The organism is Mesorhizobium sp. B2-3-5, assembly GCF_006442395.1.
Taxonomy (GTDB): Bacteria; Pseudomonadota; Alphaproteobacteria; order Rhizobiales; family Rhizobiaceae; genus Mesorhizobium.
Window position 1 is genome coordinate 1 of record NZ_VFVX01000007.1, and the last position, 57,442, is coordinate 57,442.

General features: G+C 63.1%; 52 protein-coding genes and 1 pseudogene (1 of these 53 cut by a window edge). 23 read left to right on the top strand and 30 right to left on the bottom strand.

Features of this window, described 5'->3' with window-relative positions:
* Positions 1-310 precede the first annotated feature (310 nt).
* The 3 genes from FJ958_RS10560 to FJ958_RS10570 all read left to right on the top strand — a co-directional run bounded on the left by FJ958_RS10560 (position 311) and on the right by FJ958_RS10570 (position 2,897).
* A complete protein-coding gene (locus tag FJ958_RS10560) occupies positions 311-955 on the top strand; it encodes a hypothetical protein (RefSeq protein WP_140742257.1) in 645 nt (214 codons plus the stop codon).
* A 91-nt stretch (positions 956-1,046) separates the two neighbouring features.
* Positions 1,047-1,967: a uracil-DNA glycosylase gene (locus FJ958_RS10565; protein WP_140742259.1), complete on the top strand. Its 921-nt coding sequence runs from the start codon at positions 1,047-1,049 to the stop codon at positions 1,965-1,967.
* A gap of 117 nt (positions 1,968-2,084) precedes the next feature.
* Positions 2,085-2,897 (top strand): helix-turn-helix transcriptional regulator, encoded by an 813-nt coding sequence (locus FJ958_RS10570; protein ID WP_140742261.1) that lies wholly within the window; start codon positions 2,085-2,087, stop codon positions 2,895-2,897.
* On the opposite strand, the gene FJ958_RS10575 is transcribed toward FJ958_RS10570, so the two are convergent.
* Complete coding sequence (locus FJ958_RS10575) at positions 2,898-3,863, bottom strand: DMT family transporter (RefSeq protein ID WP_140742263.1); 966 nt, start codon at positions 3,861-3,863, stop codon at positions 2,898-2,900.
* Between the two features lie 229 nt (positions 3,864-4,092).
* Here FJ958_RS10575 and pepN point away from each other — a divergent pair, with 229 nt between their 5' ends.
* Both pepN and FJ958_RS10585 read left to right on the top strand, forming a co-directional pair.
* Positions 4,093-6,738, top strand: a complete 2,646-nt coding sequence (gene pepN / locus FJ958_RS10580; RefSeq protein ID WP_140742265.1) for an aminopeptidase N — start codon at positions 4,093-4,095, stop codon at positions 6,736-6,738.
* A gap of 207 nt (positions 6,739-6,945) precedes the next feature.
* Entirely contained in the window at positions 6,946-9,267 is a 2,322-nt protein-coding gene (locus FJ958_RS10585) for a PAS domain-containing sensor histidine kinase (RefSeq protein ID WP_140742267.1), read from the top strand.
* Positions 9,268-9,312: 45 nt separating this feature from the next.
* Here FJ958_RS10585 and FJ958_RS10590 read toward each other — a convergent pair whose 3' ends face one another.
* The 19 genes from FJ958_RS10590 to FJ958_RS10680 all read right to left on the bottom strand — a co-directional run bounded on the left by FJ958_RS10590 (position 9,313) and on the right by FJ958_RS10680 (position 30,035).
* Entirely contained in the window at positions 9,313-9,792 is a 480-nt protein-coding gene (locus FJ958_RS10590; protein ID WP_140742269.1) for a hypothetical protein, read from the bottom strand.
* Between the two features lie 51 nt (positions 9,793-9,843).
* Complete coding sequence (locus FJ958_RS10595) at positions 9,844-12,804, bottom strand: bifunctional [glutamine synthetase] adenylyltransferase/[glutamine synthetase]-adenylyl-L-tyrosine phosphorylase (RefSeq protein WP_140742271.1); 2,961 nt, start codon at positions 12,802-12,804, stop codon at positions 9,844-9,846.
* Complete coding sequence (locus tag FJ958_RS10600; RefSeq protein ID WP_140742273.1) at positions 12,804-14,285, bottom strand: HAMP domain-containing sensor histidine kinase; 1,482 nt, start codon at positions 14,283-14,285, stop codon at positions 12,804-12,806. Before FJ958_RS10600 ends, FJ958_RS10595 begins: the two co-directional genes overlap by 1 nt.
* An 8-nt stretch (positions 14,286-14,293) precedes the next feature.
* Positions 14,294-14,968 (bottom strand): response regulator transcription factor, encoded by a 675-nt coding sequence (locus FJ958_RS10605; RefSeq protein WP_027046649.1) that lies wholly within the window; start codon positions 14,966-14,968, stop codon positions 14,294-14,296.
* Positions 14,969-15,348: 380 nt separating this feature from the next.
* Complete coding sequence (locus FJ958_RS10610) at positions 15,349-16,899, bottom strand: Do family serine endopeptidase (RefSeq protein WP_140742277.1); 1,551 nt, start codon at positions 16,897-16,899, stop codon at positions 15,349-15,351.
* Between the two features lie 148 nt (positions 16,900-17,047).
* Positions 17,048-17,515, bottom strand: coding sequence for a cytochrome c-type biogenesis protein (locus FJ958_RS10615; protein WP_140742279.1), 468 nt, complete (start codon positions 17,513-17,515; stop codon positions 17,048-17,050).
* Entirely contained in the window at positions 17,512-19,497 is a 1,986-nt protein-coding gene (locus tag FJ958_RS10620) for a heme lyase CcmF/NrfE family subunit (protein WP_140742281.1), read from the bottom strand. Before FJ958_RS10620 ends, FJ958_RS10615 begins: the two co-directional genes overlap by 4 nt.
* A gap of 32 nt (positions 19,498-19,529) precedes the next feature.
* On the bottom strand, positions 19,530-19,973 hold the full coding sequence (gene ccmE, locus FJ958_RS10625) for a cytochrome c maturation protein CcmE (protein ID WP_140742283.1): 444 nt from the start codon (positions 19,971-19,973) through the stop codon (positions 19,530-19,532).
* A gap of 8 nt (positions 19,974-19,981) precedes the next feature.
* Positions 19,982-21,121, bottom strand: a complete 1,140-nt coding sequence (ccmI, locus tag FJ958_RS10630) for a c-type cytochrome biogenesis protein CcmI (protein ID WP_140742285.1) — start codon at positions 21,119-21,121, stop codon at positions 19,982-19,984.
* A 125-nt stretch (positions 21,122-21,246) separates the two neighbouring features.
* Positions 21,247-21,684 carry a hypothetical protein gene (locus tag FJ958_RS10635; protein WP_140742287.1) on the bottom strand — a complete coding sequence of 146 codons (438 nt, stop codon included), beginning with the start codon at positions 21,682-21,684 and terminating at the stop codon, positions 21,247-21,249.
* A 187-nt stretch (positions 21,685-21,871) separates the two neighbouring features.
* The gene (locus FJ958_RS10640; protein WP_140742289.1) at positions 21,872-23,299 is read right to left on the bottom strand and encodes an ATP-binding protein; all 1,428 of its coding nucleotides are present in this window, start codon (positions 23,297-23,299) and stop codon (positions 21,872-21,874) included.
* Positions 23,283-23,948, bottom strand: coding sequence for a response regulator transcription factor (locus FJ958_RS10645; RefSeq protein ID WP_056563567.1), 666 nt, complete (start codon positions 23,946-23,948; stop codon positions 23,283-23,285). Before FJ958_RS10645 ends, FJ958_RS10640 begins: the two co-directional genes overlap by 17 nt.
* A gap of 73 nt (positions 23,949-24,021) precedes the next feature.
* Entirely contained in the window at positions 24,022-24,321 is a 300-nt protein-coding gene (locus FJ958_RS10650; protein ID WP_140742291.1) for a hypothetical protein, read from the bottom strand.
* A 173-nt stretch (positions 24,322-24,494) separates the two neighbouring features.
* Positions 24,495-24,902, bottom strand: a complete 408-nt coding sequence (locus FJ958_RS10655; protein WP_140742293.1) for a DUF3168 domain-containing protein — start codon at positions 24,900-24,902, stop codon at positions 24,495-24,497.
* A 164-nt stretch (positions 24,903-25,066) separates the two neighbouring features.
* The gene (locus FJ958_RS10660; RefSeq protein WP_140742295.1) at positions 25,067-25,870 is read right to left on the bottom strand and encodes an ABC transporter permease; all 804 of its coding nucleotides are present in this window, start codon (positions 25,868-25,870) and stop codon (positions 25,067-25,069) included.
* A 5-nt stretch (positions 25,871-25,875) separates the two neighbouring features.
* Entirely contained in the window at positions 25,876-26,709 is an 834-nt protein-coding gene (locus FJ958_RS10665; protein WP_140742297.1) for an ABC transporter permease, read from the bottom strand.
* Between the two features lie 12 nt (positions 26,710-26,721).
* Positions 26,722-27,837, bottom strand: a complete 1,116-nt coding sequence (locus FJ958_RS10670; protein WP_140742299.1) for an ABC transporter substrate-binding protein — start codon at positions 27,835-27,837, stop codon at positions 26,722-26,724.
* A 67-nt stretch (positions 27,838-27,904) separates the two neighbouring features.
* Positions 27,905-28,999 (bottom strand): ABC transporter ATP-binding protein, encoded by a 1,095-nt coding sequence (locus FJ958_RS10675; RefSeq protein ID WP_140693576.1) that lies wholly within the window; start codon positions 28,997-28,999, stop codon positions 27,905-27,907.
* 139 nt (positions 29,000-29,138) lie between these two features.
* Positions 29,139-30,035 (bottom strand): LysR substrate-binding domain-containing protein, encoded by an 897-nt coding sequence (locus FJ958_RS10680; RefSeq protein WP_140611217.1) that lies wholly within the window; start codon positions 30,033-30,035, stop codon positions 29,139-29,141.
* 83 nt (positions 30,036-30,118) lie between these two features.
* On the opposite strand from FJ958_RS10680, the gene FJ958_RS10685 reads away from it, so the two are divergent.
* The 6 genes from FJ958_RS10685 to FJ958_RS10715 all read left to right on the top strand — a co-directional run bounded on the left by FJ958_RS10685 (position 30,119) and on the right by FJ958_RS10715 (position 37,781).
* Entirely contained in the window at positions 30,119-31,723 is a 1,605-nt protein-coding gene (locus tag FJ958_RS10685; RefSeq protein WP_181176361.1) for an amidohydrolase, read from the top strand.
* A 24-nt stretch (positions 31,724-31,747) separates the two neighbouring features.
* The gene (locus FJ958_RS10690) at positions 31,748-32,680 is read left to right on the top strand and encodes a dimethylarginine dimethylaminohydrolase family protein (RefSeq protein ID WP_140742303.1); all 933 of its coding nucleotides are present in this window, start codon (positions 31,748-31,750) and stop codon (positions 32,678-32,680) included.
* Between the two features lie 207 nt (positions 32,681-32,887).
* Entirely contained in the window at positions 32,888-35,041 is a 2,154-nt protein-coding gene (locus tag FJ958_RS10695) for a penicillin-binding protein 1A (RefSeq protein WP_140742305.1), read from the top strand.
* Between the two features lie 111 nt (positions 35,042-35,152).
* Complete coding sequence (locus FJ958_RS10700) at positions 35,153-35,737, top strand: DUF1214 domain-containing protein (protein WP_140742307.1); 585 nt, start codon at positions 35,153-35,155, stop codon at positions 35,735-35,737.
* Positions 35,730-36,299, top strand: a complete 570-nt coding sequence (locus tag FJ958_RS10705; RefSeq protein WP_140742309.1) for a DUF1254 domain-containing protein — start codon at positions 35,730-35,732, stop codon at positions 36,297-36,299. The genes FJ958_RS10700 and FJ958_RS10705 overlap by 8 nt, the downstream gene beginning before the upstream one ends.
* 447 nt (positions 36,300-36,746) lie before the next feature.
* A complete protein-coding gene (locus tag FJ958_RS10715) occupies positions 36,747-37,781 on the top strand; it encodes a hypothetical protein (RefSeq protein WP_140742313.1) in 1,035 nt (344 codons plus the stop codon).
* On the opposite strand, the gene FJ958_RS10720 is transcribed toward FJ958_RS10715, so the two are convergent.
* From FJ958_RS10720 to FJ958_RS10730, 3 genes are all read right to left on the bottom strand, one after another.
* Complete coding sequence (locus tag FJ958_RS10720) at positions 37,759-38,106, bottom strand: DUF1491 family protein (RefSeq protein WP_140742315.1); 348 nt, start codon at positions 38,104-38,106, stop codon at positions 37,759-37,761. The two genes, FJ958_RS10715 and FJ958_RS10720, sit on opposite strands and share 23 nt — an antisense overlap.
* Positions 38,107-38,191: 85 nt before the next feature.
* The gene (locus FJ958_RS10725) at positions 38,192-38,980 is read right to left on the bottom strand and encodes a peptidoglycan-binding protein (RefSeq protein ID WP_140742317.1); all 789 of its coding nucleotides are present in this window, start codon (positions 38,978-38,980) and stop codon (positions 38,192-38,194) included.
* A complete protein-coding gene (locus tag FJ958_RS10730; RefSeq protein ID WP_140742642.1) occupies positions 38,955-40,703 on the bottom strand; it encodes a HAMP domain-containing sensor histidine kinase in 1,749 nt (582 codons plus the stop codon). Before FJ958_RS10730 ends, FJ958_RS10725 begins: the two co-directional genes overlap by 26 nt.
* Before the next feature lie 145 nt (positions 40,704-40,848).
* Here FJ958_RS10730 and FJ958_RS10735 point away from each other — a divergent pair, with 145 nt between their 5' ends.
* From FJ958_RS10735 to FJ958_RS10745, 3 genes are all read left to right on the top strand, one after another.
* On the top strand, positions 40,849-41,112 hold the full coding sequence (locus FJ958_RS10735; RefSeq protein ID WP_140742319.1) for a hypothetical protein: 264 nt from the start codon (positions 40,849-40,851) through the stop codon (positions 41,110-41,112).
* A 120-nt stretch (positions 41,113-41,232) separates the two neighbouring features.
* A complete protein-coding gene (locus FJ958_RS10740; RefSeq protein WP_140742320.1) occupies positions 41,233-41,583 on the top strand; it encodes a DUF5330 domain-containing protein in 351 nt (116 codons plus the stop codon).
* A gap of 100 nt (positions 41,584-41,683) precedes the next feature.
* Positions 41,684-42,112, top strand: coding sequence for a SufE family protein (locus FJ958_RS10745; RefSeq protein ID WP_140742322.1), 429 nt, complete (start codon positions 41,684-41,686; stop codon positions 42,110-42,112).
* Between the two features lie 88 nt (positions 42,113-42,200).
* On the opposite strand, the gene FJ958_RS10750 is transcribed toward FJ958_RS10745, so the two are convergent.
* Entirely contained in the window at positions 42,201-42,626 is a 426-nt protein-coding gene (locus FJ958_RS10750; protein WP_010915014.1) for a MucR family transcriptional regulator, read from the bottom strand.
* A gap of 614 nt (positions 42,627-43,240) precedes the next feature.
* Between FJ958_RS10750 and FJ958_RS10755 the strand changes: the two genes are divergently transcribed.
* From FJ958_RS10755 to FJ958_RS10765, 3 genes and pseudogenes are all read left to right on the top strand, one after another.
* The gene (locus FJ958_RS10755) at positions 43,241-45,364 is read left to right on the top strand and encodes a S9 family peptidase (protein WP_140742324.1); all 2,124 of its coding nucleotides are present in this window, start codon (positions 43,241-43,243) and stop codon (positions 45,362-45,364) included.
* Positions 45,361-45,459: pseudogene (locus FJ958_RS10760) on the top strand (LysE family translocator); the annotation flags it as partial. The gene FJ958_RS10755 and the pseudogene FJ958_RS10760, both read left to right, overlap by 4 nt.
* A 121-nt stretch (positions 45,460-45,580) precedes the next feature.
* Positions 45,581-45,982, top strand: coding sequence for an SET domain-containing protein-lysine N-methyltransferase (locus FJ958_RS10765; RefSeq protein ID WP_140611246.1), 402 nt, complete (start codon positions 45,581-45,583; stop codon positions 45,980-45,982).
* 99 nt (positions 45,983-46,081) lie between these two features.
* Here FJ958_RS10765 and FJ958_RS10770 read toward each other — a convergent pair whose 3' ends face one another.
* The 4 genes from FJ958_RS10770 to FJ958_RS10785 form a co-directional block, all read right to left on the bottom strand.
* Positions 46,082-47,032 (bottom strand): cytochrome c, encoded by a 951-nt coding sequence (locus tag FJ958_RS10770; RefSeq protein ID WP_140742326.1) that lies wholly within the window; start codon positions 47,030-47,032, stop codon positions 46,082-46,084.
* 9 nt (positions 47,033-47,041) lie between these two features.
* Positions 47,042-47,479 (bottom strand): cytochrome c, encoded by a 438-nt coding sequence (locus tag FJ958_RS10775; protein WP_140742328.1) that lies wholly within the window; start codon positions 47,477-47,479, stop codon positions 47,042-47,044.
* A 249-nt stretch (positions 47,480-47,728) separates the two neighbouring features.
* Complete coding sequence (locus FJ958_RS10780) at positions 47,729-48,331, bottom strand: superoxide dismutase (RefSeq protein ID WP_140742330.1); 603 nt, start codon at positions 48,329-48,331, stop codon at positions 47,729-47,731.
* A gap of 172 nt (positions 48,332-48,503) precedes the next feature.
* Positions 48,504-49,382 carry a branched-chain amino acid aminotransferase gene (locus tag FJ958_RS10785; protein WP_140742332.1) on the bottom strand — a complete coding sequence of 293 codons (879 nt, stop codon included), beginning with the start codon at positions 49,380-49,382 and terminating at the stop codon, positions 48,504-48,506.
* A 155-nt stretch (positions 49,383-49,537) separates the two neighbouring features.
* On the opposite strand from FJ958_RS10785, the gene FJ958_RS10790 reads away from it, so the two are divergent.
* Together FJ958_RS10790 and FJ958_RS10795 are read left to right on the top strand one after the other, a co-directional pair.
* Complete coding sequence (locus tag FJ958_RS10790) at positions 49,538-50,197, top strand: haloacid dehalogenase type II (protein WP_140742334.1); 660 nt, start codon at positions 49,538-49,540, stop codon at positions 50,195-50,197.
* A 174-nt stretch (positions 50,198-50,371) separates the two neighbouring features.
* Entirely contained in the window at positions 50,372-51,196 is an 825-nt protein-coding gene (locus tag FJ958_RS10795; protein WP_140742336.1) for a L,D-transpeptidase, read from the top strand.
* A gap of 86 nt (positions 51,197-51,282) precedes the next feature.
* Here FJ958_RS10795 and FJ958_RS10800 read toward each other — a convergent pair whose 3' ends face one another.
* The gene (locus FJ958_RS10800) at positions 51,283-52,821 is read right to left on the bottom strand and encodes a helicase HerA-like C-terminal domain-containing protein (RefSeq protein ID WP_140742338.1); all 1,539 of its coding nucleotides are present in this window, start codon (positions 52,819-52,821) and stop codon (positions 51,283-51,285) included.
* Between the two features lie 274 nt (positions 52,822-53,095).
* Here FJ958_RS10800 and FJ958_RS10805 point away from each other — a divergent pair, with 274 nt between their 5' ends.
* From FJ958_RS10805 to FJ958_RS10820, 4 genes are all read left to right on the top strand, one after another.
* Entirely contained in the window at positions 53,096-54,538 is a 1,443-nt protein-coding gene (locus tag FJ958_RS10805) for a methylmalonyl-CoA mutase subunit beta (protein WP_140742340.1), read from the top strand.
* Entirely contained in the window at positions 54,535-56,658 is a 2,124-nt protein-coding gene (gene scpA, locus FJ958_RS10810; RefSeq protein ID WP_140742342.1) for a methylmalonyl-CoA mutase, read from the top strand. The genes FJ958_RS10805 and scpA overlap by 4 nt, the downstream gene beginning before the upstream one ends.
* Positions 56,659-56,728: 70 nt before the next feature.
* Positions 56,729-56,950: an AbrB/MazE/SpoVT family DNA-binding domain-containing protein gene (locus FJ958_RS10815; RefSeq protein WP_140742344.1), complete on the top strand. Its 222-nt coding sequence runs from the start codon at positions 56,729-56,731 to the stop codon at positions 56,948-56,950.
* A complete protein-coding gene (locus FJ958_RS10820; RefSeq protein WP_140742346.1) occupies positions 56,947-57,336 on the top strand; it encodes a type II toxin-antitoxin system death-on-curing family toxin in 390 nt (129 codons plus the stop codon). Before FJ958_RS10815 ends, FJ958_RS10820 begins: the two co-directional genes overlap by 4 nt.
* Here FJ958_RS10820 and greA read toward each other — a convergent pair.
* On the bottom strand, positions 57,333-57,442 hold the 3' portion of the coding sequence (gene greA / locus FJ958_RS10825; RefSeq protein WP_140742348.1) for a transcription elongation factor GreA. 373 nt of this gene lie beyond the right edge of the window; the window shows 110 of its 483 coding nt (coding positions 374-483); the start codon falls outside the window, past its right edge; its stop codon occupies positions 57,333-57,335. The genes FJ958_RS10820 and greA overlap by 4 nt on opposite strands.

Here is a 57,442-nt window from a genome sequence, read left to right on the forward strand (position 1 = left end):
TTGAGGCGGATGGCCGCGGCAAGGCCGGCCGGCCCGGCACCGACGATGACCACGTCGAATTCCATGCTTTCGCGTTCGATATCGCTCATCAACCCCTCCGCACTGGCTTGCCGCTGTTCGCGTATCTTGCTGGCTCCTGCGCTGCATAGCGCATCAATTGACGACAGGAAACCGGCGCATACGTGACAATGCGGATTTGGCCAAAAAGTCGCGCATCTTGCGGCATGGTAGCCGTTTCTGCACGGCGCGACCCGCCAACCCAACGTTTTTTAATTGTTCGACGGCTTGCTTATCGGCCATACTTCCCGCCATGCGCATTCCTGAGCCCGCCGGCTTTTCTTCGACGCGCTTTCTATCGACGCCCGGCCGGGCCAGCCGGGCGATTCTTCTGGCCCTTCTGACGTTGGCATCAGGTCACGCCGCCGCGAACGAGGTGAAGGTCTGGGCAACAGGCGCCTACTCCTTCTCCGACGAGCTTGGCGGCTTCCGCATCACCGGAGCCTCAGGCATCGGAACCAGGGACGATCCGCTGGTCATCACCGAAGAGCTGAATTCAGCGACACCGGTGACGCTGACCATCCGCACGACAAAGCCGATCCAGCCATTCGGCAAGGCGGGTGAGTTCGCCAACGGTATCATGTATATGCGCATCGACGTGCTCAACAACAGCGGCCAGGCCTGGATCGAGTTCCAGTTCGAGCTTCAGGAAATACTGGATCAGCCAAGCGTGTTTGGAGACGGACTTTCGTTCGACCAGCGCAACAAGACGCCCGACAATATCTGGTCGAGCAACTTCGCCGATTTCGACCGCGACTTCGAACCCTATGACCGGCTGCTGTTCAGGAATGGCAAGGTCGATCCGCTGAAGACCGCCAGCTTCGAGTTCCTGATGACCGACTACACGCCGCGATGGACTTTCTACCTGGTGCAGGATCCGCGCATCCCGACAGGATAGGGCCAATCGCCATCTGGGGGAGACGCCTGTCGCCACCGCTTTCACCAATCCCAAACTTGCAAATCGTGGTCGCGCGGACGATGGTGGCGCCATGACTGCCACCGCCCCCAACACCCCAGCCGAAATCGCCGAGCTGCTCGCCTTTTATGCCAGCACGGGCGTCGACGAGGCGTTGGAGGACACACCCATCAACCGGTTCGCCGAAGCTTCTCGTCCGAAGCAATCCGAGCGCGCGCCTCCACCGGTCGCGCCCGCCCACAAAGACAGGCCCCAGGAGCGGCCCTCATCGAACCCCGGTGTCGACCAAATCAGAGCTGCGGGGCAGCAAGCGGCGTCGTCCCGGTTGGACGCAAGCAAGGTGCCGGATGCGCCGGCGCGTACCGTGGCCGCCGCCATACCTGACGAGGCGCAGGCCGCCCTCGCCCGGCAAATGGCGGCGAGCGCTTCCACGCTCGAGGAGCTGCGCCAGCGCATGGCGGCCTTCGATGGCTGCAATCTCAAGGCCACCGCCAAGAACCTGGTGTTCGCAGACGGCAATCCGCAGGCCGCGGTCATGCTGGTGGGCGAAGCGCCGGGCCGCGACGAGGACATCGAGGGACTACCCTTCGTCGGCCGTTCCGGCCAGCTGCTCGACCGCATGCTGGCCGCGATCGGGCTCGACCGCGCATCCGTCTACATTGCCAACGTCATTCCATGGCGGCCGCCGGGCAATCGTACGCCGACGCCACATGAGACCGAGATCTGTCGGCCGTTCATCGAGCGGCAGATCGAGCTGGTCAATCCCAAGGTGTTGGTCAATCTCGGCGGGCCGTCGGCCAAGACCTTGCTCAACACCTCCGAAGGCATCCTCAGGCTGCGCGGCAATTGGCGCGTCCACATCACGGCCTCCGGCATCGCCATTCCGGCCATGCCGACACTGCATCCGGCCTATCTTTTGCGTACGCCCGCGCACAAGAAGCTGGCGTGGCGGGATTTTCTCGAAGTGAAGGCGAAGCTGCGGGCGCTGTCCTAGACTCTTGGTCTTTGCGCAATTCCGGACGGGAAACCGCTACGCACTTTTCCTGGAATTGCTCCAGCGATGACCTCGCAGGTAATTGAAATGTGCCCGGTGTCGGCCTAGTCATCCGCCATGACAACCGCTCAAACCTCCGCCGGCAGCCTCATCCGCGAATGGCGCACGCGCCGGCGTATGAGCCAGCTTGACCTCGCCATGGAAGCCGAGATTTCGCAGCGGCATCTGAGCTTCGTCGAGAGCGGGCGCGCCGCGCCCTCGCGCGACATGGTGCTGCATCTTGCCGAGCAGCTCTCGATACCACTTCGGCAACGCAACCAATTGCTGCTGGCGGCGGGCTTCGCGCCCAGCTTCAGCGAACGGCCGCTGACCGACACGACACTGGCGCCGGCGATGGCGGCGGTCGAGATCGTGTTGAAGGGACATGAGCCGTTCCCGGCGCTGGCCGTGGACCGGCACTGGAACCTGGTTTCGGCCAATGCCGCGATCGCGCCCTTCCTCGCCGGTGTCAGCGAGACTGCGCTGCTGACGCCCCCGGTCAATGTGCTACGCCTATCCCTGCATGCTGGCGGCATCGCGCCGCGCATCGTCAACCTCCAGGAATGGCGCACGCATCTGCTGGAGCGGCTGAAGCACCAGAACGATGCCACCGGCGATCCGGTTTTGATCGAGTTGGAGCGCGAATTGCGCGGCTATCCGTCCGGTCTGAAGGGCAGCCGGCCGGCGCCGGTCGAGCCGAATGCCATCGCGCATCCGCTCAGGCTTGCCCATGGCGATCAGGTCCTGTCGTTCATCAGCACCATAACCGTGTTCGGCACACCGCTCGACGTGACCTTGTCGGAGTTGGCGATCGAATCCTTTTTCCCGGCGGATGAACAGACACGGACGGTGCTGGTGCGGCTGGCGAAGGAACGGGCCGAACGGTCGTGATCAGCCCTGCGGCAAGGCCGCCTTTCGCGTCCTCGTGCGTTCCAGGCCGAGTTGGCGCTCGCGCCAGATGATGAAGATACCGGCGGCCACCACGATCACACCACCGACCAGGGTGCTGAGCGAGGTCACGTCGCCGAAAACGAAATAACCGACGACAACGCCGAGGATCATCGAGGTGTATTCGAAAGGCGCCACGACCGAAGCCTCGGCATGGCGATAGGCCGCCGTCATCAGGATCTGACCGAGGCCGCCACAGAAACCAGCAATGATGAGAAGCGCGACCTGCGCCGAACTCAGCCATTGCCAGCCGAAAGGCAATGTCAGCAGCGACAGCACGCTCGCGGTTGACGAGAACCACAACACGATGGTCGCCGTCTTCTCCGTCTGCACGAGGTTGCGCACGAGCAGCATGGCGACAGCCGATATCGCCGCGGCCACCAGTACGGCCACCACGCCCAGGACCTCCTGATCGTCGAGCCCCTCGCCCGAGTTGAGCAGGGTCAGTTCCGGCCAGGAAATGATGAGCACGCCGATGAGACCGACGGCGACAGCGCTCCAGCGATAGACGCGGATCGTCTCGCCGAGGAAGATCGAGGAGAACACCACGACCAGCAGCGGCTGCGCATAGTTCAAGGTGATCGCCTCCGGCAGCGGCAGCCTGGTCAGCGCGAAGAAGCCAAGCCCCATGGCGCCGACGCCAACGATGCCGCGCGCGATATGGTTGAAGGGCCGTTTGGTGACGAATGCCGTGGCCAGCTGTCTCTTGAATGCCAGGAAAGCAATGATCGGGAAGATGGCGAAGAAGGAGCGGAAGAAGACGATCTGGCCGGCGGGCACGTCGCCAGCCGCCTTGATGCAGGTTTGCATGCCGACGAAAACCGCCACGGAGACGATCTTAAGCGCGATGCCCCTCAGCGTGTCGTGCCCGCCGGTGGTCTCTGGTTGCGCCCTCACTCCTGATGTCACTCTATGGATGCGTCCTTGATCGTTGCTCAGATCCGTCCCGGCGTTGTCCGCCCGTCCCGATTTTCGGCCCGACGATCATGACTGCCTTGTGATGGTTGGGAAGGAGCGCCTGAAATAGGCCTTCTCACAGTTTTGTCGAAGGACTGTTTCGTGTAAAGAGCGCGGGCTTCGAATTTTTTGGACCAGTCAGACCATGTCTGGTCCCCGGAAAGACAGGAAAAGCCAGGGAATGCGCACTGACACAGGCCAGGTCTTCAAACTGGAAGACTATCGCCCCAGCGACTACCTCATTCCGGAAACGAACCTTGAATTCCGTCTTTCGCCACAGGCCACGACCGTCACCGCGCTACTGACGATCGAGCGTCGTGACGGCGTAGCCGCATCGGCCCCCCTAGTGCTCGACGGCGACGGGCTGACGCTCAAGCGCGTCGAAATCGACGGCAAGAAGGCAAAGCCGGCGGATCTGCTGACAAGCCCAGACCAGTTGACCATTCTCAAGCCACCGGCCGCGCGCCGTTTCCAATTGCTGATCGAAACAGAAGTGGCGCCGGCCGGCAACGAAGCCCTGATGGGTCTCTACCGCTCGAACAACGTCTATTGCACGCAATGCGAGGCCGAGGGCTTTCGCCGCATCACCTATTTCCTCGATCGCCCCGATATCCTGTCCGTCTACACCGTGCGGATCGAGGCGCTGCGCGACGAGGCGCCGCTGCTGCTGTCCAACGGCAACCTAGTCGACAAGGGCGACCTCGGCGACGGCCGGCACTATGCCGTCTGGCACGACCCCTTCCCCAAACCGTCCTACCTTTTCGCACTGGTCGCCGGCAATCTCGGCCAGGTCGCCGACGATTTCGTTACCATGTCGGGCCGCAAGGTCGAACTCGGCATCTATGTCGAGCCCGGCAAGGAGAAGCTTGCCGGCTATGCGATGGACGCGCTGAAGCGGTCGATGCAATGGGACGAGGAGGCCTTCGGCCGCGAATACGACCTCGACGTCTTCAACATCGTCGCCGTGTCCGATTTCAACATGGGCGCGATGGAAAACAAGGGCCTCAACATCTTCAACGACAAATATGTGCTGGCCGACCAGGAGACCGCGACGGATGCCGACTTCGCCAATATCGAGGCGATCATCGCGCATGAGTATTTCCACAATTGGACAGGCAACAGAATCACTTGCCGCGACTGGTTCCAGCTTTGCCTCAAGGAAGGGCTGACGGTCTTCCGCGACCACGAGTTCTCCGCCGACCAGCGCTCGCGCGCGGTCAAGCGCATCGCCGAAGTGCGCACGCTGCGCGCGCACCAGTTTCCCGAGGACCAAGGCCCGCTGGCGCATCCGGTGCGGCCGCGCCGCTACCGTGAGATCAACAATTTCTACACGGCGACCGTCTACGAAAAGGGCTCCGAAGTGGTGCGCATGATCCGCACCATTCTCGGCGCTGTGGCCTTTCGCGCCGGCATGGACCTCTATTTCGATCGGCACGACGGCGAAGCGGCGACGATCGAGGATTTCATCAAGGTGTTCGAGGATGTGTCGGGCCGCGACCTCTCGCAGTTCGCGCTCTGGTACCATCAGGCGGGCACGCCCAATCTTACGGTCAGTTCGACGCACAATCCGGCCGCGCAAGAATTCACGCTGGAGATCGAACAGTCGGTGCCGCCGACGCCGTCCGAAAGCCGCAAGCGGCTGATGCATATCCCGCTCGCCTTCGGCCTGATCGGCGCTGGCGGCAAACCTGTCGCGTATAGCGGCGTCGAGGGCGCCAGCGTCGAGGACGGCGTCATCCATGTCCGCAAGCGCCGTCACATTGTGCGCTTTTCAGGCGTTGCCGAACGTCCGGCGGTGTCGCTCAACCGCGGCTTTTCAGCGCCGGTGACGCTCGCTGTCGAGCAGAAGGCCGATGACCAGTTCTTCCTCGCTCGCCATGACAGCGATGCCTTCTCGCGCTGGCAGGCCTTCAACACGCTGTTGACCGATGCGCTGATCGCCGCCTTCCGCGAAATCCTCGGCGGCAAGCAGCCCGAGTTCGCGTCACGGCTGACCGAACTTGCCGGCAGCATTGCCGGCAACGAGACGCTGGAGCCCGCCTACCGCGCCCTGGCCCTGGCGCCGCCCGCCGATGCCGACATTGCCCGCGACATCGGCAAGAACATCGATCCAGACGCCATCCACGTGGCTCGACAAGCCCTTGCGCTCGCCATCGCCAGGGCCAACCGGGAACCGTTCGCGCAGCTGTATGATCGCCTCGTAGACAAGGCCGCGTTCAGTCCGGATGCGACAAGTGCCGGGCGACGCGCCCTGCGCAACGTCCTTTTGGACTATCTCTCGCTGCTGCCAGGCGGCGCGGCCCTTGCCGTTGGGCATTTCCAGTCCGCGACCAACATGACCGATCGCGCGGCCGCATTGATGGTCCTTGCGCATCGCCACCACGGTTCGCCGGAGGCAAACAAGGCGCTGGCGACTTTCGAAAAGACGTATGCATCCGACCCGCTGGTCATGGACAAATGGTTCCAGATCCAGGCCAGCGTGCCGGGGCCCCAGGCGGTGGACACGGTTCGCGCCCTGACCGCTCATCCGGCCTTCTCGATGAGCAATCCGAACCGGGTCCGCTCACTGATCGGTACATTCTCCAGCGCCAACCAGACCGGCTTCCATCGCCCTGACGGCGAAGGCTACCGGTTCTTCGTGCAAGCGGTGCTCGAGGTCGAAAAGCGCAACCCGCAAGTGGCGGCAAGGCTGGCGACGGCACTGAGATCGTGGCGTTCACTCGAACCAGGTCGGCAGGCCAAGGCGAGAGAGGCACTGCTTACGATCGCGGGAGCCGAAAACCTGTCAGCCGATCTGAGGGATATCGTCGAGCGCACGCTGGCCTAGCCACTCCCCAGCCTTCTCCAATGTGGGAGAAGGCGGAGGCGCCGCACGTCCAAAGGCCAATATTTCAATCAAATTTTAATCTTTTTTCGCCGGGCCACTGGACAAGGCGAATCACCTTTGATTCTTTAATGGCGATTCGGATGTGCGGTGTTGCCGGATCACCAGCACATGGAAATGCGGGCATACTGAAATCGGGGAGTGCCATTTATGGCGAAGGCGGACGCGTGGGGCGCGCCCGGAGGGATGGCTTTTGCGCGGCGCGAAACGCGAAGCGACGGCCTTGCCGGGAATACGCGGCTCATCGCCGAACCGACCTACAAGCGGCTTCTGGCCGCCGAGCCGTTGCTGCGCCGCTCGATACCGGCCCTCATCATCATCTTCCTGGTCGTCATCGCGGCACTGCGTGTCCTGTCGCTGATGAATGAGCGCGACGATGTCGAGCGCGACGCCAAGGCGGTCCTCACACTGGCGGCGGCACAGCTCGCCAGTTCCCTCGCCGTCACCTCGGATACCGTGCCTGGCGCCATCCAGGACCTGCTGGAGACCACCAGCCGTCAGGGCGCGATGGGCCGCAGCCATGTGCTCGTCATCACCGACAGCGCCTTCAAGATCACCGCGGTGACGCCGCGCTCGACACCCTGGCAAGGCCATTCGCTTGATGGCCTCGTCCAGGGCGGTCAGCCTCTGTTCATGTTCGGCGACCGTGCCGGGGTGATGGAGGTCAACATCGGCGGGCAGGACTGGTATGCAGCGGTCAGCCTCGCCAAGGACAGGAAGGGCGCCGCCGCGGCTCTCGTGCCGCAGGAAGCGGTTTTCGACACATGGCGCAAGACCGTCTCGCTGAACGTCACCCTCTTCGTGCTGACGGCCGGCGTGCTGATCATCATCCTCTATGCCTATTTCGGGCAGGCGGCGCGCGCGCAGGCCGCCGACCGCATCTATCTCGAAGCGCATCAGCGCATCGACATGGCGCTCGTGCGCGGCCGCTGCGGCCTGTGGGACTGGGACATGGTGCGCGGCAAGATGTACTGGTCGCGCTCGATGTACGACATGCTGGGCTACGAGCCTTGCGAGACGATGCTGTCCTTCGGCGAGGTCGACGAGATCATCCACCCCGAGGACGGTGACCTGTTCGAGCTCGCCAACAGGATTGTCGCCCGCGAGATCGACCATATCGACCAGGTGTTCCGGATGCGGCACGCCGATGGCCAATGGGTGTGGATGCGCGCCCGCGCACAGGTCATGGATCCGGAGGCACCCGAAATCCAGCTGATCGGCATTGCCGTCGACGTCACCGAGCAGCGCCATCTGGCGCTGCGCTCGGAGGCGGCCGACCTTCGCCTCAGGACCGCCATCGAGAACATCAACGAATCCTTCGTGCTGTGGGATTCGGCCCAGCGCCTGATTATGTGCAACTCCAAGTACCAGCAGGATAACGGGCTCTCGGATCGCGACGTGATGCCGGGCGTGACGCGTGTGTCGCTGGAAGAGCGGATGCTGGCCTTTGCTTCCGAGCGCCGGCTTGCCAACACCAATGGCCCGCAAGGCGGCGCCACCTTCGAGCGGCAGTTGTCCGATGGCCGCTGGCTGCAGGTCAACGAGCTCAGGACCAGGGATGGAGGCACCGTCTCGGTCGGGTCCGACATCACCCAGATCAAGCTGCATCAGGAGAAATTGGTCGACAGCGAGCGCCGGCTGATGGCGACGATCCATGATCTGAGCCTCGCCCGCCGGGCCGAAGAGGAACGGTCGCGCGAACTGGTCGACCTCAATCGCAAATACATGAAGGAAACCGAGCGCGCCGAAGCGGCGAACCGGGCCAAATCCGAATTCCTGGCCAACATGTCGCATGAATTGCGCACGCCGCTGAACGCCATCATCGGTTTCTCCGAACTGATGGAACAGGGCCTGTTCGGCCCGCTGGGCTCGGAGCGCTACGAGGAGTATGCCACCGACATCAACAGCAGCGGCAAATACCTGCTCGGCGTCATCAACGACATCCTCGACATGTCGAAGATCGAGGCGGGCCAGTTCTCGCTGGACCAGGAACAGATCGATCTCGGGCCGTTGATCAGCGAGACGGTGCGTGTCGTCTCGCTGCAGGCCGCACAAAAGGCGATCACCGTGGAGACACGCATCGCCGACGCGTTGACTTTGTTCGCCGATCGCCGCGCCATCAAGCAGATCGTCATCAACCTTCTGTCCAATGCGGTGAAATTCACCGGCCAGGGCGGCCACATTACAGTCAGGGCCCGCAACACATCGGGAGCCCTGGTGCTGACCATCGAGGACAATGGCTGCGGCATCCCGAAGGAGGCGCTCGGCAAGCTTGGCCGGCCCTTCGAACAGGTGCAGAACCAGTTCTCCAAGAACCATGCCGGATCCGGGCTTGGCCTCGCCATCTCGCGCTCGCTGGCCGAACTCCAGGGCGGCGCGCTGAAAATCCGTTCGACCGAGGGTGTCGGCACGATCGTTTCGGTGCGCATCCCGGTGAAGAAGGCACAGCCGGCGATTAAAGCCGCAGCCTGAGCGACAGGCTCCGAGCGGCGTCGCCGGAGCCTGCATCAGGGAATTTCACTGCATGCTGCCGTCGTTGCCTTCGTCATCCCATCGGTGGTGACGGCCGAAGCGGCCGCCCTTCGGCAGTTCGCCCTTATCGATCTTGCCATCATTGTTCTTGTCGAGGATGGCGAAGACTTTCTTCTCGCGGCCGGCGATGTCATCCGACGTCAGCGTGCCGTCGCCCTTGGTGTCGTAGCGAGCGATGATGCGCCTGGCCATCCGCTCGAAACGCGCCTTCTCCAACGCGTCCGCGAGCTGGGCGACGGTCAGCTTGCCGCCATTATCGGCAACGAGCTTCTTCAGTCGCGCGTCCATCACGTTGGAAAACTGGTCGAAGGTGATGGCGCCACCTGAATCATTCATTGCCTTGTCGAGGCGCGCCATCATGCCCTCGCGCATTTTTGCGCTGGCATTGTTTTCCGCGTAGGCCGTGGTGCCTACGGCTCCGGCCAGAGCTACGAAGGCAAGGGCAAGCTTGGTTGACTTTTTCATGGTCTTCTCCTGTTGCATCGTCACCCCCGATGCGGCCCGGAAAACCGTTCGTCACGGTCGTCCGGCACGAAGCAAAAGGTCAAAGTCCTTCCTGACCTTTCGCGACGTCTCTTTGAGGTGTGCTTCCAGCACACCGAAATCCGGCAGGTCGGTGACCGCCAGAAGCAGATCGGAAAGCCCCGGCGGAACGTCGTCGCGCTCGAAGGCGCCGATGAGGCACAGCCGGGTCATCTGGGTCAGCGCCAGGTAGAGGGCATAGGCATCGCCAAGTTCCTGCCTGACCCCGGCGTCGGCGAAGCGAGGTGCCAGGCGGGCCAGTATTTCGGCCGGACCAGTCGCGCGGGGCCCGGCGTCGACCTGCCCGGTAATGACAGCCACCTGGGCAATGAATTCGAGATCGATCAGTCCTCCGGGGATCAGCTTGATGTCCCAGAGGTCGCGCGGCGGCTTCTCCGTCTCGATCATGGCCCGCATATCCGAGGCCTCGGCCTTCACCTTTGCCGCGTCGCGCGGCTGGCCAAGCACCGCGGCAACTTCCGCTTCGACCTCGGCGCACAGGCCGGCGTCGCCGGCAATGGCGCGCGCCCGCGACAGCGCCATATGCTCCCAGGTCCAGGCTTCCTGGCGCTGGTATTTCTTGAAGGCATCGATGTGGGTGGCCACGGGGCCCTTGTTGCCGGATGGCCGCAGCCGCAGGTCGAGTTCGTAGAGCACCCCTTCGGCCGTCGGCGCTGAAACGGCGGAAATGAGCCTCTGCGTCATTCGGGTGTAGTAATGCGAGGGGGCCAGCGGCCTTTCCCCGTCCGATTCGTCGGCATCCGCATCGTGGTCGTAAAGCAGGATGAGGTCGACATCCGATCCCGCGGTCAATTCGCGGCTGCCGAGCTTGCCCATGCCGAGCAGCGTAACCACACCGCCGGCGATCGTGCCGTGGTGCACCGCGAATTCGGCGATGACCGCCCGCAGGGCTGCCTCGATGGTGAGGTCCGCGAGATCGGAAAAGGCGCGGCCGGCCCGGGCCGGATCGATCGAGCCGGCAAGCAGCCGCACACCGATCAGGAACTTTTGCTCCGAGGCAAAGATGCGCAGCCGGTCCAGCACCTCCTCATAGGCTCTGTCACCTTCGAGGAAGGCGGACAGCCGTGCCGAGAGATAGCCACGATCCGGCAGCTCGGTCAGAAGAGCGGGGTCGAGCAGGCCGTCGAACACATGCGGCCGGCGCGTGATGATCGCCGCAAGCCGAGGCGCGGCGCCCATGATCGTCGCCATCAGCTTCAGCAAGGCCGGATTGGACTGCAGCAGCGAGAACAGCTGGATGCCAGCTGGCAGGCCGGCAAGGAACTCGTCGAAGCGGACCAATGCCTCGTCCGCCCGCCGCGTCTGGCCGAAGGCCTTGAGCAAGGCCGGTGTCAGTTCCGTCAGCCGCTCACGCGCCTCGGCGGACTGGGTGACGCGATAGCGCCCGAAATGCCAGCCGCGGATGACACGGCAGATGTCACTCGGCCGCTGGAAGCCGAGGCCGTGCAAGGTGCGCAGTGTATCGGGGTCGTCCACGTCGCCGGTGAAGACCAGATTGCCGATGCCCGCCGAAAGCTCCGGCGCGGTCTCGAACAACGCCGCATAGTGACGTTCGACCTGCTGCAGCGAGGCGCGGAACGCGCCGGCAAACCCGGCCGCATCGGCAAAGCCCAGCATGTGAGCGATGCGCTCCAGCCCTTCATCATCTTCCGGCAGCATGTGTGTCTGCTCGTCCGCCACCATCTGGATGGCGTGCTCGACACGGCGAAGGAACCAGTACTGGCGGGCAAGCGCGTCACGCGCATCGGCGGTGATCCAGCCGCGCGCGGCAAGCTGGCCGAGCATCGGCACGGTCTCACGGCCACGCAGTTCCGGGAACCGGCCGCCCGCGATGAGCTGCTGGGTCTGGACGAAGAACTCGATCTCGCGGATGCCGCCACGGCCGAGCTTGACGTTGTGGCCTTTCACGGCGATCTCACCATGGCCCTTGTGGGCGTGGATCTGGCGCTTGATCGAATGGACATCGGCAATCGCGGCGTAATCCATGTATTTGCGCCAGATGTAAGGCTGAAGTTCCTTCAGGAAGGCAGCGCCCGCGGCCAAGTCGCCGGCCACCGGACGCGCCTTGATCATCGCCGCACGCTCCCAGTTCTGGCCGCGCGCTTCGTAGTAGCGCAGTGCCGCCTCGACCGGGATGGCGAGCGGCGTCGAACCTGGATCCGGGCGTAACCTGAGATCGGTGCGGAAAACATAGCCGTGCTCGGTGCGGTCCTGCAGGATGCGCACCAGCCGTCGCGTCAGGCGCGAAAACAGCTCCGTGGCGTCGAGCGGATCGACCATGGCGGCCGCTTCCGGGTCGAAGAAAACGACGAGATCGATGTCGGAGGAGAAATTCAGCTCATGCGCGCCGAGCTTGCCCATGCCGAGCAGGATCCAGCCGGATTGCCGCGCCGGATTGCCGAGGTCGGGCAGTCTGAGCTTGCCCTGGCCATGCGCGTCCCGCAGCAGGAAGTCGACGGCCGCGCGGGTGCAAGCTTCGGCAAGGTCGCTCAGCCGCCGCACCGTCAGCGACGTTTCGGCCTCACCGGCGAGATCGGCGATCGCGATCAGGAAATGCGCCTCTGCCTTGCATTGGCGCAGCGCCATCATCAGGTTGGATTCGGAAACCGCTTCGGCCAGCGGCGCCTGATCGATCGCCGTGGTGATCGCTTTCAGGCGAGCCTCGATCGGCTGGTCGAACAGACCGTCGAGAATCCGCGGCCGGCGTCGCGCCGTATCGCGCAGGAATGGCGAGAGGTCGAAGACAGCGGCCAGGAAAGCCTGGGCCTTCCCCTTGCCGCCCAGGAAATCGTCCAGCCGCGCCCGCCCTTCCTCGCGGGCCATAGCCGCAATTTCTGCCAGGTCGTGTCGCGCCCGGTCTTCGTCGAGAGGGGCAAGCTCGGCCACCGGCTGCAGCAGCCAGTCCGTGCCGGTCCGTTTCGCAACCGCGGCCATCAGTGATCCTCCCTTGCTGGGAAACTCATGACCACGGATAGTCCCGGATTGCCAGGCAAGAGATCAAGCCGCCCATTGTGAAATGTCATGACCGCCTTGGCGAGGCTGAGGCCGAGACCGGAACCGGGCTGCGAGCGGCTCTTCTCCAGCCGCACGAAACGTTCGGTCGCCCGGGCTCGATCGGCGTCATCCGGAATGCCCTGGCCGTTGTCGGCGACACAAAGCCTGATTTCGCCATGCGTGCGCCCGAGCGTCACACGGACAGCCGGCTTGGACGTGGCGTCGGTCGAATATTTGATCGCATTGTCGACGATGTTGGACAGCGCCTGGCCGATCAGTTCGCGATTGCCGTTGACGACAAAGGCGCCGTTCACCTCGGCTTCGAGGGAAACGCCAGCCTCCTCCGCCACCGGTTCGTAGAGTTCGACGACATCGCGCACCGCCGCCGCCAGATCGACGCGGGTGGTGTGCTCCGAGGAATAGCCCGCCTCCAGCCTGGAGATCATCAGGATGGCATTGAAGGTCTTTATCAGTTGGTCGGACTCGGCGATGGTGCCTTCCAGTGCCTGGCGATAGTCGGCAGGCTTGTTCTTGCCAGAAAGAGTTGCTTCGGCTCGATTGCGCAGCCGGGTCAGCGGTGTCTTCAGATCGTGCGCGATGTTGTCCGAAACCTGCTTCAGGCCTTCATTGAGCGTGGCGATCCTGGCCAGCATGGTATTGAGGTTTTCCGAAAGCCGGTCAAACTCGTCGCCCGCTCCCGTCACGGGCAGCCGGCCGGAAAGATCCCCACCCATGATCCGGCGGCTGGCTTCCGAAACGCCGTCGATGCGCTTCAGCGCGGCGCGGCCGACAAAGAACCAGATCAGGATACCGCCCAGGCCCATCATGCCAAGCGCCAGCGTCAGCGCGCGGCGGATGACGGCGCGAAAGCGCTCCGGTTCGCCAAGATCGCGGCCAACCAGCATGATCATCTGATTGGGCAGCCGCAGCACCAGCGCGATGGCGTTATGACCTTTCTCGCCTTCGGGCTGCGGCGCCGCGTTCTCGCCGGTTGAAGGAGACGTCGTCTGATCGGACGTTCCGCTGCGCAGGCGGTCGAGTTCGCCTTCGCCGAAGCGCTTGTAGGAGAAGGGCTGGGTTGTCCAGCCTTCGGTGTCGATCACCCCCGGTTCCAGGCTCTGCACATTGCCGGTCAGTATCTGGCCATTGGCGTCGGCTATCAGATAAAGGTTGGCGCCGGGCTGTCGGGAGCGTGCCTCGACCACGCGCACCAGTACCGGCAGACCACCGCGCTGATACGCGCGGGCGAGGCCAAGCACTTCGTCGTTGATGGTCTCCTGCGTCTGCGTCGTCAGCATGCGTGCCGACAGTGAGGTCATGTAGAAGACGAGCAGAACGGCGCAAAGGGCGAACAGCAGAAGATAGAGCGCCGAAAGCCGCGCAGCCGTCGTCTTCATGATGGCGGGCACGGAAAGGGCCATGCTGCCGCCTAGCCGCCCTTCAGCATGTAACCTGCGCCGCGAACCGTATGCAGGATGGGCTTGTCGAAGCCCTTTTCAATCTTGCCGCGCAGCCGTGAAACATGAACGTCGATGACATTGGTCTGCGGATCGAAATGGTAATCCCAGACATTTTCGAGCAGCATGGTGCGCGTCACCACCTGGCCGGCATGGCGCATCAGATATTCGAGCAGGCGGAATTCGCGAGGCTGCAGCGTGATCTCGCGCGCCGCCCGGCGGACCGAATGCGACAGCCGGTCGAGTTCAAGGTCGCCGACCCGGTAGACGGTTTCGGCCTCCTTGGCGCTGGCGCGGCGGTTCAGTACCTCGACGCGGGCCAGAAGTTCGGAGAACGCATAGGGCTTGGTCAGATAATCGTCGCCGCCGGCGCGCAAGCCGGTGACCCTGTCATCGACCTCTCCCAGCGCCGACAGGATCAGCACTGGTGTGGTGTTGCCCCTTGAGCGTAGCCCGGCGATGACCGACAGGCCGTCACGGCGCGGCATCATCCGGTCGATGACCATCACGTCATAATCGCCGGCGTCGGCAAGCGCGAAGCCGGTCTCACCGTCACCGGCGACATGCGCGGTATGACCGGCTTCGGTAAAGGCTTTCTGCAGATAATCCGCAGCCTCCCGATCGTCTTCTATGACGAGAATCTTCATAGGACCGTTATACGCGATTTCGCTGGAAGGTTGAGTAGCCGGCATGTGCATTCAGCCTTTGCCAAAGCGCATCGAGATCAAGATGACCCGGGGCGCGCGCGATGAGATCTTTGTTCTCCGGCATCGTTACGCCGGACATTCCAAGCCGAACATTCCAAGTTCCGGACATGCCAAAATCCCGGACGTCTTGCTCCGAAGTCGCGCGCCATCGGATCGGGCGCGACGGAGCGCCTCTGAAGCCAATAGTGGGTGCGGCAGCGGGCGATGGGAAGCCCGCTGCCGCTGGAGGTGAGCACGATGACTGACTAACGTACCCGTCTCCATGCTTTCCCATGCGGCGACTCGGGGGTGTTGAAACCGCCGCATTGGAAAAGTCGTTTTCAGCCCTTGGCGACCGGCAGCGCGACGAAGCGGTTGTTGTCGTCACGGGTGATCTGCATCAGCACCGCCTTGCGCCCAGACTTCACCGCCTCGGTCATGGCCTTGGTGACGTCCTCGGTACCGTTCACTTCGGTCGAGTTGACCGCGGTAATGACGTCGCCAGGCTGGATGCCGCGGTCAGCGGCATCGCTGTTTGGATCGACGTCGGTCACCACCAGACCTTTGCCGTTTTCCGACTTGGTGACGGTCAGGCCGAGATCAGCCAGCGTGTCGGGCTTTGCCGGAGCGGCGGGCTGCTGCTGCTGGTCGTTCGAGGCCTGCTTGTCGGTGGCTGGCAACTTGCCGAGATCGACCTTGACCGTCTGGCTCTTGCCGTCGCGCCACACTGTGACATCGACCGACTTGCCCGGCGAATAGGCGCCGATCAGGCGGGCCAGTTCCTTCGGCGACGCAACGTCTTTGCCGTCGACCTGGGTGATGACGTCACCAGCGGCGATGCCGGCCTTCTTGCCGGGACCCGCGTCCTGGGCGCTGGACACCAACGCGCCATTGTTGGACTTCAGGCCGAGCGATTCGGCGATGTCCGATGTGACCGGCTGGATCTCGACGCCAAGCCAGCCGCGCTGCACGGTGCCGCTCTTCATCAGATCGTCGACGACCTGCTTGGCGGTCGAGGCGGGAATGTCGAAGGCGATACCGACGCTGCCGCCGGACGGCGAGAAAATAGCCGTGTTGATGCCGACCACCTGGCCGTTGAGATTGAAGGTCGGGCCACCCGAATTGCCGCGGTTGACCGAGGCATCGATCTGGAGGAAATCGTCATAGGGGCCGGCGCCGATGTCACGGCCGCGCGCCGACACGATGCCGGCGGTGACGGTGCCACCGAGACCGAACGGATTGCCGACGGCCACGACCCAGTCGCCGACGCGAACCTTGGCATCGTCGGCGAAGTCGACATAGGTGAACTTGCCGCCGCCTTCGACCTTGAGCACGGCGAGATCGGTGCGCGGATCGGTGCCGATCAGCTTGGCGTCGAGTTCCTTGCCGTCATTCGTCACCACGGTGAAAGCGGTGCCCTCTTGGACGACGTGATTGTTGGTGACGAGATAGCCGTCCTCGGAGATGAAGAAGCCGGAACCCTGAGCCACCGGACGCGGTTGGCCGTCGTTGCGGTCGCGATGCCCGAAGCGGCGGTGGGCTTCGTCGTTCTGACCACCCTGGTCGCCAAAGCCGCGGAACTCCTTGAAGAAGCGGCGCAGTTGCGGATTGTTGGGAAGATTGTCGAAACCGTCCTGACCGTCGGAGCCGTCGTCCGCGGTCGGCTGCACCTTGGCCTTGACCTTGACGCTGACCACGGCGGGCGAAACGCGCTCCACGACATCGGCGAAGCTCGGAACCTGCGGGGCCTCGACGCGCACCGCGTCGGCCAGAACGGGGCTGGTTCCGCTGGTCAGCGCGCCAACGCCGATCGCGCCGGCAACCGCAACGGACGCGACGGCAGCCAGAAGGCGCTTGCGGGTGCGGGAATATGAATTGGGGGCAATATTCATGGGTCTCTCATCCTCTTTCAAAGGGACGCGGCTTAATCGGCATCCTCAAGCAGGAGAATTAGAGCGGCGCACATTACAACGCCATTTCCGACGCATGAAACTTTGGTAATGTTGGCGGGCTGTCCTGGCGGCCAGACGACCTTGCCTGTCAGTCGCGGCGCAGAATCGCGTCCAGCGCCGCCTGTTCGTCGGCGGAGAGGGATTTTGTCGCCAGCTTCCGACGCGAGCGGGCGTTCAGGGCGATAAACATGCCGCCCACCAGGAGCAAAAGAACAGGCGTGCCCCAAAGCAGCGCGTTGCGCAGGTCGAAGCGTGGCTTCAACAGCACGAACTCGCCGTAACGCGAAACCACATAGTCCATCACCTGCTGGTCGCTATCGCCGGCGACGAGGCGCTGGCGCACCAGGATACGCAAATCGCGGGCAAGGTCCGCATCGGATTCATCGATCGACTGGTTTTGGCAGACCATGCAGCGCAGGCCTTCCGACAGAGCCCGGGCCCTCGCCTCGAGCGCCGGATCGGCCAGCATCTCGTCGGGCTTCACCGCGTGCGCGGCACCGGCGAAGACCAGTGCCAGCAGCAGGACAATCGAGGTCAGGGAAAGCCTGGGTTTCATGGCAGGCCCGCCGGCGCCACCGCCTGCTTGCGACGCCGCGAGGGCGCGCCGACGCGCAGACGCCTGTCCATCAGCGACATAGCCGCACCCGCCATCATCGTCAGACCGCCGCCCCAGATCAGTGTCACCAGCGGCTTCCACCACAGACGCACCACGACCGAGCCGTCCTTGCCCTCATCGCCGAGGGAAATGTAGAGCTGGGAAAGACCAAGCGTCTTGATGCCGGACTCCGTCGTCGTCATCTGCCGGACCGGATAGAAACGCTTGGCGGAGCTTATTTCGCCGACCGGACTACCACTGACACCGATCAGGTCGAAACGGCCGCGATCCTCGCTGTAGTTTGGACCCTGGGCAGGGTACAGCCCGACGAAACGCAGCGTATGGCCTGACAATTCCACGGTCTCGCCGGCGCGCATGGTCAGGATCTTCTCGGTACCGAAGGAGAGCGTGGCGACGATGCCGAGCAAAGTCAGGCCGAGGCCGAGATGGGCCAATGCCGTCCCGAAGACCGAGCGCGGCAGGCCGGCGAAGCGCCTGACCATAACGGCCGGGGCAACCGATCCAACGCCTGACTTGATGGCAAGGTCGGTGAGCGCGCCGGTGACCAGCCAGACGGCAAGGCCGATGCCAAGGGCGGCGAATACCGACGCCCCGTCGATGAACAGACCGGTGACCAGCATCGCCGCCAGCGCCAGGGCGAAGGCGGCCATCAGGCGCTGCGACGCGGCGATGACGTCGCCGCGCTTCCAGGCCAGCAACGGCCCGAACGGCACGAGGACCAGAAGCGGCAGCATCAAAGGGCCGAACGTCAGATCGAAGAACGGCGCGCCGACCGAGATCTTGTCGCCTGTGAGTGCCTCCAATGCCAGTGGATAGAGCGTGCCGACGAGCACGGTGGCGGTCGCCGTGGTCAGGAACAGGTTGTTGAGGACGAGCGCGCCTTCGCGCGAGATCGGGTGGAAAAGGCCGCCGGCCGTCAACCTCGAGGCACGCAGCGCAAACAGCGCCAGCGAGCCGCCGATGAACAGCGTCAGGATACACAGGATGAAGACGCCACGCGTCGGATCGGTGGCAAAGGCATGCACTGAAGTGAGCACGCCCGAACGCACCAGGAACGTGCCGAGCAGCGACAGCGAGAAGGTGAGGATGGCGAGCAGCAGCGTCCAGATCTTCAAGGCCGAGCGCTTTTCCATGACGATGGCCGAATGCAAAAGCGCGGTGCCCGCCAGCCACGGCATGAAAGAGGCGTTCTCGACCGGATCCCAGAACCAGAAGCCGCCCCAGCCCAGTTCGTAATAGGCCCAGTATGATCCCATGGCGATGCCGCCGGTCAGGAACATCCAGGCGACCAGCGTCCACGGCCGCACCCAGCGCGCCCAGGACGCATCGATGCGGCCCTCGATGAGGGCAGCGACCGAGAAGGAAAAGCAGATCGAGAAACCGACATAGCCGAGATAGAGCAGCGGCGGATGGATGGCGAGGCCGAGATCCTGCAGGACCGGGTTGAGGTCGCGACCCTCGATCGGCGCTGGATTGAGCCGGATGAAAGGATTGGACGTGGCCAGGATGAAGAGGAAGAAGGCGGCACCGATCGTGCCCTGAACGGCAAGCACGTTGGCGCGCAGCGTGGCTGGCAGATTCGAGCCGAAAGCTGCGACAAGCGCGCCGAAGAAGGTCAGGATCAGCACCCAGAGCAGCATCGAGCCTTCGTGATTGCCCCAGGTTCCGGTGATCTTGTAGATCAGCGGCTGCAGCGAATGCGAGTTTTCCCAGACGTTCGCCACCGAGAAATCGGAACTCGCGTAGGCACTCGCAAGTGCTGCGAAGGACAGCGCCGTCAGCGCAAAGCCGGTCACCGCGACGGGGCCGCCGACGGCCATCAGGCGCTGGTTGTTCAGGCGCGCGCCAAAGAGCGGCACGATCGTCTGCACCAAGGAAAGCGCAAACGCCAGGACCAGGGCGAAATGTCCGGTTTCAACCATGCGCGCAGTTCACTCTTGCTCTCCTGCCGGAGCTACTCACTCTTGCTCTCCTGCCACACACCTTTGGCCTTGAGGCCGTCGGCCACTTCCTTGGGCATGTAACGCTCATCATGCTTGGCCAGAACGCTATCGGCAACGAATACGCCATCCGGACCGAAGGTGCCCTCGGTGATGACGCCCTGCTCTTCACGGAAGAGGTCAGGCAGGATGCCGGTATAGGTGACCTTGACCGATTTATGCGTGTCGGTGACTGAAAAGGCGACTGTCGCGCCCTGCCCGCGCTGGATCGTGCCTTTTTCGACCAACCCTCCCAGCCTGATGCGCTGGCCGGGCTGGACGCTGGCGGTGGTGAGATCGGCCGGCATGTAGAAATAGGAGGCCTTCTGGCCAAGCGCGTAGAAGGTCAGTCCCGTGGCGGCGGCCAGGAAGGCCAATCCTCCCAAAATGACCGACAATCGTTTCTGCTTGCGTGTCATGACACGTTCTACTCCGTCGCCGTCAGACCGAGCGACGCGGCGAAGGCGGTGAATTTCTTGGCCTCGTCACTGCCGGCGCCAAAGACGGCGATGGCGCGCCCCAGAGCATCGCGCGCCTGATCGGCCTTGCCCAGCACGACGTAGGAACGAACGAGCCGCATCCATCCTTCCGCATCACGCGGATTTTGACGCAATTTCTCGTCGAGGCTTGCGACCATCGTGTTGATCATCGCTTCCCGATCCTGCGGCGACATGGAGGACGCGGCGTCGATCTCCGCGGCATCAGGGCCTTTCGCGGCGGCGCTGGAGGCAACTTCAGGCGTGCCGGATTTGGCCAGTGCCTGTTCGACCGCGCCGCGCCATGGCGAATCCGGTGGCAACGTGCCCAGCATTGCCTGCCAGGCCGTGATCGCCTCCTTGTTGCGCCCCTCCTGCGCCAAAGCCATGGCGAGATAGAAGCGGGCCTTCATGTTGGCCGGATCGAGCTTCAGCGCCGCCTCGAAGGCATCCTGGGCATCGGCGGAAACAACGCCCCCGGCCGCACCGGCGACTGCCTCGCCCAGGCCGGCCTGGCGGACGGCGCTGTCGCCGTCGAGGCGGATGGCGTTGCGGTAGGCGGCCACAGCGTCGGAAAAGCGCTGCATGCGCAGATAGACCGGCGCCAGAACCTCCCATCCCCTGCCATCGGAAGGATTGGCGGCAAGGTGGGCTTCGGCCCGCGCCACCAATTCGTCGACCGAACTGTCGGCCGGATTCTTGGCCAGCCGCTCGCTGAGCGGCTGCGACGGCAGGTCAGGCGAACCGATCTGGCTGTAAAGACCCCAGCTGACCAGCGGCACCGCCAGCACGGCCATGGTCGCGATCAGCCTTGCCGTGACCGACGCCTGCCTGGCTGATGTCTTGCCGGCTTGATCCGCACTGTCCAGGCGAAGGATGCGGCGCGCGATCTCGGCGCGCGCCTCGGCCGCTTCCGCCGGCTGGATCAAGCCACGCGCGGCGTCGCGGTCAAGCTCGGACAATTGATCGCGATAGACTTCCAGATCGTGATCGCCGCTCGACGACGCGCCCCTGGACCCGCCGGCCAGCGGCAGCAGCACCGCCAGGCTCGCACCCAGCGTCAGTATTGCGGCTATGACCCAGAACAGCATGGTTCTTCCAATAACGGCAGAGCCCTGCCCTGCCAACACAGACATCCTGCGACGCTTTGACGGCACGCGCGCCGAATGTCCTTGATCGACATCAACCGGCCGGCTTCCACCGAAGCCGATCGGGATCAGGTCAGCGGTGTCCAGCTGCCGTCGGCATTGCGGCACGCTGTTCCGCGGGCCGTGACGCCCGCTCCGCCGGTGAAGACGGTCTGCGTGTACTGGCGGCAGTCCTGCGAGCCGACCCGATAGGGTTGGGCTGGAACCACCTCCCCAAAATGCGAAGCCTGATCACCCTTCCACGTCACCTTCTGACCGCTCGCCGTGTATTCGAGCGCCTTATATTCAGCCTCCAGCGCGCTGCGCTTCTCCGCGTCGCTGAGGCCATTGCCGATCGACCCGCCGACGAGGCCGCCGCCCATCGCCGAAATGATCGACTTGGTGACCTTGCCGGTTGACGGAGGCGTCGAGGCTGGTGTCGGCGCGACCGTGGGACCCTTGCCGCTCAAGGTGGTGCAGCCGGATACGGCCAGCAGTGCGGAAACAAGCGCGACGCGAATCTTCATGCCAACAACCGGTTCTCTTGAGTTGGAGCCTGCCATGGATGCGCCGGGGGCCGCGTCATCGGAGAAGTGGGCGTGGCCATAGTGTTGATATTTGTCGGAAATTTGGCCACCGCCGGCCACTCCGGGATCAATCGATACGCCGCCATACCATGCGCCGCCCATCGGTGTCGATTGGCCCTGGAAAGCATCACTGAAGGCTCCGCAATCGCACCGCCGCCTTCAATCCGCCCATGCCGGACCGTTCCAGCGCCAGGACGCCGCCATACTCGTTGACGAGGTCGGCGACAATGGCGAGGCCCAGACCTGTCCCGGGCTTTGTCTCATCGAGGCGTCGTCCCCGCTTCAGGGCTTCGCGCGCCTTGTCCTCGGGAATGCCCGGTCCGTCATCCTCGATGCTGATCTCGAACAGGCTCTCATCCTTGCTGACCAAGGGCACGACCGAGACCGCGACGGCACTCTTCGCCCATTTCATCGCATTTTCGAGAAGATTGCCGAGCAACTCCTCGAGGTCTTCGCGCTCGCCGGCAAAGACGATCTCGGTGGCCGGCAGCGACAGCGACAGGCTGGTCCGCGGGTGGAGCTTCTGCAGAACCCGCACCATGCGCTGCACCAGCGGCGCCACCGGCGTGCGGTAGACGACGCTGTCGCGTTGCGCCGCGACGCGGGCGCGCTGCAGGTAATGGTCGACCTGCATCTGCATGGAAGCGGCCTGCTCGGCGATCAATTGTCCCTTGGCGCCGCCAAGCGCGCGGCCTTCGTTGAGCAGCACCGCGAGCGGCGTCTTCAGCGAGTGGGCGAGATTGCCGACCTGGGTTCGCGAGCGCTCGACAATGCGTTTGTTGTTTTCGATCAAGGCATTGGTTTCGTTGGCTAATGGTTCGATCTCGGCCGGGAAGCGGCCGTCAAGCCTCTGCGCGGTGCCCTCGCGCACCATGGCAAGCGCGTTGCGGACCCTGCGCAGCGGCTGCAGGCCGAGCAGGATGGCGATCGCGTTGATGGCGATCATGCCGATGCCGAACAGGCTGAGATAGGTCAGCAAGCGGCGCTGGAAGGTGCTTATCTCCTGCTCCAGTTCGGTCTTGTTGCCCATGACGCGGAAGCGCGCGGCGCGGTTCTTCGCATCGAGGACGAACTCGCTCTCGAACACCACCAGTTGCTCGCCGTCGATGCCTTCGGCCGCATAGCTGCGCTGGAAGCTGGCGTTGAACGGCACTTCAGCAACGCTCGGCGACGGGATCGATGTGGTCATCGAGGACGAATGAAGCTCGCCATGCACGCCCTCCGAAGCGGGCTCGACCGACCAGTACCAGCCCGAATTCGGCTCCGAGAACCTGAGGTCGCCGAGGTCGGGAGCGCCGGTGAGAGCGCCTGTGTCGGAAACACCGACGGAGCCGATCAGGTTGAACAGATGCGCCGAAAGCAGGCTGTCAAAACCGCGTTCGCTGGCCTGGCGATAGAGCGTGGTGATCAGGGTGAAGATGACGACAAGGGTCAGGATCGCCCACACGGTGGAAAAGGCGATCACGCGGAACGTCAGCGAACGCGGCCACAAACGCAGCGAAAGCGGCGTCCTTGCGGTTGGTTTGAGCGGTTCCGAGTTACGCCTCCGGCTCACGCATGCGGTAGCCCATGCCGCGCACGGTTTCGATCATGTCGATGCCCATCTTCTTGCGCAGCCGCCCGACAAAGACCTCGATGGTGTTGGAATCGCGGTCGAAATCCTGATCGTAGAGATGCTCGACCAGTTCGGTCCGCGATACGACTTCGCCCATATGGTGCATCAGATAGGCAAGCAGGCGGAATTCATGCGAGGTCAGCTTAAGCGGCACGCCGTCGACATCGGCCTTCGAGGCCTTGGTGTCGAGGCGCAGCGGCCCGCATGTCAGTTCGGACGAAGCGTGGCCCGCGGCGCGGCGGATCAACGCCCTGACCCTCGCCAGCACCTCCTCGATATGGAACGGCTTGGTGACATAGTCGTCGGCGCCGGCGTCGATGCCGGAGACCTTGTCGCTCCAGCGATCGCGCGCGGTCAGGATCAGCACCGGCATCTTGCGGCCGCCGCGGCGCCAGCGCTCGACAACGCTGATGCCGTCCATCTGCGGCAGGCCGATATCGAGTACGACGGCGTCGTAAGGTTCGGTATCGCCGAGGAAATGACCTTCCTCGCCGTCGAAGGCACGGTCGACGACATAGCCGGCGTCGACCAGCGCGTCCGCTATCTGCCGGTTGAGATCCTTGTCATCCTCGACGACCAGTACGCGCATGCGGAGATCGATACCTGTTGAAGTATTCGGCTCAGATATAGGCCGATTCCCGCGGCCTGGGAAACGGCAGGGGTCAGTTCTGCGGAACGACAATCTCGGAACGGCGCGGTCGCTGTCCGTCCTTGCCAGGCACCAGCACGACGATGACGCAGACCGGTTGGCCACCACGTGTCGACTGCGAGGCCTTGGCCAGCGTTCCGCCATTCTGCGAGGCCACCTGCAGGCCGATCGCGTAGCAATCCGACGCTGCCAGGACGATCGGGGTGGCCTGGTCGTATGCGATGACCTGCATCGCCATTGCCTGCGACGCAAACAGCCCGGCAGCACAAAGCGCCAGGGTCGCGGTTCGGAAATGGGAGCGGAGCGTTTTCATGACCGGCGTTGTAACGCTTCGGTGCTGAACGTGAAATGAACGGTGATCGATACAAAAACCATGTCCGCTACACCCCTGAAACGCGCGGCGACCGATCGCGATTTCGACGCCCCAACCCGACAAAATCACGCAGACGTCAGTCTAGACTCCGTTTCAGTCATATTGAAAGCGCGTCAGGCATTTTCCTGCGTCAGCGCCCGAAACCGCAGCAGCCCGTGATGCACAAGGAGCTCCTCGTCATAGCGGGCTTCGGTGAACTCAAGCGACAGCCGTGTTTGGCCGCGGGGGCCTATCACCAACACCGCGTCGGCAAGGCGTGCCTTGATGGCGTCCATGATGGCAAGCGTTTCGGCATCGCCATGAGCTTTCGACCAGACATGCAGCGTGATCAACTGATCGTCGTTGTTTTCGACGCCCGTGTCCCAGTCAAAGGCACTGGTCTGGCCACAGGTCACATACGGGAAAGCGGCATTGTCGGTCGGCCGTTCGAGCAGACCGGCACCGCCCAGCAATGCCGACAGTGACGCATCACTTTTCAGTCTCAGAAAAAGGGCCTGCTGCAAATCGCCTGGCGCGGTCATCGTCGTTTTCCTCAACTCGTCGCCATGGACATGCTTTTCCAAGCCCGCCCATGCCTTGCATGCCCTGCCACATATAGCGGTTCGCCACGCGAAGACGATGGCGATTCGTCACCAGGATGATGGATGCCGATGATCTCGAAAATACGACTGCACCAGAACGCCGATCAGACAGCGCGCAGCCTGACAATGAAGCTGCGCACCGCCAGCACCAGCACGGTGATGATGATCAGAATCACGGACAATGCAGCGATTGCCGGATCGATGTTGTCGCGCAAACCCATCCACATCAGACGCGGCAAGGTGATGGCGTTGACCGAAGTGATGAACAAGGTGACGCCGATCTCTTCCCAGGAGAGCACGAAGGACAGCAACGCCGCGGTGATGATGCCGAACTTAATGTTGGGCATGATGACGCGGGTGGCGCGCTCCCACACGGTGGCGCCGAGGCCCCGGGCGGCTAAGTCGATGCGCCTGTCCAGTTGACTGAGCGACACCAGCATCAGCACGGTGGCGAAAGGCACCGTCATCACCGAGTGCGCCATGGCGACGCCAAGCCAGGTATCATAGCCGAAGAACGAGCTGAAACCGGAGATCGAGGTCAACAGGAAGTAGAGCGTGATCGCCGAGACCACTGGCGGCACCACCATGGGCAGCAGCACGAAGCCGACGAGCGCTGCCGTGAAGCGCGGCTGGAACATCCAGACGCCGAGACTGAAGCATAGCGCCAAGACGGTGGAGAAAGCGCTGCTGACCACGCCGATCCGGATAGAGAGCAGGATCGAGTCGATCCAGCGCGGATCCTCTATCAGCGAGCGGTAGTGACGCAGCGACAGTTCACCCGTCGGCATCGCCAGCATGCGGCTTGGCGTCAGCGAAACCGGGATGACGGCCAGCAGGGGCATCAGCAGGAACAGCGCCACGAAGGCGGCGATGACGAGCGAGACGGGTCCGGGACGATAGGTCGGCATCTCGGCTACACCAATTGCTTCGGCCTGATATAGCGGAACAGCAGCGCCATCAGCGCGCCGACGAACAGCACGAGCACGACACTGATCGCAGCGCCCAGTCCCCAATCCGGGCTCTGGAAAATCCTGAGATAGATGAGTTCGGCCACCATGACGCTGCGGCCGCCGCCGAGGATCGCCGGTGTGACGAAGAAGCCCAGCGAAAAGACGAAGACGATGAGGGCGGAGCCGATGATTCCGGAGCGGGTCATCGGCACGAAGACCGACCAGAAGGTGCGCATGCGGCTGGAGCCGAGGCCGCGCGCCGCCAGAAGCACGCGGTCGTCGAGGCTGCGCATGGCCGATGCCAGCGGAAAGACGGCGAAGGGGATGAGGAAATGCGTCATGCCGACGATGACGCCGAATTCATTGCGCACCAGGGTCAGCGGTTCGGAGATGAAGCCGATCGCCTGCAGCCAGGTGTTGATCAGGCCGCGATTGGAGAGCAGCGCCACCCAGCCGAAGGCGCGGGTCAGCACCGAAATCCAGAAGGGAACGAGAATGCAGAACTCGGCGATAAGGCGCTGCGCGGGCGTACCGCGCACCCAGATGAGGGTAATGGCATAGGCGGCGGCCACCGACACGATGGTGACGATTGCCGCGATGCGCAGCGTCCTGACGAACACCGATTGCACCAGATCGTCGGTGAGCAGCGCGTCATACTGCCCAAGCCCCGGCGTCGGCAGCGTGAAGCTCCATTTGACGACGCCGAGGAAAGGCCAGGCATAGGCCAGCACAAGGAACAGGAGCAGCGGCGCCATCAACAGCGCCGCGCCCGTCCTGTCGGAAAGAGAGGACCGCATCCCTGCCCTGGATCAGGCGGAGATGATCTTGGTGTATTCGTCGAGCGCCGCCCCGTAGTTCTTGGCGTACCAGTCCATGTCGAGCGGGATCTGCTTCTTCATGTTTTCCGGGTCGACAGGATTGATGCGCTTCTTGTCGGCGGGGATCAGCGCGTCGGCTGCGGGGTTGGCCGGACCCTGGCCCAGCTTGTCGAACATGATCAGCTGCTTTTGCGGGTCCTGGGCGCTGGCGATGAACTTCATGGCCGCGTCCTTGCCGCCCGGATTGCCCTTGAGGACGGCAAGCGCGCCGGGCGAGATCAAGCCTTGGTCCCAAATGAACTTGATCTTGCCGCCGGAGTCCTGCTCGATCAGCGAGGCGCGTGTCGACCACACGATAGCCATCGAGGCCTCGCCGTTGAGCAGCACGCTCTGGCTCTCGGCGCCGCCGCCCCAATAGGCGACGACGTTTTCCTTGAAAGCGGCGATCTTGTCATGTGCGCGCTTGAGGTCGAGCGGATACAGCGAGGCCGGCGCGATGCCGTCGGCGAGAAGGGCAGCCTCCCAGCTCGAAACACCCCATTTGTAAAGCGAGCGCTTGCCAGGGAATTTCTTCACGTCGAAGAAATCTGCCATGCCGGTCGGCGCGTCCTTGCCGTATTTCTCGGAATCATAAGCGATGATGTAGGAGAAGAAATAGGTCGAGGCGGCATAGTCCCAGCCAAAGCCCGGACGCATCTTCTTCTTGTCGACGATGGTGTAGTCGATCGGCTCGAGCATGCCCTGGCCGCCGAGCGTGATGGCCGAGAACGGATCGACGTCGACGAGGTCCCAGGTCGGCGCGCCGCTCTTGAACTGCGCCGCGATGGCGCCCTCGGTCGGACCCGAGCCGTCCATCTTGACGACGATGCCGGTTTCCTTGGTGAAGGCCTGGCCATAGGCGGCATCATAAGCGGTGATGGCGTCGCCGCCCCAGTTCACCAGCACCAGTTCCTTCGCGGCGGCGAAGGCACCGGTCGAGCGCAAGAGCATCGGCGTGCCGGCCAGAACGAGTGCTGCAAGCTGCGTGAACTGCCGGCGCGAGATCTCGCCGCGGCCTGCCCTGGCGGACAGGCTCGCGATGGCTTGTTTCTTGGTGTCATTGGTCATGTCAGTTCCCCTTATTGTCGTTGATAGTACCGGAAAGTGGTGTGCGAACGTCTCGCCGCACCGATCGTCATTGCCCTCCGTCCGGAAGGAGGAAACCCTTTTCCGCCGGCCAGGTCAGCCATACGGAATTGCCTTTGCTGAGCGCGGCGGCGGCGACTTCATTGGGCACCGACACCGTGACCTTGGCGCCTTGCCTCGTCGTCAGATCGAGCCGCGTCGCGGCGCCCAGATAGGTCGAGTTGGTTGCTGTCGCGGCGACGCCGTTCTCACCGGCCGAAGCCTCGCCGGCGATGGACATGTATTCAGGCCGGATCGCCAGTATGGCGTTCCCACCGACGGAACCGGGGTTGCCGCGCAGGCTGACGGCGCGGTCCTCGCACAGGCCGGTGGCGCCGTTGTCGGCTCTGCGCACGCCTTTCAGCGGCAACATGTTGATCTCGCCGAGGAATTCGGCGACGAAACGGTTGGCCGGCCGGTCATAGACCTCGTCCGGCGCGCCGACCTGCAGCAATTTGCCGTGGTTGAAGATGGCGACGCGCGACGACAGCGCCAGCGCCTCGCTCTGGTCGTGGGTGACGAAGACGAAGGTGGTGCCGGTTTCCTGATGCAGACGCTTCATCTCGGCCTGCATCTGGCCGCGCAAGCTCTTGTCCAGGGCGGAAAACGGCTCGTCGAGCAGGAGCACGCCCGGCTCGAACACCAGTGCGCGGGCAAGCGCCACGCGCTGCTGCTGGCCGCCGGAGAGCTGCGCGGGCAATTTCTTCTCGTGACCGACCAGACCGACGCGCTCGATCATCTCCCCGACGCGCTTCTTGATCTCGGCGGCTGATTTCTTGCGAACCTTGAGCGGGAAAGCGATGTTCTGCTCCACGCTCATGTGCGGGAACAGCGCGTAGCCCTGGAACACCATGCCGGCGGCGCGCTGTTCGGCCGGACGATCGGTGATGTCGGTGCCGTCGCTGAAAAGCCTGCCCTCGGTCGGCTGCACGAAGCCGGCCAGGATCATCAGGAAGGTGGTCTTGCCCGAGCCGGAGGGGCCGAGCAACGTCAGGAACTCGCCGCGACCAATATCGAGCGTCAAATTGTCCAGCGCCCGGAACGAGCCGAAGCTCTTGCCGATCCCGTTCGCCTTGATTTCCGCCGCCCGGCCGGGTTGCTGCATCCTGCCTCTTCCTCAGTCTCGGATGAAATCGTAGGCAGGCGCGCGGCTCACCGCAACCGAATAGTTTTCGCCTGATCGGCAAATTTGATTCACGTCTGGTAGATGGGCGGGTGGCGGTCGGCGGTTTCAACGCCCCGCCTCAATATTTCGCCAGCCTGTTTTCCGACAGCTTCGCCCTGAGCCAGTCGCTGAAGGCATTGAGCACCGGATGGCCGGCCTTGGCGTGCTCGAAGACCAGATAGTAGGACCGCGGCGAGGGGACCGACGCCTCGAACGGCTTGACCAGCCGGCCTTCGCTCAGTGCCCGGCGACCGGTCAGTTCGTCACCCATGGCAATGCCCTGGCCGGCGACCGCCGCCGAGAACACGAGGTTCATGTCGGAAAAGAAGATGCCGCCTTCGGTGTCGGGATTTTCCACCTTGGACAACGCCAGCCAGCGCGCCCAGTCCTCGGTGTCGCCGAGATGGAGCAGGTTGGCGCGCAGCACGTCGGCGGGCTTGGAAAAGCCGCCGACCTTGTTGAGCAGCGTAGGGCTGCAGAGCGGCGTGAAGAAGACTTCGCACAGCAGCTCCACCGATCGGTTCGGCCAGTTGCCGACGCCGAAGGCGATGAAGGCGTCCGCTTCCGCATTGCTGACGTCGTCGAGCCGCCGCGGCGTCAGCACCGAGAGCGCAACGTCGGGATACATCTGCTGGAACTCGCCGATATGGGAGCACAGGAACATCGAGGCGAAGCCCGGCGGGCAGGAGATGGCGAAGGAGCCGCCGACGCCTGCGCCGCTGTTTTGCGTGCCCGCGTCGCCGAGCACTGTCAGCGCCTTGCGCACGTCGGCGGCGTAGCGCTGGCCGCGCGGCGTCAACGCCACGCCCTTGCCGATGCGCTGCAGCAGATCGAAGCCGAGGTCGCGTTCCAGCAGCCGAAGCTGATGCGAGACGGCGCTGCGGGTCAAACAGAGTTCGTCGGCGGCGCGCCACATGCTGCCGTGACGGGCGAAGCTGTCTAAGGCGCGTAGCGCCTGCGTCGAAGGTATTCGCAAAGGGACCTCAGGTGAACCGAATTTGCACGAGCCGGGAAAACATATCACTTTTTGATAAGCCGCTTCACTGCTTTCTTTGAAGCATGGACAAACCGGTGACGACATCCGCGCAAGCGACCGCACTTGCCTGCCTCGATGGCATCCAGCCCTCTCTGTCGCAATGGACGCGCACGATCTTCGATTTCGGCGAGACCGCCTGGCGCGAATATCAGTCGGCGGCATGGTATGTGGCGCGGCTGAAGCATGAGGGCTTCTCCGTCGAGGAAGGCTCGGGCGGCATGCCGACCGCGTTCTGCGCCCACTGGACGAACGGCGCCGGACCGACGATCGGCATGTATGCCGAATATGACGCCGTGCCCGGCAACTGCCAGGATGCGGTGACGGTCAAGCAGCCCCGGCCCGGCCTTGGCGTCGAGGCCGGCGGGCACACCGACCCGCATTCGGGGCTCGGCATGGCAAGCCTCGGTGGGCTGCTTGCCACCAAGGCCGCCATGCAGCGACACGGCATTCCAGGCACGCTCCGCTTCACCGGCGAGCCGGCCGAGAAAGTGCGAGGGTCGAAGCCGATCCACGCAGCCAGGGGCTATTATGATGGCCTTGCCGGCATGATCTCCTTCCATCCCTTCTACATGCTGCCGCTCTGCAACACGGCCCGCTGGGACACGCATTGCGGCGCGGCCTACGCCATGATCTACCGTTTCATCTGCGACGAGCCTCAGAACTGGGCACGCGCCGCGGGCGACGGCGCACCGATTCCGCAGGCGCATTCGGCGGTCCGCGCCCCCGGCGCCAACGACGCGCTGATGACGATGTACATGGCCTCCAAGGCATTGCGCGACTCCATGCTGCCGCACCAGGGCGGCTGGTCGATCAGCGAAGCGATCCTGACCGCGGGCCAGGCCACCGCCGACAATCTGCCGGCGGGGCTGGCCGAGATCCAGTACATGATCCGCGTGCCGACCATCGGCATGGCCGAACAGGTGACCGCCGTGCTCGACCGCAATGCGCAGGCCGCGGCCGCGATCAGCGGCTGCCGCTACGAACGGCACTGGGTGTCGAAATCGCGCCCAGGGCTGGCCAATCACGCCATGGCCGAGATCGCCTACGATGCGCTGTCGACGGTCGGTACGCCGCGCTGGGACGCGGCCGCCAGGGCGATTGCGCGCGATATCCAGGTCAATGCCGGCGGTATCGCGACCGAGAACCCGTTCATCGATGAACTGGAGCGGCTGATCGACCCCAGGCAAGCCGAGGCAATCCTGCGCCGCGACCTGCCGCCCTCGCAGGTCAATTCGACCTCCGACGACTACACCGACATGAGCTGGCACGCGCCGACCGCGCGGTTCTACGTCGCCCGCCCGGCGCTGCGTTCGGCACATGGCCACCCCTACCCGGCTTGGGTGATGAACGCGCTCGGCGGCATCTCCGCGACCATCGATCCAATGGTCACCTGCGCGTCCAAGACGGTCGCGCTGGCCGCGCTCCGCCTGCTCGAGGACAAAACCGCGCGCGACAAGGCGATGGACGAGTTCACTTTCCGCACCGGCGGCGGTGTTGGTGGATCGAGCTGGATCGCGCCGCTCTGCGACTACGAACCGCCGATCCATTTCCGCTGGCCGGAATATGTCACCACCGCGCGCGGTCGCGACTGGTGGATCCCAGCAATGCATGACCCGATCCACTCTTGAGAACAAGCCACGAGGAGAACCCCCATGACCGTTCATGATCGCATCGTCGCCGAACCGTTTTCCCTGCAGCGCCGCAATCCGGCCGGCGGCACCAAGCCGCTGACCGCCTGGGGCTTCGCCAACGAAACCGACAAGCTGACCGACGTGCTGCTCGGCTCGCCCAATTTCCTGCGTCATCTGTCGACCAGTTCGCTGTCCCGGAAACATCTGCGCGAGGCGCCCTGCAACGTCCAGATCGCGCAGGCTCAGCACAAGGATCTGGTTGCCGCCTATGAGCATTTCGGCGTCAACATCCATTGGCACGAGCCGACGCCGGAGCTGCCGATGCAGGTCTATTCCCGCGATTCCAGCGTCATGACGCCTTATGGCGCGATCATCACCGCCATGGCCAACTGGTGGCGGCGCGGCGAGAACTATGCCGCCATCCGCACCTATGAAAAACTTGGCATCCCGATCTACGACATGGTGACGGCGGGCACCTTCGAAGGCGGCGACTTCAACGTCATCGAGGACGGCGTGGTGCTGATCGGCTGCGGCGGCGCCCGCACGCAAGAGGAAGGCGCGCGCCAGGTGCAGGCCTGGTTCGAGAGGGAAGGCTGGGAGACGCGCATCGCCTTCATCGACGAATACTACGTCCATATCGACCTGATGGTGGTGCCGATCGCCGAAAAGCTCACCGCGGTGTGCCTCGCCTGCACAGAGCCCGGCATCGTCGACTGGCTGAAGGGCAAGGGCCACGAGATCATCGACGTTCCCTTCCAGGACACGATGGCGCTCGGCTGCAACTTCATGTCACTCGGCAAGGACCGGGTGATCGCGCCGACCTCCAGCAAGACGCTGATCGGCCAGCTCAAGGCGCGTGGCTTCGAGGTCGCGGCCGTCGACATGGGTGAAATCTCCAAGACCGGCGGCGGCATCCATTGCATGGCGCAAGCGCTGAAGCGCGAAGCGGCCTGACACCCATCCGCCCGCCGGATCGAGAATCTGGCGGCCGGGCGCTCCGCTTGGCAGCTACCCTGCCCTTTCCATCGACAAACCTCGCAGCTGTGTCCTCGCCGCCCTTGTGAGCGTGCGCAAAATGGACGAATAGTCAGGACAGGGCGCCGCCCTGAAATTGCCCGCTTGCGGTTTTCAGGTCGCGTCACAGCCGAGCCGGGTTTTTGAATGGTCCGTCCTGAACCGCGCAAGAGAAGAGGTCCGATCGCCTCCCGCCTTCTGGCGCTGGACGCATGGCTTGATTCCTCGCTCTACGAGATCGGCTTCAAGGCGCGCCAGTTCTGGGAAGCGGCGACGATCTTCTCGCGGCGCTTCCGGCTAAAGGGCTGGCGCCGCGGCATCATCGAACTTTTGAGCGAGGGCTTCACGCTTGGCGCCGGCGGCATGGTGGTGATGCTGGCGCTGGCCATTCCGGCTTTCCAGGATACGGCCGGCGACTGGCGCGCCCAGGGTGACTTCGCCGTCACCTTTCTCGACCGTTACGGCAACGAGATCGGCCAGCGCGGCATCATCCAGCGCGACTCCGTACCGGTCGACGAGATGCCCGATCATGTCATCAAGGCGGTGCTTGCCACCGAGGATCGTCGCTTCTTCGACCATTACGGCATCGACGTGCTCGGCCTCTCGCGTGCGATCTTCGAGAACGTGCGAGCGAACTCTGTCGTCCAGGGCGGTTCCAGCATTACCCAGCAATTGGCCAAGAACTTGTTCCTGACCAATGAGCGCACGTTCGAGCGCAAGATCAAGGAAGCCTTCCTGTCGCTGTGGCTCGAGGCCAATCTGTCGAAGAAGGAAATCCTGCAGCTCTACCTCGACCGCGCCTATATGGGCGGCGGCACATTCGGCATCGAGGCGGCGGCGGACTTCTATTTCGGCAAGAGCGTCAAGGACCTGAACCTCGCCGAGGCTGCGATGCTCGCCGGCCTGTTCAAGGCGCCGACCAAATACGCGCCGCACATCAACCTGCCGGCAGCGCGCGCCCGCGCCAATGTGGTGCTCTCCAATCTCGTCGATTCCGGCTTCATGACCGAGGGCCAGGTGCTGCAGGCAAGGCTGCATCCGGCCGACGTCGTCGACCGCGGCGAACAGAAGAGTCCCGACTATTTCCTCGACTGGGCCTTCGACGAGGTCAAGAAGATCGCCAAGCCCGGCCAGCACTCGCTGGTGGCGCACACCACCTTCGACGCCAACATCCAGAAGGCGGCGGAAGAATCCGTCGAGTTCCACCTGCGTCAGTTCGGCAAGGAGTACAACGTCACCGAGGGCGCCGTTGTGGTCATCGAGACCAATGGCGCGGTCCGCGCCATCGTGGGTGGCCGCGACTACGGCGCCAGCCAGTTCAACCGGGCCACCAAGGCGCTCCGCCAGACCGGCTCGTCGTTCAAGCCCTATGTCTACGCCACGGCGATGGAGCATGGCTTCACGCCCAACTCCGTCATCTCAGGTGGCCCGATCAGCTGGGGCAGCTGGTCGCCGCACAATTACAGCGGCGAGTCGGCGGGCAACATCACGCTGCTGATGGCGATGGCCAAGTCGATCAACACGGTTCCGGTGCGGCTGGCCAAGGACCATCTCGGCATCGCTCCGATCAAGGCGATGGCCGAGGCCATGGGGGTAGAGTCCCCACTCGAGGGGCACAAGACGATGGTGCTCGGCACCTCGGGCATGACCGTCATGGACCAGGCGACGGGCTATAGCGTGTTCGCGCAGAACGGCTTCGTCGGTTCCAGGCACGGCATCACCCAGCTCGTCACCCGCACCGGCGAAGTGGTGTATGACTGGACCAAGGACGCGCCGCCGCCGCACCGCGTTCTGTCCGAGCAGGCGCTGAAATCCATGAACACGATGCTGGCGGCCGTTCCGGTGATGGGCACGGCGCGGCGGGCGCAAATTCCCAACATCGTCGTCGCCGGCAAGACCGGCACCACGCAATCCTATCGCGACGCCTGGTTTGTCGGCTTCACCGGCAACTACACGGCGGCGGTGTGGCTGGGCAACGATGACTTCACCCCGACCAAGAACATGACGGGCGGCTCGCTGCCAGCGATGGTGTGGCAGCGCCTGATGGTCTACGCGCACCAGAACATCGACCTGAAGCCGATTCCCGGCATCGACAAACCGTTCGTCGACGAGGAGACCGCGGCCAAGGCGGCGGAAGCGCAGAAGAAGAGCGAGGATCAGGCTGCGGCCGACGCCGCCGCCGAGAGGCCGCCAGTGCTGTCCGGCCGGACCACGCAGACGCTGAGGGACATGACGCAGCTGTTCCAGGCGGCACCGAAACTCGACGCACCCGCCACGCCCGAAACGCTTTCGGCGCTGTGACGTCGGCTCGAGCACCGGCGAGGCGAACTGGCAAATCCATCACGCCCGCTTGCCACGAGGCCCTGCGTCGCGATATCCCCGAACGGCAATCCTTCATGCACCCGGCTCTTCATGCTCAAGAACGCCTTCCTGATGCTGCTTTCGCTTGCCATAGCCATTGGCGGCGGCGGCGCCAGCGTCTGGTATGCGCTGAAGGTCCAGGACGGCGTCGGCGCGATCAGGATCGGCCAATGGACCGCCTTCCCCGACATCGGCACCCCGGCCGCAGATCCCTACTCCAAGGCCCGCGTGGCGCGCGAGGGCGTGCTTGCGCTCGGCCGCGCCGAGGGCCTGTCCTTCGTCGCGGAGAATGATGCCGCCGGCGACCAACTCAAGCGGGAATGCACCTACAAGATCGAGGGCGGATTTCCGACCGCACGGTTCTGGACACTCTATGCCGCCGATCAATCGCTCGGCGTCGTCGAGACAGGCAAACCGCGGCTTGCCGCGCTTCAGTCCTACGAGGTGCTGCGCAAACCCGACAATTCGGTGATCATTTCGGTCGGCCATCACCCGATGCCCGGCAACTGGCTTTTGACCAACGGTTCCGGAAGGATGTATTTCGTCCTGACCTTCTACGACACACCGATCGCCAGCAGCACCGGCCTGTCGGACGTTTCGCTGCCCAGGATCGTGAAGGCCGGCTGCGATGCGTAATTTCCGGGCCGCGCTACGCCGTCTTTTCCATGCCGTCCTGCTCGGCATCGTCGGCGCCGGCATCGTGCACATCGTCGTGCTGCTTCTGGTGCCCGAGTTTTCCGAACGCGACGCCTGGTCGCGACTGTCGATGGCCTCGGACCTCTACAGGATGAATCGGCTCGATGCCGAGGCGGGCGGCGCGCCGGTGGTGAAATCCGTCGATCCGCTGTTTTATGCCACGGCTTGCCGGTTCGACCTCGAGGAAGGGATGGTCCGGATCAAGGCGCTGGGAAACGTCCCCTTCTGGTCAGTGTCGGTCTATGACCGCAATGGCCACAATGTCTATTCCTTCAACGACCATACGGCGACGGGCGGCAAGCTGGATGCCGTCGTGCTGACGCCGGCGCAGATGATCGACGTGCGCAGGGACCTGCCCGAAAATCTGCAGGGTGCGATCTTCGTCGAAGCGCCCATAGACGAGGGCATCTTCGTTATCCGCAGCTTCGTGCCTGACGACAGCTGGAAGCCGATCGTGTCGCGCTTTCTCGATCAGAGTTCCTGCGAGCTGCAGGATTTCTAGGCCACGATCGTGGCCAGCGTGACAGCCAAGGCCGCGGCTTCCGCAAAGCTCAGTGATGCGGCACCGGCGTCCGTGGCGCCCCCGGTCTGTCAGGGCCGGCAGGCCGCGCTTCCCCGGCATTGGACCGTTCATAACGGATGCCCGGAAAGATGATCACCGCCGCCGGTATTTCGGTGGTTTGCTTGGCTCGATTGATTGGTGCCGCACGCGGCACGAAAGACAGTATCATGCCCATGGTTCGCGCATTCCTCTCGGTTTCCCCGGAGCACAACGCAACGCCTCCAAATATCATTAAGGCCGGCAGAGGGTTAACGGAGCGCTAACGGATCGCCGCTAACTTGATCTTTGTTCCCAGGTCAGAAAGTTCTGACCGAGGCAATCGCTAAACCGACACGGTCCCGGTTGAGCATTATCAAGGCTGTGTATCTGTTATCAGGCGTATCCTTCGTGTCATCTTCGGACTTCAGGCAAATCGCGATACGAACGGAAACGGGAAAGGCCGAGAGGCTGTTCCGCGCCGCGGTGTCGGCGTTCTGCTCTCTTACCCGTCCGTCGCGCCGCGAGATCGGCCAGCTCGAGGATTTGACGCTGCCTTTGTTCGACGAGGTGTCGGTCGAATCGCGACGCTATGTGGCAGCCGCCCTTTCCGAATGCGAATATGCGCCGGCCGCGCTGGTGCGCCGCCTGTGCGAGGAGCCGGTCGACATCGCCGCGCCACTGCTCATCCGCTCGCGTGCCGTCAGCGATATCGACCTGATCGCGCTGATCGGCCGGCATGGCCTGCCGCATGCCCGGGCCATCGCGCGCCGCAGGGACCTAAACCCGACCATCGCCGATCTGATCAGGGCGCTCGAAAGGCCGACATTGGTGCGGGCGCGGGATCCGGAGATGCACCCTCCTGCGCCACCAACCGTCGCAGTCGTAAATGCGGAAGCGGCCGAAGACAGCGCGACGAGCAAACAGTCCCCCGGCACCGCCGCCGAGAATGCGCGGCGCAGGCTGCGCTCCATGATGCGCACCGGCGACGAAGCATTGGCGGCGAAGGTCGACGCGTTTCCCGGCTCGGACAGCTATGTCAAACTGCGCGAGACCGCGCTGACCGGAAACGCCGCGTTCTTCCAGACCGCGCTCGCCGATGCCCTCGATATCGATTTCTCGACCGCGCGATTGCTGACCGCCAACCAGAACTATGCCCCGCTGCTTGCGGCGCTGCGCTCGCTTGATCTGAGCGAAGACCGGGCATTTCTGATCACGGTCGCCGTCTATCCCAGCCTTTTCCCGCATCCGCAGGCCATCCGCACCTATCTCGACCGCTACCGCCTGCTGCATCGCGACGTGGCCCTTGACAGGGTGCGCGGATGGAAAGCCGAAGCGCTGTCCAAAATGATCCGCGAAGCCGCGCCCGCAAACAGCGACATCCGCAAGCCCTCGAACAGCGACAAAGCCGACGCTCCCGGCCTCAGGGCGTCTTCACGGAAATAAGCTCCTCGACGGGAACAGTGCCGGCCTCGATTTCGACCACCCAGATGTCGGGATCGAATTTCTTTTCCCGTTCAAGACGGGCATCGAGCACGGCTGGATCATCCCCCGCGGCAAGAAGGCTGAAGAAGCGGTCGTCCGGCTTGGCCGAATCATAACTTGTCTGCGGCGCCGGCCCGTAGAGGGCAATTTCACCCAGCCGGCCCCGCGCCAGCACGAAAACAGCGCCAGCTTCGGTCGCGCCACGGTTGACCACGGCGGCAAATCCGCCTGCGCCGAAAACCCGGCGCAACAGGGCCGAGACCCACAGATCCGATGTGACGCGCATGAAAACTCCGCAAAGCGTGGCGGAGCTATCTATCGATATTTCCCTCGCTGGGCGAGCGGTCGTTTCGGGCCTTGTTGGTCGGAGCTCAATTGGTGAGGCCGATCTCGCGCATCTTGACGTAGACGATTTCATCGGGTTCGCCAGTCTGCGGCAGGCCGAACAGCGACTGAAACTCCTTGATTGCCGCCTTGGTGCGCGCGCCGACCTTGCCGTCGAGCTGCATATCGTCGTTACCGAAGGCTTTCAAACCGGCCTGGATCTTGACGATGCGGGGATCGGGCCCTTGAGTCGAGGGCTGTGCGGCATTCGTCTGCGCTGAATTTGTCTGCAGGGACACCGGAACCGCTGCCGGCCTCATGTCGGGACGCGGCTGCGGTTTCGGCACGGCAGCGGTCTTCGGCGTTGCGCCCAGTTGATCAAGCAGCAGCGCGTCGATTTCGCCGGAAGCGTTGACCCCGACCTTCTGCTGATAGGCCTGAATGGCCTTGCGCGTATTGGGGCCGGAAATGCCGTCGACCGTGCCGGGATAGAAGTCGAGGTCCTTCAATATGCCTTGCACCTGCTCGACCACCGGATCGCCCTTCATCGGTGCGGGCGCCGAATTTGGCCGCACGATGTTGATCGTGGTCTCCGGCTCGTCGGCGGTGTGCGGAAAACCCTGGAAGTGGCGGGTGGCGAAAAAGGCCCCGGCATGCGGGAAAGGCTGATACCACAGCGCGTTCGCCGAGACATAGAACAGCGTGACCAGGAATGCCGTCGATCCGCCCACCAGGACAGGATTGCGCGAAATCATCCCACCAACGGCAATGGCGCCGTCCTGAAAGGCGTTGCTTCGGCGTTTGACCGCCTTAGGCTGTTTTGCGGAGCGAGCCATTTCTGTCCCCTTTCGCCCTCGTCACCGGCATCGTCAGCACCCCTGCCTGGTTCGCCGGGCGCCCCTTCGGCCCATTGACCGGCAGGCTGATGGTCACCGTGGTGCCCTCGCCCGGCATGCTTTCGATCGACATCGTGCCTTCGTGCAGCGCCACCAACCCCTTCACCAGCGACAGGCCAAGGCCGGTCCCCTCGAACCGGCGCGTATAGTCGTTCTGGATCTGCGTGAAGGGCTTGCCGAGATTGGCGAAATCCTCCTCCGCAATGCCGATGCCGGTGTCCCTGACCCAGAAATGCAGACGCGAGCCGATCCGCTTGGCGCCGACGACGACGTCTCCGCCATCAGGCGTGAACTTGATCGCATTGGAGACGAGGTTGATGAGGATCTGCTGCACGGCGCGGCGATCGGCATTGATGTCGCCGGCGTCCGGCGCGATCTGCGTCTGCAGGTCGATATTCTTGGCCTGCGCCTGCAGCCGCATCATGGACTGGCACATTTCGACGGCCTCCATGAATCGGAAGGGCTCCGGCTCCGTCGCGTAGGCCCCCGATTCGATCCTCGATACGTCGAGAATGGAGGTCACGACGGCCAGCAGATGCTGGCCCGAATCCCGCACAAGGCCGACATATTCCTTCTGGCGCGGATCCTTGAAGGCGCCGAACATCTCATGCAGCAACATGTCGGAGAAGCCGATGATGGCATTCAGCGGCGTGCGCAGTTCGTGGCTGACCACCGCCAGGAACCGGCCCTTGGCCACTTCGGCGGCGGCCGCCGCCTCGTTGGCCTGTGCGAGGTCTTCGCGCAGCCGGGCGGTCTCGTCGTTCTCGCGCAGGACAAGCGTGAAGACGTCGCCCTGTTCCTCGCCGCGCACCAGCTCGAGCAAGAACGGCCGATAGTTGTCGGCCGTCAGGCGGTTGTCATTCTGGCCGTTGCCGTTCTGGGGCAGCCTGACGCGCAGTTCGACGCGGCGCGACAGGGCGCCATCACGCATGTCGGCCAAAGCGCTGAGATAGGAGACCCGATCCGACAGATGGACGCGGTCGAAGAAGCCGCTTCCCGAAAGCAGTTCAGGCGGCAGTTTCAAAAGGGTGCGCGCCCTGGCGGACGCATCCAGGACCTCGCCGTGGCGGGCGACGCGCAGGACCACCGCATCGATAATGTCTTCCAGCCGATCGCCGCTACCCACCGCATCGACCGCACCGGCGCTATCAGGAAAAGCCGACATGCGCGGGACAAGCGTCAGCGCCCAGGCCAGCGGGACCAGCCAATGCCAGGCGGCGATCTGCGCGCCCGCGAATGGCAAGAAGGCCGCGGCCAGAGGCTGAAGGGCAATGGCTGCGATGGCCGCCACAGCCCCAAAAAGCGCCGCACGCCGCGTGGCGCCGATCCACCAGGCCTCGAATGGCAGCGCCACGGCAAGCATGGCGACAGGTGAGCTCAAACCGCCGGCGGCGGCGATGATACCGCCAAGTGCAACAGACGCCATCACCAGCGCGATCGGTGCTGCCGCGGCCATCCTTCCGGTCGCCGCCACCAGCAAGGCGACGAACCAGCACAGACCGAAGGCCGCGAAGATGGCGGCGATGGTCACGGCGGCGCCCATGCCTGATGTAACCAGCGTGACCGCGGCACCGGCGGCGAAGAACGGCGCGGCCAGCATGACGCCAATGAACCGGCGCTGGCGCTCGCGGTCGCTTTGTCCGAGAAGGGAGGGATGGACCATACGTTCGCAACCGGCGGCAATCGCGCCGGGCAATTCAGCGTATCTGGCCTTGATCGGCATCAACTCAACGCACTCGCACTCGTCGTGAACAGCTCTGCTTTTGCAGATTATCTTGGGTCTGAAACTCGCATCCAGCGTTTAAGGAATGGATAAAGCAGGGGCGACCAGAGCCTGGCCTGCGGCAAATATCGGGATGGTGACGGTCGAAAACCCGGGCAAATGCCGCCATAGTAAATGGAGGGTTATCCGGGAACGCCTGGCGGCAGCGGACCATCGGCGGGAAGAGAACCGCCCGCATTCAATAAAACCGCAATGGAAACAATCAGATGAATGGTTATCAGGGGGTAACGAAAATCGTCTCGATATGAAACAAATCCATGGCAAAACGCTTCGTTTCGAATTTGCCTAAAATTTGAGGAGAATTTTCGTCTAACCCGCAAGCCGTCCTTTGTGGCTGTGTGCCAACATCCTGCCCATAAAAGAGGTCATGCCATGTGACGCATGATCCGGTCACGACAAGAGGCAAGGCATGTTCTTTCTGATAAGAATGGCTTTCTGGTTTTCATTGGTGCTGCTGGCGCTGCCGCTGAGTGTCGGTTCCGACGAGCCGGGACAGGAAAGCGTCGGGCCGATCCAGGCCTTGTTTGCGGCACGTGACGCGGTGGGCGACATCGCTGGCATTTGCGAGCGCAAGCCCGATGTCTGCGAAACCGGCAAGTCGGCCGTGCACACCATCACGGCACGCGCCAAGGAGACCGCCAAAATCGCCGCCGCCATGCTGGACGACAAGCCCGCCGGTCCCGATACCTCGACGACGACCGGCAGCGTGCCGGACGAAATTGTCCTGCCGGAGACCGTCAACCTGCCGGTAAGGAATTAAGCCGCCTCGACGGCGCATCGCGGGCCGTCTTCCCTCTCGACGCCCGCGATGTCCTTGTTTTTTCCGTGACGCGGCGCCGCCGCGTGACTATATCCGGGTAATGACGACCACGATCCAGACGATCCGAGACGACTTCTCCTTCCTTGACGAGTGGGAGGACCGCTATCGTTACGTCATCGAGCTCGGCGAGGCACTGCCTCCATTTCCCGACGAGGAGCGCAACGCTGCCAACAAGGTGCCAGGTTGCGTCAGCCAGGTCTGGCTGACCACCGAACGGGGACCGGGCAGCGATCCAGTCATCACCTTCACGGGCGATTCGGATGCCCATATCGTGCGTGGTCTGGTGGCGATCATGCTGGCGCTGTTTTCCGGCAGGACCGCCAGCGAAATCCAGAAAATCGACGCGGAAGCGACGCTGAGGACCCTTGGTCTGGACGAGCACCTGTCGCCTCAGCGCGCCAATGGTCTTCGCTCTATGGTCAAGCGCATCAAGCGCGACGCCGAGATGGCGCTCGAACGGACAGCCTGACAAGCTTGATCCTGTACCGTGCGGCGGCCCGTCCCGCAAAGTCAAACGGCGCCCGAAGGCGCCGTTGATGTCAGTCTGCGAGGAGCGGTTACCGCGCCTTGCGCTTGCGGCCAAGGCCCATCTTCTTGGCGAGCTGCGAGCGGGCCGCCGCGTAATTCGGGGCAACCATCGGGTAGCTCGGATCGAGGTTCCACTTTTCGCGGTACTGGTCCGGCGTCAGATCATAATGGGTCATCAGGTGACGCTTCAGCGACTTGAACTTCTTACCGTCTTCAAGACAGACAATGTAGTCGTCGTGAACCGAGCGCTTCGGATTTACGGCCGGCTTCTGCTTGTCGGCAGGAGGCTGTTCGGCGGTTCCGCCCACACGCCCGAGAGCGGCATGCACATCCGATATAAGGTTCGGCAGTTCGCCGACCGGCACGGGATTGTTGCTGACATAGGCGGCCACCACATCGGCGGTCAGCTCGATCAGCGCATCATTGTTTCTGGAAGGTGTTTCGACAATATCCATGGTCTTCAGGCCCCAACAAGAGTTACGTCGGTCTACGCCCTTTTTTACAGGCAGGGCATCGCACGAATTTTGTGCAGGTAGAGCTTCTGCGATTCGTGTCGCGAGCATATCAATGCAACCGTGGACCAAGTAAGTCAATTCGCTCTTTGCATTATATTCAGGGATGTTGATCAACTATTCGCGGATCAGCTTCAATCTTTCGTGCATCGCGTAATTTTTCGATATTTCACCCGCCAAATCGGCAAAGGCTGACGTGGCGTCAGTGCATCGTTACATTCGCGATAACTCACAGATCGGGCATTCAATGCTCCGGTTTGCTTGGCCATCGCACCGACAATCTTGGTTGTTCACATCTGTCCACGAAACCGCAGGTTGCCATGGATTTTATCTTGCGGAAGCAACCTTGCGATGTCTGTGGGCCGCCTGCCTCCGGGCCAATCGATGCCGGTCGATCAATACAGGGCACTTGCCATAGACCCGGCCGGGTGACGAAGTTGCCTTTCCTGGCCGGATCATGCCAGACCTCACGCCAGCGATAGCGAACCGCCTGCTGCCCCATGCCGGTTTGTTGGCGATATCGAACACGTTTAAAAATACTTCCAGAGCGAGACGCAATGACCAAGCTCCCCCAATTTCCGATCGTCACCCCACCAACACCCGAGAAACGGCCGGTTTTCGACACGCATCACGGCATCACGCGAACCGATGAGTATGCCTGGCTGAGGGCCGACAACTGGCAGGAGATGTTCAGGGATCCTTCCTTGCTCGATGGCGCGATCCGCGTCGAACTCGAAGCCGAGAACGCCTACCAGTCGAAGCTGATGGCAGACACGGTCGACCTGCAAAAGCAGCTTTTCAAGGAGATGAAAGGCCGCATCAAGGAAGACGATTCCTCCGTACCTATGAAGGACGGGCCTTATGCCTATGGTTCTTCCTTCAAGCTCGGCGGCGAGCAGCCGCGCTATTTCCGCATGCCACGCGACGGCGGCGCAGAACAGATCCTGCTTGATGGCGACGCCGAGGCCGAGGGCAAGGCCTATTTCCGGCTGGGCGGCGTCGACCACTCGGCCGATCATCGCAAGCTCTTGTGGGCATTCGACGACAAGGGCTCTGAATTCTACACACTGCGCGTGCGCGATCTTGCCGATGGCAAGGACCTGGCGGACCAGATTGCCGCCACCGGCGGTTCGGGTGTGTGGGACGCGGGCAATGACGGTTTCTTCTACACGCGTCTCGACCCCAATCACCGGCCGTCGAAGGTGCTGTTCCATGCACTGGGGCAGGCCCCTGAAAACGACCGCCTGATCTATGAGGAAAGCGATCCCGGCTTCTTCATGAATGTCGACGGTACCCGTAACAACCAATGGATCATGATCGGTATCAACGATCACGAGACCTCGGAATATCGCCTGTTGAGCGCCAGCGATCCGTTTGCCGAACCCAAGCTGGTTTCGGCGCGCGAGACCGGTCTCCAGTACGAGTTGGAAGAAGGCGGCGACATCTTCTTCATCCTGACCAATGCGGATGGCGCGAAGGACTTCAAGATCATGACGGCGCCGGCAAGCGATCCGGTGCGCGCCAACTGGCAGGAGTTGGTGCCGCATGAGCCGGGCCGACTGATCCTGTCGGTGATCGGCTTCAAGGATCATATGGTCCGGCTCGAGCGCAAGGAGGGCCTGCCGCGCATCGTCGTGCGCGATCGTGCGAGCGGCGAGGAGCACCTGATTTCCTTCGACGAGGAGGCGTTTTCGCTCGGTCTTTCGGGTTCCTATGAATACGACACCGAAATCATGCGCTTTTCCTATTCGTCGATGACGACGCCGTCGCAGGTGTTCGACTACAACATGCGCACCCGCGAGCGTGTGCTGCTCAAGACGCAGGACGTGCCGTCCGGGCACGACCCGGACCATTATGTCACCAGACGGCTGATGGCACCCGCCGCCGACGGCGAACTGGTGCCGATCTCGCTTCTGCATCACCGCGACACGCCGCTGGATGGATCGGCACCTTGCCTGCTCTATGGTTACGGCTCCTATGGCATCACCGTGCCGGCGGCCTTCAACACCAACTGGTTCTCGCTGGTCGACCGCGGCCTGGTCTTTGCCATCGCCCATGTCCGCGGCGGCAAGGACAAGGGGTACGGCTGGTACGATGACGGCAAGCGTGCGCACAAGATGAACACCTTCACCGATTTCATTGCCTGTGCGCGCCACCTCGTTGCCGAGCGCTATACGGCGCATGACCGTATCGTCGCGCAAGGCGGTTCGGCCGGCGGCATGTTGATGGGCGCCGTCGCCAACATGGCGCCGGACTGCTTTGGCGGCATCGTCGCCGAGGTTCCGTTCGTCGATGTGCTCACCACCATGCTCGACGCGACCTTGCCGCTGACGCCGCCGGAATGGCCGGAATGGGGCAACCCGATCGCGTCAGCCGACGACTACCGGACGATCGCCGCCTATTCGCCGTACGACAATGTCGCTGATCTCGACTACCCGCCGATCCTGGCGCTCGCCGGTCTCACCGATCCGCGCGTCACCTATTGGGAGCCGGCCAAATGGGTGGCGCGGCTGCGCGACCGCAAGAGCGGCGACAATCCGGTGCTGTTCAAGATCAATATGGATTCCGGCCATGCCGGCGCGTCCGGCCGGTTCTCACGCCTGGAAGAGATCGCCTATACCTACGCCTTTACGCTGAAGGTGACGGGCAAGGCGCAGCTTGTCGCGGAAACGCTTCGATGATCGATCTGTCCACATTGATAGCCTACATCGCCGTTGTGCTCGGCTTTGTCTTCATTCCGGGTCCGGCCACGCTGTTGACGATCGCCCGCGCAACGATGGCGATCATGGTCTTTTGAATTCCGCATAGCTCATTTCCGCTCGCAATCGCGGCGGCCTCGCGCTACCCAAGGCACGTTTTCTCCGGGCCAAGATGCCCACCTCGCACAAGGGTCCATTATGCTGCTCGTCGACGTGTATCTCGACAAATCGCCCATCCAGGGCATCGGCGTTTTTGCCAAGAACCCTATTGCCCGCGGCACGTTGATCTGGAAGCTGGATCCAAGGTTCGACCGGATCATTGCGGTCGAGACTTATGAGGGCGAAAGCGGTCCGGTGAAGAGCTATCTCGACCGCTACGCCTATCCAGACCGGCGCGATCCGAATTACATCGTCTTCGAAGCGGACGACGCTCGCTACATGAACCATGCCGACGAGCCGAACTGCGACGTCTCCTCGCCCGAGGAGAGTTTCGCCCTGCGCGACATCGCGGCCGGCGAAGAACTGACCTGCAACTACAACCATTTCTTCGAAGCGGGATTCGATTTCCTGGGCGACCGCCATCCGTCATCCGACAACTAGCTAAGCAATTCCAGGAAAAGTGCGAAGCGGTCTTCTGTCCGGAATTGCGTCAAAAAGAGAGATCGAGCGGGTCGGCGTTCCTTGAAACGATGAACCGCTTTAGTTCGTGCCCTTCTTGCGCGCCGGGTAGCCATTTGGACGCGGCGGTATCGCCTTGAGGTAGGCCGCGATCGCCGCACGATCCCCCGCGGTCAGTTCGGCCGTGTTGCGTTGTACATCGACCATCGCGCCGCCAACGGAATCAAAACTGGGCGTGAAACCGGTTTCGAGGTAGTTGGCAATGTCGGCCTCCGACCACTTGTCGATACCGCCCTCACCCGATGTGATGTTGGGGACGACGCCGCTGCCTTCGGCCGCCACTGCACCGGCCAGCCATTCACTTTTCCTGGTGCCGCCCGCGAAGTCGCGCGGCGTGTGGCATTCACCGCAATGGCCCGGCCCTTCGACCAGGTAGCGGCCCGCCACCACCGGATCAGGCGCACCATCGGGCAAGGCAACGACCGGCTGGTCGCTGAGATAGAGCCGTTTCCACAGGCCGATGCCACGACGAATGTTGAAGGGGAAAGCGAGCGAATTGCCCGGCGCCTTGCCGGCGACCGCTGGCAATGTCTTCAGGAAAGCATAGAGATCGGCAATGTCCGATGGCTTCATACGTGCGTAGGACGCATAGGGAAAGGCCGGATAGAAGTGCTCGCCAGACGGCGACACCCCTTTGAGCATCGCATTGGCGAAATCCTCGAACGACCAGGCGCCGATGCCGTCCTTGGGATCTTGCGAGATGTTGGGAGGAACGAAAACGCCGAACGGCGTCTTCAGTTCAAGACCGCCCACGAGCTGAAGCCGTGCATCGCCCTGTGAACCTGGCTTTGCATGGCAGGAGGTGCAGCCGCCGGCATAGAAGATGCGCTTGCCCCTAGCCGCATCGCCAGGCCCGAGCTCGGCTAGGGCCCGCGTGTCCAAGGTCACGGGTGCCGAGAGGACCCATCCGGCAACCGCGCCGACGCCGCCCAGGATAACGAGGGCGCCGACGAATTTCCTGGGGAAGGGCATTGCCCGCTATCAGCCTTTTTTCACCCGATAGCTCTGGTGGCAGGCGCCGCAATTGGATGCGATGGCGCCGAATTTCATCTTCAATGTATCGATATCGGCGGGCGTGGCGGTGGTTGCCGCCTTGACGTCGGCGAGATATTTGTCTTCCGCGGCCTTGAAGCCTGGCATGTCTTCCCAGATTTTCGGCGCCGCCGTGGTATCGCCCGCATCGCTGCCCGCTGGAAACAGGGTGCCGACATCGAACTTCTCGGCATTCGCCTGCAGCGCCTGCAGTTGCGTCAGTACGGCAGCGGCATCAAAAGGTTCCTCCCCCTTGACCACTTTCGACAGGCCGCCGACGATCTTTCCGCGTTCCTTCATCAGAGCTTGCCGATCGAGGATCGGGTCCGCAAATGCGGCCGAGCCGGCAACTGCGAGCATGGAAATGGCGACGATAAGCTTTCTCATTCAATTGGCTCCGTGATGAAGGCATTTAGGGACACGACGTAAACGGATGTGGCGAACGGAATATTCCCTTTGCCTCCTAGTGACTTTTCCAGACCCTTGCTGGCGCGGATCTCGAGGCAGAAAAAGAAAAGCCCCGGGCTGCCGGGGCTTTTCCGAAAGATCGATCAGGCTATTACAGCACCGCGCGCCCTTGGCGCGCAAAAGACGCTGCGCATGATCCTTTCCGAGAATCGTGTCCGATTCTCGGCGTCATGCGCGGGCCTTTTCGTAGAGCTCGAGAACGTGATCCCAGTTGATCAGGCTATCGACGAAGGCCTCAAGATATTTCGGCCGCGCGTTGCGATAGTCGATATAGTAGGAGTGTTCCCAGACATCGACGCCGAGGATCGGCGAGGCGCCATGAACGAGCGGGTTCTCGCCGTTCGGCGTCTTCGAGATCGCCAGCTTGCCGTCCTTGACCGAAACCCAGGCCCAGCCCGAACCGAACTGCGTCGTGCCGGCCGCGATGAAGTCGGCCTTGAACTTGTCGTAGCCGCCGAGGTCGCTGTCGACCGCCTTCTGCAGAGTCCCAGGCAGCTTGTTGCCGCCGCCGCCTTTCTTCATCCACTTCCAGAAATGGATATGGTTGTAGTGCTGCGCGGCATTGTTGAAGAGGCCGGCATTCTTGCCGAACGATTGTTTCACCACCTCTTCGACCGACAGGTCGCCCATGCCGGCTTCCGCGGCCAGTTTGTTGCCGTTGTCGACATAGGCCTTGTGGTGCTTGTCGTGGTGATATTCCAACGTCTCTTTCGACATGTAGGGCTGCAGGGCCTCGTAGTCGTAAGGCAGAGCGGGCAATTCAAAAGCCATGGACGGTACTCCCTCGATGAAAATCCGGTGTGGATACCGGATCAAGATAGGTCTGGATCGGGCTCGGACAACTCCGAAATGAAGCGCCGGACGCTCTTTCTAGGCGGGTTCCGGCGAACTGTCACACGGTTTCCAAAAACGAAACCGCGTTGCGACAAAACGCCGGACGGGATCAGTTGGCCGGCGTCGAATGCGCCCAATCCCAATAGAGTTCACGCGCTTTCTTGGCTACCGGCCCGGGTTGCAGGTTGCGATCCTCGATGCGCGTGACCGGCACCACTTTGGAATGGTTGCCGGTCGAAAAGATCTCGTCGGCTTCGAGGAAATCGCGCACCGACAGCGTCTTTTCGGCGGTCCTGAAGCCATAGTCGCCGAGCAACGTCATCGTCCGCGAGCGCGTGATGCCGGACAGGAAGGTGCCGTTCGGCGCCGGCGTCAGCACGTGGCCATCCTTGACTAGGAAGATATTGGAGCTGCCGGTCTCGGCGACGTTGCCCAGCATGTCCAGAACCAGCGCATTGTCGAAGCCGCGCATCTTGGCTTCGAGGATGGCACGGCCATTGTTGGGATAGAGGCAGCCAGCCTTGGCGTTGGTCGGCATCGTTTCGATGGTCGGACGCCGGAACGGCGACACCGTCACGGAAAAGCCGGTCGGCCCGATCATCGGCGATTCGTAGAGGCAAAGGCAGAAGCGGGTCGATGCGGGATCGGCCGGCACGCCCATGTAGCCGCCATGCTCGGCCCAATACATCGGCCTGATATAGACCGCCGTCTTGCCATCGAACTTCTTCAATCCGTCCCAGGTCAGCCCGACGATCTGTTCGGGCGTCATGTTCGGCTTGAGGCCGAGAGCGATCGCCGAGGCGTTCACCCTGCTGGCGTGGAGGTCGAGGTCGGGCGCCACACCTTCGAACCAGCGAGCGCCGTCGAACACGCTGGTGCCCAGCCACATGGCATGGCTGCGCGGTCCAAGAATGGCGACATTGCCTTCGTACCAATCGCCATCGACGAAGGTCCATGTCGCGGATTGCGCTGCTGCCGCCAGTGTCATCGCGTTGTCCCGTTCCGATCAATCTCGTGTGACAACCATTGGAAGATGCTTTGGCCGGCGCCGTCAACCAGCATCAAGGAGTTTTGTTGAGGCCAGCGACGGCGCGATGCAATCAAGGCTTGCGCCCTGCCGCGCCGCGCCTCAAAACTGTTGACATGCAATATGCCGCCTATGTTTTCGATGCCTATGGCACGCTGTTCGACGTGCATGCCGCCGTGCGCCGCCATGCCGATCAAATCGGCCCGGACGGTCAGCTCCTGTCCGAAATCTGGCGCGCCAAGCAGCTCGAATATTCCTGGGTGCGCACGCTGATGGGCGCCTATGCCGATTTCTGGCAGTTGACCGAACAGTCGCTCGACTTCGCCTTGCGCAAGGTCCCTTCGGCCGATCCAAGCCTCAAGGTCAGGTTGCTGGAAGCCTATTGGCGGCTGGACTGCTACCCGGAAGTGCCGGCCGTGCTGAAAGCGCTCAAGGCTTCGGGTGCCAGGCTGGCGATCCTCTCCAACGGCTCGCCCGAAATGCTGGAAGCGGCGGTCAAGTCCGCCGCGCTCGACCAGGTGCTGGACCACATCTATTCCGTCGATGCGGTGCGGCGCTTCAAGACCGATCCGGCGGTCTATGACATGGTCGCCACTGGCTGGCGGCTCTACCCCGGCGCGGTTTCCTTCCAGTCCTCCAATCGCTGGGATATCGCGGGTGCCACCAAATTCGGTTTCCGCACGGTTTGGATCAACCGTTCCAATCAGCCCGAAGAATACCGGGACTTTCCGCCGACCGTGATCCTGCCGTCCCTTGAAGCCCTTGTCACAGCCTAAGCCAACTGCCTGTGACCCTGGCGCCACAGTGGCAGCGCGGTCACAGCTTCGCCTTTGTTTGTCCACGTTCGGGCCAGAATCGGAACCGCCTATCGCCTCAGGTGTTGTCAGGCACCCGCGTAGCGGCAAGCGAATTCACGCTTTGTTGGAATTTGAGTCTTAAAGAAGGCAGCCATGTCCATAACCGAAATCGAATCCTATCGCCTGAGCCGTCGCGGCTTCCTCAACGCCGCAGCACTGGGCACAGCCTCGATCGCGGTTTCCGCGTGCGCCACCACCGGACCTGGGCCGGTTCAGCCTCCCCCGCCAACCTATGTCGAGCCGCCTCTGGCCGACTATGCGTCGATGTACGCGGCGGTCAGCGATGGCGGCTTCGATTTGCCGGCCATCCCCGTCGACAGGATCGATCCGCAGTTCCTGCGCCAGATCGTGCCCGACCCGACCGGCCAGAAGCCGGGAACCATCGTCGTCGATACGACGGGCCACTTCCTCTATCTGGTTCGTCCGGGCGGCCAAGCCATCCGCTATGGCGTCGGCCTTGGCCGCGCCGGCTTCGAATGGTCGGGAGATGCCGTCGTCCAGTGGAAGCAGAAATGGCCGAAGTGGACGCCGCCGGATGAAATGATCGCCCGGCAGCCGGAATTGAAGCAGTACAGCGCCGACAATGGCGGCATGCCCGGCGGTCTGAAGAACCCGCTCGGTGCGCGTGCGCTCTACCTCTTCCAGGGCAATGTCGACACGCTTTATCGCCTGCACGGCTCGCCGGAATGGCGCTCGATCGGCAAATCGGTGTCGTCGGGCTGCGTACGCCTGATGAACCAGGACATCATCGACCTCTACGACCGCGTGCCCCAGAAGACCCCGGTCATCGTGACCAGCGACGCCCGCCAGCCGATGGTCGCGACCGCGAACCACAAGGCCATCCCGATCGATGCCGGCGTGCCGGACGGATCGGTATTGCTTGGACCGGTCAAAGCGGTAACCGACGCGATTTTCTAATCCGATCGCGCCTTCGGAATGCATGGCGCCGCGCGTCCGAAGGATCTCGCGGCGCCATAAGCCAGCTTTGCTGACTGGTGCGGGGCTCAGCGGCCTCTTGAAAGACTGCCCAGAATCCCGCGCACGATGGCGCGTCCAACCGACGAGCCGACCGAGCGCACCACCGACTTGATCGCGGCCTCCGCCACCGTCTGACGATTGGAGGAGCGCGGCGCCGGCGCGCGCCTGCCGCCGGACCGCGGCGCGGAATCATCATCGCCAAAGCCCGGAATGGTCCAGCGCGAGCCACCGCTGTCCGCCTGCTGTTCGGCATCCTGCGCCTCCTTGGCTTTCTTCTGCAGGATTTCGAAGGCAGACTCGCGGTCGATGACCTGGTCGTACTGGCCGGCGACCGGGCTCTCCGCGATCAGCTGGCGGCGCTCGTCCGGCTTGATGGGGCCGAGGCGCGAGGACGGCGGACGGATCAGCGTGCGTTGCACCATGGATGGAACGCCCTTGGCCTCCAGCGTCGAAACCAGCGCCTCGCCGGTGGCGAGCTGGGTGATGGCGGTGGCGCAGTCGAAATCAGGATTGGGACGGAACGTTTCGGCCGCCGTCCTCACCGCCTGCTGCTCACGCGGTGTATAGGCGCGCAGTGCGTGCTGGACACGGTTGCCGAGCTGGGCCAGCACCTTCTCGGGGATATCCAGGGGGTTTTGCGTGACGAAATAGACGCCGACGCCCTTCGAACGGATCAAACGCACCACCTGTTCCACGCGGTCGATCAGCACCTTTGGCGCCTCGTCGAACAGCAGATGCGCCTCATCGAAGAAGAAAACCAGCTTCGGCTTGTCGGGGTCGCCGACCTCCGGCAGTTCCTCGAACAGCTCCGACATCAGCCAGAGCAGGAAGGTCGCGTAGAGGCGCGGGTTCATCATCAGCTTGTCGGCGGCCAGCACGCTGATGGCGCCGCGGCCGTCACGTGTGGTGCGCATGATGTCGGAAATCCGCAACGCCGGCTCGCCGAAGAAGTTCGCAGCGCCTTGGCTCTCCAGCACCAGCAACGTGCGCTGAATGGCCCCCACCGACGGCTTGGTGACATTGCCGTAGCGGGCGCTGATCTCGTCGGCGCGCTCGGCGATGTTAGCCAGCAGCGCCTGTAGGTCCTTGAGATCGAGCAGCAGCAGGCCGTCCTCGTCGGCGATGCGGAAGGCAATGTTCATGATGCCTTCCTGCGCTTCGGTGAGGTTCATCAGCCGCGACAGAAGCAAGGGACCCATCTCGGAAATGGTGGCGCGGATGGGGTGACCCTGCTCACCGAACAGGTCCCAGAAGATGACGGGGAACTCCTGGAAATCGTAAGGATCGAGCTTGACCTGCGCGGCGCGCTTGACCAGAAAATCCTGTGCCGTGCCCATCATGGCGATGCCGGACAGGTCGCCCTTGATGTCGGCGCAGAACACCGGCACGCCGGCATTCGAAAATCCTTCGGCCAGTATCTGCAAGGTGACGGTCTTGCCGGTGCCGGTGGCACCGGTCACCAGGCCGTGACGATTCCCGTATTGCAGCAGCAGATTTTCGGCACGCTGATAGCTGTCGTCGGGCTTGCGGCTGGCGCCGATGAAAATACTGGTGTCGTCAGCCATATACCGGGTCTCCGCAAACTGATGTGTCTAAAAGCCAGCCTTTGCCCGAAGGTATAGTGAGGCCGTTGCGGAGCGACAATGCCAATCGTCGCGATCGGTTTTTTCGTGCTTGCGGATTTTGCTGGTGTTTGGCAATCGTTCATGGTTCGTCCACACAAGCCGACCTATATCCGATGGATCGAATTCAGACCTTGGTCGTGCATTGCGATAACCGACCGGTGACCGTAGACTGAACTGCTCCGGGCTGGTGCGGCCACGTAAATGAGGAAGATGGATGGGCGCTGGAGCCTTGACCAGGGATGTTGAACCGGCGAATGCCGAACGCCTGCGATGGCTGGCCTTGGCGGAAAAGGCGTTGGCCGGGGCGTCCTTCGAGGAAAAGCTGGTTTCGCACACCGACGACAACATCCGCATCGAGCCGCTCCACGAGCGTGCGACCGGAGCTGAACCGATCGTACGCGCGAATCCCCGATCGCCCTGGATCGTCAGTCAGCGCGTCGACGACCCAAATGTCGATCGTGCCAAGGCCCAGGTCCTGGATGATATCGCGCAGGGCGCGACCGGACTGTCGCTCGTCTTCGAAGGTGCTCCGAACGCATTCGGCTACGGCCTGCCCAGGACTGCGCAGGCGCTTGAAACGGTTCTGGAGGGCGTGCCCCTCAACCGGGTCCAGATCCGCATCGACACCCATCCGTGGAGCCGCCCCATGGCCGACTGGCTGGTGGCGTTCCTGAGCAAGCGCCGCTCCGATCCGGCAAAACTCAACCTCTCCTTCGGCATCGATCCGGCGGCGATCCTTGCGGGCACCGGCCGGCTTCGCATGTCGATCGAGGCATTGCAGGAATCGATGCCGCAGTCGCTGGCGCATTTCTTCTCGATGGACGTTCCCGGTGTGCTTCTGGAAGCGGACGGGCGCGTCTTCCACAATGCCGGTGCCACGGAAGCGCAGGAACTCGGCATCATGCTGGCTTCGGCGGTCTCGTATCTGAGAATGTTCGAAAAAGCCCGGCAGCCGCTCGTCTATGCGGCACCTCATATCGGCTTCGCGCTGAGTGTCGACCAGGACCAGTTCCTGTCGATGGCCAAGGTGCGGGCCTTGCGCAGGCTTTGGGCACGGGTGCAGGAAGCCTGTTCGATCCCCAACTCCACGGCCAATATCCATGCCGAGACATCATTCCGCATGATGACGGCATTGGACCCGGAGACCAACATCCTGCGCACGACGATCGGCTGCTTCGCGGCGGCGGCGGGGGGAGCCGATTCGATCTCCATCCTGCCGCATACGATCGCGCACGGCCTGCCGGCGCCTTTTGCCCGCCGCGTCGCACGCAACGCGCAGCTGATCATGGCCAATGAAAGCCATATCGATCATGTCGCCGATCCCGCCTATGGTTCCGGCGCGGTGGAGGCGCTGACATCAGATCTTTGCGCTGCGGCATGGGCGGAATTGCAGGCGATCGAGGCCGAGGGGGGTGTGCTGTCCAGCCTTCAGCAAGGACATATCCAGCAACGCGTCCGCACGGCGGCCGCCCGGCGCGAAGCCGCCTTCAAGGTGGGCGAGCGGGCGATCATCGGCACCACGCTCTATCCGCTGAAAAGCGAGCGTCCGGTCGAGACGCTCGACGCCGAACGGCGCCCTGTCTTCACTGAAGGCGTCGTGCTTTGCGAACCGCTGTTCCCGGTCCGCATCGACCAATCCATCGGGGCCGCATCTTGATTCCGGATTTCAGTCAGATCGGCTGGGTGCCGCCGCACCGCGCATCGGAAGAGATCAAGGGCCAGCGGATGACGCCCGAAGGTCTTGTCGTCAAGCATCTGTACAGCCACGGCGACCTCAAGGGCCTGCCGCATCTCGATACCTATCCGGGCCTGCCGCCCTTCGTGCGCGGCCCCTACCCGACCATGTATGTCCAGCAGCCCTGGACGATCCGGCAATATGCCGGATACTCGACGGCGGAGGAATCCAACGCCTTTTACCGGCGCAATCTTGCCGCCGGTCAGAAAGGCCTGTCGGTTGCGTTCGATCTCGCCACGCATCGCGGCTATGACAGCGATCATCCGCGCGTCGCCGGCGACGTCGGCATGGCGGGCGTCGCCATCGATTCCATCCTCGACATGCGGCAACTGTTCGACGGCATCCCGCTCGGCGACATGACCGTGTCGATGACGATGAACGGCGCGGTGCTGCCGATCATGGCGCTTTATATCGTCGCGGCGGAAGAACAGGGCGTTGCGCAGAAGGATCTGGCCGGGACCATTCAGAACGACATTCTGAAGGAGTTCATGGTCCGCAACACCTACATCTATCCGCCGAAACCCTCGATGCGGATCGTTTCGGACATCTTCTCCTACACCTCGAAGAACATGCCGAAGTTCAATTCGATATCGATCTCCGGCTACCACATGCAGGAGGCCGGCGCGACCGCCGACCTGGAACTCGCCTATACGATCGCCGACGGCATCGAATATGCCCGCGCCGGCGTCGCGGCTGGCCTCGATATCGACCGCTTCGCGCCACGCCTGTCCTTCTTCTGGGCGATCGGCATGAATTTCTTCATGGAAGTGGCCAAGCTCAGGGCCGCGCGCCTGCTATGGGCGACCTTGATAGAGAAGAATTTCGCGCCGAAGGACGAGCGCTCTCTGTCGCTGCGCACCCATAGCCAGACCTCCGGCTGGTCGCTGACGGCGCAAGATCCCTACAACAACATCATCCGCACCATGATCGAGGCGATGGCGGCCACGCAAGGCCACACCCAGTCTCTGCACACCAACTCCTTCGACGAGGCGATGGCGCTGCCGACCGATCATTCGGCGCGCATCGCCCGCAACACGCAGCTCATCCTGCAGAAGGAATCCGGAACCACGCGCATCATCGATCCGTGGGGCGGATCGGCCTACCTCGAACGGCTCACCCATGATCTGGCGGCGCGCGCGCTGACCCATATCGAGGAGGTCGAGGCGCTTGGCGGCATGGCCGCCGCGACCGAACAGGGCATTCCGAAGCTGCGCATCGAGGAAGCGGCTGCACGCACGCAGGCGCGCATCGATTCCGGCGAGCAGATGCTGGTCGGGGTCAATGCGCATCGCCCGGAGACCGACATCGAGGTCGATGTGCTGAAGATCGACAATGCCGAGGTGAGAGCCCGGCAATTGTCGAAGCTGCAGCATCTGAAGGGCACGCGCGATGTCGCCGCCGTGGAAAGCGCGCTCGACGCGCTGACCCGTGCCGCGCAAGGCAATGAGAACCTCTTGGAATTCGCCATCCGCGCCGCGCGCGCCAATGCCACGGTCGGCGAAATCTCGTACGCCCTGGAAAGAGCCTTTGGCCGGCACGTCGCCACCGTACAGACCATTTCCGGCGTCTATCGCAAGGCGCTTGGCGACAATCCAGTGGTCGATGGGCTGCAGGCCAAGCTTGGTGCTTTCGAGAAAAAGACCGGCGGCAGGCCGCGCATTCTCGTTGCCAAGATGGGACAGGATGGCCATGACCGGGGGCAGAAGGTGATCGCCACCGCCTTCGCCGACCTCGGCTTCGACGTCACCGTCGGCGCGATGTTCCAGACGCCGGAGGAGATTGCGAAGCTGGCGGTCGAGCATGATGTCCATGTCATCGGCGCCTCGTCGCTGGCGGCAGGGCACCTGACGCTAATCCCCGAATTGCGCGACGCGCTGAAAAAACTCGGCCACGGCGACATGCTGATCGTGGCCGGGGGCGTCATCCCGCCACAGGACTATCATGCGGTGCTGCAAGCTGGTGCCGCGGAAATCTTTCCGCCGGGAACTGTTATTCCGGAGGCGGCGGATCGGTTGATGGACAGGTTGTTGGCGGAAGGCTAACCAGTTATAATTTTTGTTGTAACGAGTAACGCGGCGCGTTATAATCATCGTTGCAACAGAGTACTCCGCCATGAACACGACCATCCGCAAGATCGGTAATTCCGAAGGTGTCATCCTGCCGAAGGAGCTTCTCGAGCGCCTGAACATGAAGACAGGTGATCAGCTCCAGATTGTCGAAACGGATAAGGGCATTGCCCTTGAGCCGGTGGATGACAGTTTCGAGCGGCAGATGGAAGCTGCTCGTAAGGTCATGGACAAGTACAAGGTCGCGCTCCAGAAGCTCGCGGAATGAGCCGGGAGTTTCTGACCCGGCGCGCGGTCGAAGCGATGCACGCCGAGCAATTGCGCAGACACGGCGGAGCACAAGGTTTGAGAGATGAAAATGCTCTTGAATCGGCGCTTGCCCGCGCCGAAAACAAGGCAGGCTACGGAGAGCCTTCCGTTGAGGATCTTGCAGCCGCCTATGTCTTCGGTATTGCCAGGAACCATGCCTTTGTCGACGGCAATAAACGCACCGCCATTGTGGCAGCCGGCGCATTTTTGATCGTGAACGGCTATGTCCTGACGGCTAATGACGGCACGCTCTACGAGTTCGTCATGGCCGTCGCCGCGGGTGAGATCGACGAGGCCGGCGCCGCGGCATTCTTCCGCGACCACGCCGTCAAGCTCGACGGCTAGTTCTCGGCCTTGTCCGAGAGCTTGACTATCTCCCATTCCTTGCCGTTGACAGCAGCCACGTCGCCAACCTTCTTGCCGAACAAGGCGACCGCCATCGGCGAAACAT

Coding starts and splice junctions, on each gene's coding strand:
- FJ958_RS10720 (WP_140742315.1), bottom strand. CDS start 38,106: ATGCGCGTCACATCGGATCTGTGGGTCTCGGCCCTGTTGCGCCGGGTT.
- FJ958_RS10615 (WP_140742279.1), bottom strand. CDS start 17,515: ATGAAACCCAGGCTTTCCCTGACCTCGATTGTCCTGCTGCTGGCACTG.
- FJ958_RS10645 (WP_056563567.1), bottom strand. CDS start 23,948: ATGCGCGTACTGGTCGTCGAGGATGACAAGGATCTCAACCGGCAGATA.
- FJ958_RS10700 (WP_140742307.1), top strand. CDS start 35,153: ATGCTCAAGAACGCCTTCCTGATGCTGCTTTCGCTTGCCATAGCCATT.
- FJ958_RS10770 (WP_140742326.1), bottom strand. CDS start 47,032: ATGCCCTTCCCCAGGAAATTCGTCGGCGCCCTCGTTATCCTGGGCGGC.
- FJ958_RS10695 (WP_140742305.1), top strand. CDS start 32,888: ATGGTCCGTCCTGAACCGCGCAAGAGAAGAGGTCCGATCGCCTCCCGC.
- FJ958_RS10590 (WP_140742269.1), bottom strand. CDS start 9,792: ATGAAAAAGTCAACCAAGCTTGCCCTTGCCTTCGTAGCTCTGGCCGGA.
- FJ958_RS10735 (WP_140742319.1), top strand. CDS start 40,849: ATGGATAAAGCAGGGGCGACCAGAGCCTGGCCTGCGGCAAATATCGGG.
- FJ958_RS10570 (WP_140742261.1), top strand. CDS start 2,085: ATGACAACCGCTCAAACCTCCGCCGGCAGCCTCATCCGCGAATGGCGC.
- FJ958_RS10585 (WP_140742267.1), top strand. CDS start 6,946: ATGGCGAAGGCGGACGCGTGGGGCGCGCCCGGAGGGATGGCTTTTGCG.
- ccmE (WP_140742283.1), bottom strand. CDS start 19,973: ATGACACGCAAGCAGAAACGATTGTCGGTCATTTTGGGAGGATTGGCC.
- FJ958_RS10755 (WP_140742324.1), top strand. CDS start 43,241: ATGACCAAGCTCCCCCAATTTCCGATCGTCACCCCACCAACACCCGAG.
- FJ958_RS10820 (WP_140742346.1), top strand. CDS start 56,947: ATGAGCCGGGAGTTTCTGACCCGGCGCGCGGTCGAAGCGATGCACGCC.
- FJ958_RS10560 (WP_140742257.1), top strand. CDS start 311: ATGCGCATTCCTGAGCCCGCCGGCTTTTCTTCGACGCGCTTTCTATCG.
- FJ958_RS10795 (WP_140742336.1), top strand. CDS start 50,372: ATGTCCATAACCGAAATCGAATCCTATCGCCTGAGCCGTCGCGGCTTC.
- ccmI (WP_140742285.1), bottom strand. CDS start 21,121: ATGCTGTTCTGGGTCATAGCCGCAATACTGACGCTGGGTGCGAGCCTG.
- pepN (WP_140742265.1), top strand. CDS start 4,093: ATGCGCACTGACACAGGCCAGGTCTTCAAACTGGAAGACTATCGCCCC.
- FJ958_RS10805 (WP_140742340.1), top strand. CDS start 53,096: ATGGGCGCTGGAGCCTTGACCAGGGATGTTGAACCGGCGAATGCCGAA.
- FJ958_RS10655 (WP_140742293.1), bottom strand. CDS start 24,902: ATGACCGCGCCAGGCGATTTGCAGCAGGCCCTTTTTCTGAGACTGAAA.
- FJ958_RS10650 (WP_140742291.1), bottom strand. CDS start 24,321: ATGAAAACGCTCCGCTCCCATTTCCGAACCGCGACCCTGGCGCTTTGT.
- FJ958_RS10665 (WP_140742297.1), bottom strand. CDS start 26,709: ATGCGGTCCTCTCTTTCCGACAGGACGGGCGCGGCGCTGTTGATGGCG.
- FJ958_RS10740 (WP_140742320.1), top strand. CDS start 41,233: ATGTTCTTTCTGATAAGAATGGCTTTCTGGTTTTCATTGGTGCTGCTG.
- FJ958_RS10605 (WP_027046649.1), bottom strand. CDS start 14,968: ATGAAGATTCTCGTCATAGAAGACGATCGGGAGGCTGCGGATTATCTG.
- FJ958_RS10780 (WP_140742330.1), bottom strand. CDS start 48,331: ATGGCTTTTGAATTGCCCGCTCTGCCTTACGACTACGAGGCCCTGCAG.
- FJ958_RS10595 (WP_140742271.1), bottom strand. CDS start 12,804: ATGGCCGCGGTTGCGAAACGGACCGGCACGGACTGGCTGCTGCAGCCG.
- FJ958_RS10730 (WP_140742642.1), bottom strand. CDS start 40,703: ATGGTCCATCCCTCCCTTCTCGGACAAAGCGACCGCGAGCGCCAGCGC.
- FJ958_RS10705 (WP_140742309.1), top strand. CDS start 35,730: ATGCGTAATTTCCGGGCCGCGCTACGCCGTCTTTTCCATGCCGTCCTG.
- FJ958_RS10620 (WP_140742281.1), bottom strand. CDS start 19,497: ATGGTTGAAACCGGACATTTCGCCCTGGTCCTGGCGTTTGCGCTTTCC.
- FJ958_RS10610 (WP_140742277.1), bottom strand. CDS start 16,899: ATGAATATTGCCCCCAATTCATATTCCCGCACCCGCAAGCGCCTTCTG.
- FJ958_RS10690 (WP_140742303.1), top strand. CDS start 31,748: ATGACCGTTCATGATCGCATCGTCGCCGAACCGTTTTCCCTGCAGCGC.
- FJ958_RS10670 (WP_140742299.1), bottom strand. CDS start 27,837: ATGACCAATGACACCAAGAAACAAGCCATCGCGAGCCTGTCCGCCAGG.
- FJ958_RS10750 (WP_010915014.1), bottom strand. CDS start 42,626: ATGGATATTGTCGAAACACCTTCCAGAAACAATGATGCGCTGATCGAG.
- FJ958_RS10685 (WP_181176361.1), top strand. CDS start 30,119: ATGGACAAACCGGTGACGACATCCGCGCAAGCGACCGCACTTGCCTGC.
- FJ958_RS10675 (WP_140693576.1), bottom strand. CDS start 28,999: ATGCAGCAACCCGGCCGGGCGGCGGAAATCAAGGCGAACGGGATCGGC.
- FJ958_RS10800 (WP_140742338.1), bottom strand. CDS start 52,821: ATGGCTGACGACACCAGTATTTTCATCGGCGCCAGCCGCAAGCCCGAC.
- FJ958_RS10765 (WP_140611246.1), top strand. CDS start 45,581: ATGCTGCTCGTCGACGTGTATCTCGACAAATCGCCCATCCAGGGCATC.
- FJ958_RS10815 (WP_140742344.1), top strand. CDS start 56,729: ATGAACACGACCATCCGCAAGATCGGTAATTCCGAAGGTGTCATCCTG.
- FJ958_RS10785 (WP_140742332.1), bottom strand. CDS start 49,382: ATGACACTGGCGGCAGCAGCGCAATCCGCGACATGGACCTTCGTCGAT.
- FJ958_RS10745 (WP_140742322.1), top strand. CDS start 41,684: ATGACGACCACGATCCAGACGATCCGAGACGACTTCTCCTTCCTTGAC.
- FJ958_RS10775 (WP_140742328.1), bottom strand. CDS start 47,479: ATGAGAAAGCTTATCGTCGCCATTTCCATGCTCGCAGTTGCCGGCTCG.
- FJ958_RS10725 (WP_140742317.1), bottom strand. CDS start 38,980: ATGGCTCGCTCCGCAAAACAGCCTAAGGCGGTCAAACGCCGAAGCAAC.
- FJ958_RS10790 (WP_140742334.1), top strand. CDS start 49,538: ATGCAATATGCCGCCTATGTTTTCGATGCCTATGGCACGCTGTTCGAC.
- FJ958_RS10600 (WP_140742273.1), bottom strand. CDS start 14,285: ATGGCCCTTTCCGTGCCCGCCATCATGAAGACGACGGCTGCGCGGCTT.
- FJ958_RS10565 (WP_140742259.1), top strand. CDS start 1,047: ATGACTGCCACCGCCCCCAACACCCCAGCCGAAATCGCCGAGCTGCTC.
- FJ958_RS10660 (WP_140742295.1), bottom strand. CDS start 25,870: ATGCCGACCTATCGTCCCGGACCCGTCTCGCTCGTCATCGCCGCCTTC.
- FJ958_RS10635 (WP_140742287.1), bottom strand. CDS start 21,684: ATGAAGATTCGCGTCGCGCTTGTTTCCGCACTGCTGGCCGTATCCGGC.